The sequence below is a fragment of the Vibrio sp. 10N genome (genome assembly GCF_036245475.1).
Taxonomy (GTDB): Bacteria; Pseudomonadota; Gammaproteobacteria; order Enterobacterales; family Vibrionaceae; genus Vibrio.
The window spans coordinates 2186536-2244206 of the sequence record NZ_BTPM01000001.1 but is presented as its reverse complement, the minus strand read 5'-3'; the positions used below and the strand labels follow the sequence as shown (position 1 = coordinate 2244206).

Genomic DNA, 57671 nt, shown 5'->3' with positions numbered 1-57671 from the left:
AGCCAAGATCGTGACAGTGGTCGTCGCGATTGTCGCGCTGATCATTGTTGCTAAGTCGGTCGGCGGCCGTTCAAGTGCAGCAAAAGGCGAGTTGGAGATCACCAACTTAACCGAGCAGCGTAAGCAGACGGTTGAACATTTGGAACATCACCTTCACGATGATGCGTTTCTTAAAGCGCGCAATAAAGCGGAAAAGAAAGCGCAAAAAGAGAAAGACAAACAGCGTGAAAAAGAGGTGAAGAAGGCCGCTAAAGAGGGTGAGCTAGAAAGCCAGCGTGAACCACATCTGTTTGTTTTAGACTTTGTTGGTAGCATCGATGCCAAAGAGGTTGCATCGCTACGTGAAGAAGTGAGTGCAATATTGGCCGTTGCCAAAGAAGGTGACGAAGTATTGGTACGCCTTGAGTCAGGCGGCGGCATGGTTCATGCCTATGGTTTGGCATCTTCTCAGCTTGATCGCATCAAAGCAGCGAATCTGCCACTGACCATTGCGGTAGATAAAGTTGCTGCCAGTGGCGGTTATATGATGGCCTGTATCGCCGATAAGATTGTTTCAGCACCGTTTGCGGTTGTTGGCTCTATCGGTGTGATTGCACAACTTCCTAACTTTAATAAGCTTCTGAAAAAGAATGACATTGAGTTTGAACAACTCACTGCGGGTGAATACAAGCGCACGTTGACCATGTTTGGTGAAAACACCGATAAAGCGCGAGATAAATTCAAGCAAGAGCTAGAAGAGACCCACGGCCTGTTTAAAGACTTTATTCGCCAGCACAGACCTGAACTGGAACTAGAAAAAGTGGCCACAGGTGAACACTGGTTTGGTACTCAAGCCAAAGAATTGGGCTTGGTCGATGAAATTAAAGCGTCGGACGATATTGTTATTGAAGCCTGTAAAGACAAAACGGTACTGGCTATTTCTTATGTACAAAAGAAAAAGCTTACCGACAAGTTGTCTGGTGTCGCAGGTGAGGCAGCCGACAATGTGCTGATGAAGCTTATCAATCGTGGCCAACGTCCGATCGTGTAGTGGATTGTTAACGCGCGATAGAGCTGCAGCTAAATTAAAAAAGCGACCTAAAAGGTCGCTTTTTTTGTGTTTGATACTGATGACTGGCTTCGAGTCCAACCAAGCTCAGTGATTAACGTGTGTACTTAGATTCTAAGCTGATAAACCAACGGGCAAGCTGACCATTGCCTTTGTCGACCCACACATCGTTGTGAAACTGATGAACGCGCCCACGTAGGGAGATGTGTAGGGTTTGATCACCCGTTGTCGAGACTTTCGCGAATTGATCTGAAGTGACTAAGAACGGCGCATTTTCATCGGCGGGGTAATCTCCAGCAACGATAAAGTAGGCGAATTTGCTGTTAGCATCAGGATCAGTGGATAGCACACGATAGGCCTGAACCGTAAACTCATCATTCAGTGTGACAATATTGGTTTGAGGACCAAGACGCTCATGGTTGGGAATGAATACCCAGGCGAGTAGGGCAATAACAGCAGCGAGTAGCGCTGTCACAGATAAAAATATTTTCTTCATACGAATCGTAAATGAGTGAACCTTGTTGTTACCTTCGCCTTTATATCACGTATACTAAAGTTCAGGCCGAAAAAATTAAGCGGATTACTGCAAAGCAGTAATCCGCTTAGGCTCAGGTCACGTCCTAAGGGGAATAAGGGGTTACCTGATTCGTTAAATACTGGCGTTATACGGCTCCCGTTTTGGGCATGTCCCCAGTATTTCTCGTCGGCCTGAATCTTTCACTTCTTCCAAAATCACATCAAAGCCCCACAAACGGTATAAATGTTTCAACACCTCTTCGTGCCCCTTGTCGAGAGGTATGCGGTTGTGTGGAACGTGTTGTAAAGTGAGAGAACGGTCGCCTCGAACATCAACATTGTAAACTTGGATGTTCGGCTCTAAGTTGCTTAAGTTATACTGCGCAGCGAGTTTTTCTCGAATTTGTCGATAGCCCATTTCATCATGAATCGCAGACACTTCAACGAAGTTTTTACGATCATCATCGAGTATCGAGAAGAACTTAAACTCACGCATTAAACGAGGTGACAGGTACTGACTAATAAAGCTCTCGTCTTTGAAGTTGTGCATGGCAAAATGCACCGCTTCTAACCAGTCGCTACCCGCAAGCTCTGGGAACCACTCCTTATCTTCGTCTGTAGGATCTTCACAAATACGCTTAATGTCTTGGAACATGGCAAAGCCAAGCGCATAAGGGTTAATACCGCTAAAGTACGGACTATTGTAGGCGGGTTGAGCCACCACACTGGTGTGACTGTGCAGGAACTCAAGGATAAATTTATCCGACACCAGACCTTCATCGTAAAGATGATTCAAGATGGTATAGTGCCAAAACGTGGCCCAGCCTTCGTTCATGACTTGGGTCTGTTTCTGAGGATAGAAGTATTGGCTTATCTTACGCACAATGCGTACGATTTCTCGTTGCCAAGGCTCCAATAGCGGCGCGTTTTTCTCAATGAAATAAAGAATATTCTCCTGAGGTTCGGTCGGGAAGCGTACTTTTTGCTGCTCTTCTTTAGCTCGGTTTTTTGGTACTGTTTTCCAAAGTTCATTGACCTGTGATTGTAAGTAGGACTCGCGCTCTTCTTGGCGTGCTTTCTCTTCGGCGATCGAGATCTTCTCCGGTCGCTTATAACGATCAACGCCATAGTTCATTAGAGCGTGGCAGGAGTCGAGGATTTGCTCGACCTCTTCCACACCGTATTTTTGTTCACAGTCAGCAATGTATTTCTTAGCGAACAACAGGTAGTCAATGATAGAGCTGGCATCAGTCCAGGTTTGGAACAGGTAATTACCTTTAAAGAATGAGTTGTGGCCATAGCAAGCATGCGCCATTACCAGTGCTTGCATCGTGACCGAGTTCTCTTCCATTAGATAGGCAATACAAGGATCTGAGTTAATCACTATCTCGTACGCCAGACCCATCTGGCCGTGTTTATAGCCTTGTTCGGTTTGAATAAACTTCTTACCAAACGACCAATGGTTGTAGTTAATAGGCATGCCTATACTCGAATAGGCATCCATCATCTGTTCTGAGGTGATGACCTCGATTTGGTTTGGATAGGTGTCCAAACGGTAATGCTTAGCCACGCGTTTTATCTCAACGTGGTAGCGCTCGAGCATATCAAAGGTCCAATCTGGGCCGTCAGGCAACACCTTAGATTTTGTCTTAGTCTCTGTGGTCATAGCACGTCTCCCTATGCTGTCTCTTTATGAAACAACTCCCTAAACACAGGGAATATGTCATCAACCGAACGGATATTCTTCATCGCGAAGTTGTCAAAATCATTCTCGAGTTTCTCGTACTCATGCCATAACGTCTGGTGAGTTCGACGAGTGATCTCGATGTATGAATAGTACTGACAAGCTGGCAGCAGCTTGTTGACCAATAGGTCACGACAGCGCGGTGAATCGTCGGCCCAGTTATCGCCATCAGAAGCTTGCGCGGCATAAATGTTCCATTCTCCCGTTGGGTAGCGGTCTTCCACGATTTCCTTCATTAGCTTTAATGCACTGGAAACTATGGTGCCACCGGTTTCTTGAGAATAGAAAAACTCATGCTCGTCCACCTCTTTAGCTTGAGTGTGGTGGCGAATAAACACCACTTCGACGTTTTCATAGGTTCGTGTTAGGAACAAGTACAGCAAGACATAAAACCGTTTGGCGATGTCTTTTGTGGCTTGATCCATAGAGCCAGATACATCCATTAGGCAGAACATCACCGCTTGGCTGGATGGGACTGGACGTTTTTCGTAGTTTTTAAATCGCAAGTCGAAGGTGTCGATAAACGGCACACTGTCGATTTTCTTGCGCAGCTCGGCAATCTCCTGTTTGAGACGATTTTCTTCCATAGGTTGAGCGGGTTCACTAATTTGGATCTCATCGAGCTGCTTGGTGAGCTCGTCAAGCATCCTACGCTTACCTGCCGTCATTGCCGTTCGGCGTGCCAGTGATTGTTGCAGTGAACGCACAATAGCAATGTTAGAGGGCATGCCCGCGGTTTGATAACCGGCGCGATGGGTTTTCCACTCTTTGATTTTGTTGATTTGGTTTTTCTTTAGATTAGGCAGAGCGAGATCTTCGAACAAGATGTCGAGATACTCGTCCTTCGAGATTTGAAATACAAAATCGTCCTCGCCCTCTCCGTCGGGGCTGGCTTCACCTTGACCAGCACCGCCACCTTGTCCGCCTTTTGGTGGACGTTCAATCTTGTCACCAGTGATGAACTGGTCGTTACCAGGGTGGACGCGCTCTTTTACGCCTCCTTGACCCTGGTGAAAGATAGGCTCGTTGAGGTCTTTGCTTGGAATAGAAACGTCTTCACCGGTTTCGGTATTCGTGATCGAGCGGCGGTTGACGGCATCGGTCACCGATTCTTTGATTTTCTGCTTATGTCTGCGCAGAAAACGCTGTCGGTTAACGGCACTTTTGTTCTTGCCGTTTAAGCGTCTATCAATAAATTGTGCCATGAGTAACTCCCTGTCTTCCCCTCACCATACAGCACCCGAGCGAACGCTCGGGGCTGCAACTAATCAGTCAGGTGGGTCTATGAGGATTTACGAACTCTCAAGTACCACTCAGACAGCAATCTGACTTGCTTCTCGGTGTAGCCTTTTTCCATCATGCGATTGACGAAATCATCGTGCTTGCGCTGGTCTTCAGAAGACGTCTTCGCGTTAAACGAAATAACAGGAAGCAATTCTTCGGTATTCGAGAACATTTTCTTCTCGATAACGGTGCGAAGCTTCTCGTAACTGGTCCAAACTGGGTTTGAGCCGTTGTTATTCGCACGTGCACGAAGCACGAAGTTGACGATCTCATTACGGAAATCTTTCGGGTTGCTGATGCCCGCTGTTTTTTCGATTTTCTCAAGCTCTTCGTTAAGTGAAGCGCGGTCGAACAACTGGCCGGTTTCTGGATCGCGATATTCTTGATCCTGAATCCAGAAGTCAGCATAGGTGACATAGCGGTCAAAGATATTTTGGCCGTACTCAGAGTATGACTCTAGATATGCGGTCTGAATCTCTTTGCCAATGAACTCAACGTAGCGAGGGACTAGGTAGCCTTTCAAGAACTCAAGGTATTTTTCACCCACTTCTTGTGGGAACTGCTCACGCTCGATTTGCTGTTCAATGACGTAGAACAGATGAACCGGGTTTGCAGCAACTTCGGTTTGGTCAAAGTTGAATACGCGAGACAAGATCTTAAATGCGAAACGGGTAGAAAGACCGGACATACCTTCATCAACACCGGCATAGTCGCGGTATTCTTGGTAGCTCTTCGCTTTCGGGTCGGTATCTTTGAGTGTTTCACCGTCATAGACGCGCATTTTCGAGAACAGTGAGGAGTTTTCTGGCTCTTTCAAGCGAGAAAGGACACTGAACTGACCAAGCAGCTCAAGGGTACTTGGTGAGCATGGCGCTTTAGAGAGCTCACTGTTTTCAAGCAGTTTCTGATAGATCTTAACTTCTTCAGACACGCGTAGACAGTAAGGTACTTTTACGATGTAGACACGGTCTAAGAATGCCTCATTGTTTTTGTTGTTACGGAACGTCTGCCACTCAGATTCGTTCGAGTGAGCGAGGATCATGCCGTCAAACGGTAGGGCGGACAGACCTTCAGTACCGTTGTAGTTCCCTTCCTGAGTTGCAGTTAGGAGCGGGTGAAGCACTTTAATAGGTGCTTTGAACATCTCCACGAATTCCATCAAGCCTTGGTTAGCACGGCAAAGTGCACCCGAATAGCTGTAGGCGTCTGGATCGTCTTGAGAGTAATGCTCTAATTGGCGAATATCGACTTTACCTACCAATGCTGAGATATCTTGGTTGTTCTCATCACCAGGCTCGGTTTTAGCGATAGCTACTTGGTCTAGAATAGATGGACGCACCTTCACGACTTTGAATTTAGTGATGTCACCGCCGAATTCATGCAGACGTTTTGCTGCCCATGGCGACATGATGGAGCGCAAGTAGCGCTTCTCAATGCCATATTCACTTTTCAGTAGATCACCGTCTTCATTGACATCGAATAGACAGAATGGATGGTCACTGACCGGGCTACGTTCGCCGTTTGCAGAAAGCACATAGATTGGCATTTTCTGCATTAGGGCTTTGAGTTTCTCGGCAAGAGATGATTTACCACCACCTACAGGACCGAGTAAATAAAGAATTTGTTTGCGTTCTTCGAGACCTTGAGCGGCGTGTTTTAGGTACGACACAATTTGCTCGATGGCGTCTTCCATGCCATAGAAGTCTTCAAAGGTTTTGTAACGAGAGATAATACGATTTGAGAAGATACGACTTAAGCGTGGATCTTGCGCCGTGTCGATGACTTCAGGCTCGCCGATAGCGAGTAGAAGACGTTCGGCAGCGTTGGCGTAAGCACTTTTGTCGTCTTTACATAGAGCTAAGAATTCCTGAATTGATAACTCTTCATCTTTTGCGGCTTCATAACGCGTTTGATAATGATCGAAAATACTCATAGCTGATTCCCCTTAACCTGCAAAGCTGACTGTCAACACATATACAATGCGACTCCATGTCAATTTAAAGACTAGTAGGGTTTTCGGATTTATGCTTAACAATTATGCATTTATTTACAAAGTCCCTCTGCGATTGCAGGATTAATCGCGCCTAATAGTACGTACGTCCCAACTATGGGAGATGACCGTGTAATGAGAAAAAAACGCACAAAAAAATGCCCGCTAAAAACAGCGGGCATTGATTTGAAAATCGAGTTGAATGGAAGCGAGTTGCGCTTATGCGTTGAAAATCTGTCTGAATTCTGCGCTTGATAGATGGTATTGACGAGGGCAGTTTCTCCAAGTCACCAGCATGCGACGGTACTTTTCGAGCATAGGCACATGACTGTTGAAGTGGTGGTCGCCTTTTTCAAACTGTGGATACAGGCCTTCAGAGTCTACTAAGAAGCGTACATAGTTCACTAGTTGCGCTTCGGTCGCGATATCGAAGCCCAAGAACTGCAGACGGCGCTGATCGACATCTTTGCGCTCTTCATCAGAGAGCATTTTATTGGATTCCTGCATCGCATGATACATTTCCATAATGTCGATTACTTCACGACATTCGTCTTCCACTAAGCAGCCAAATTCTTTGTTCATTTCGCGCATTTGCAGTTCATAACCACGTTCAACGATGGTTTGTAGGCGCTTATACTTGGCGGCATTTTCTGGCGTGAGTTTCGCCATTAGGTAGTATTGATTCGATAGGATTAGACGTTGAGCATTTGTCATTTCCATGTTGAGAGCCTCACTAAATACTTTGTAATAAGTTTACTTATGAATAGGAACTAGCGACAGATTAACAGTATCAGTATGAGTTATAACATGATCTCAACACGTATTTATGACAAAAAACGCGCCTTCTAGCGCGTTTTTTTCGTGTCAAAGCCTTGCGGGAAAACGCGTGGCGCGTTTATGTCCAGATTAGTATTTGACGGTATCTGTGTACTGAAGCAGGATGCTTTGAATTTCATCCATCACTTCTTTCTTCGGTGGCTCGACACCTTCCAATGGGTAGTCAAAACCAAGCGCTTCCCACTTGTGTGCACCGAGTTTGTGGTATGGCAAAAGCTCCACTTTTTCGATGTTGTCCATGTCTTTGATGAACTCACCTAGCATGTGGGCCGCTTCAGGGTCGTCGGTGTAGCCAGGTACAACCACATAACGGATCCAAGTCTTTTGGCCAATCTTGTGAAGGTAGCGAGCAAAGTCCAATACACGGCGGTTTGATACGCCAATGAAATCTTGGTGAATTTCATCTTTCATATGTTTTAGATCAAGCATCACAAGGTCAGTGGCTTCGAGCACCTCGTCGACGACGTCGGTGTGTTTGCGGATATAACCGTTAGTATCAAGACAGGTATGAATACCTTCGGCTTGCGCGGCTTTAAAGAAGTCACGTACAAACTCAGGTTGAAGCATAGCTTCACCGCCAGAGCAGGTCACACCGCCGCCTGATGCATTCATAAAGTGGCGGTAAGATTTCGCCTCTGTAATTAGCTCATCGACAGTAATTTCTTTGCCGTCATGCGTATCCCAAGTATCACGGTTGTGGCAATACTGGCAGCGCATAAGACAGCCTTGCATAAAGACAATAAAACGAATTCCCGGTCCATCGACGGTACCGCAAGATTCGAATGAGTGAATGCGACCTGTTGTTGACATATGCTCTTCTCTACTAACTTATTTTTACCCGCTATTTTATTACAAAACCAAACCCTACGACAGGAAAAGTGGGCTCCTATTCATAGTCTGTATCGATCAATAAACGGCTTTTGTTGCTCATGGAACGACAATGTTATAGCGTTGTTAATTATATTATTAGTAAGTGGTACATGGATTGCTTGTTTGCTTAGTCTAGGCCAATGGTATTGGTTGTGGTTGTGGTTGTCGCTGTTTGTTTTGGTCGCACGACTAACACGCTTGTCGCTATAAGGGGTATACATGGAAGTTGCTTTATCACAAAAACAAAAAACCTTATTTTCGATGCTCACTCTGTGGTCAGGGTTCATCATTTTGGTGCTGTTTATCTTCAATTCACTCGCCAGCTTAAATGAAAAGTTTACCAGCAGCAGTGGCATGAATAGCGCGAGCGCTCACCTTGCCTCTACTCAAGTACTGTTAATGGATACGGTTAACCGCCGCACGACATTATCCGTTGAAGGAATGGACGCGTTTGAAAACAGTATGGATGAGCTAGAATCGAGTGCTGAGCAAGATTTAGCAGTCTTACAAAGCGCAGGTTTAATGGCCGAGAGTGATACGATTTCAAATTCGCTTGAGTCGTTTATCTTCAACCTAAGCCCCTGGTTAACCTTAAAGTCTGAGTTAGGTTTTTCGGTGAATGATGGCTTGTTGGAACAGCTTCAGCAAAACAATGCCAAAATCGATGCTGCCATCAAAGAGACAGGTATGGTGACATTGACATCGGACTTTCAGAAGGTCGTCACGAGTTTGCAAGAGTATTTAATCGATCCAAATGAGCAGAATGAGAAAGGTTTTAAACGCGCATTAGCAGGGTTTGTTAATGCTTCAAACACCTACGCCATGCTTGAGTTGTACGAGAAAGAAGTGAAAGCTTTAGAGCTTGGCTTTACTCGAGTTGTCGAACTCTCCGGCACATTAGTTGGTCTTGAGACTAAGCTCGATCAAGCGCAAGCTACAACGTTAGCGGCATTCGACAGTGCGGCATTAGCGCTCAATCAACAAGCACAAATGCTAAACCAAGAGGCAAACCAGGTTTCGAGCATGGCCCAGATTTCAGTGGGTATTGCCTGTGCGCTACTGGCGCTGTTTACCACTGCCATCTTTCTAACGTTGAATGTGTCTTTAGCTCGCTCTTTAAAGCAGACGTTGAATGCACTAAAGCAAGTGGAGAAAGGGGACCTATCGACGCGACTCCCAGTCAGCAGCAACAATCGTGATGAGTTTAATCAATTGAAGAAAGCGATTAACGTCAGCTGTGAAAATCTAGGTACCTTGGTTGATGGTGTTAAAGTCAACAGTCAGCAGTTGTCTAATAACTCGGGAGAGCTGGACACTGGCATTAATCAATTGCGTCAGCATCAGAGCCAGGTTATCGAGCAGACGCAGCTGCTTGCCTCAGCAACCGAAGAAGTGAGTGTGACGACACAAGAGATCTCAGGGTCTCTAGAGTACGTGGCAAGCATCAGTAAAACGTCGGCTGAATCGGCGCAGGCTGGTGGTGAGATTATCGTGGATACGATCGCCTCCTTTGAGCAAGTAGGCGCTATTCTCGAAGATGCAGCTACCCATATTGAGCAGCTAGAACAAGCGTCGCAAAAGATTGACTCCGTGATGGAAATCATCAACGGCATTGCAGAGCAAACCAACCTGTTGGCGTTGAATGCGGCGATAGAAGCAGCAAGAGCAGGGGAGCAAGGTCGTGGCTTTGCCGTTGTTGCCGATGAAGTGCGTAGTCTTGCCGTTAGAACGGTTCAAGCTGTGGAGGAGATATCTGGCACCATAGATACCATGAAGCAAGAGAGCACGCAGGTAATACAGTTTATTGCGCAATCCGATTCATCGATGCAATCCGGAAGAGAGCAGGGCAACCAGGCGAAAGCCGCGCTTGAAGAGATCATGAACAAAGCGCAGGAAGCGAGCTCACAGACGGAAGTGATTTTTGCCTCAGTGAAAGAATTAGCAACGACCTCGCAATCGATGGCAAGCAACATGGCACAAATCAATGAGTCTATGGGGGAGCTGGAGACAAGTAGCCAGAGCTTAAAACAAACCAGCGATGGTGTTGATAAACGATCAACTGAGCTTTATCAAGAATGTGAAAGGTTTAAAACTGCATAGGTTGTCTTATTAGATTTCGCAAGATAAACAAGCAGAATACAAAACAGGCACTTAAGAGTGCCTGTTTTGTATTTAAAAGAAGGCAAACAGTGAGATACCACCATTACCGTATATCGATTTCGATGCCTCTTTGTATTCTGCCGACTTCGTCCCGGCAAAGACGTTGACACCTACGTAGGTGTTGTACCATGTCGCACCTAAAACGGCTTCACCTTGAATCGGTTGTAGTGTTACATCATAAGCATCACTTGGCTCTGGTATTCCAGGGCGCTCGCCCTCGATGGTAATATCGTTAAATCGATAACGGGCTTTCACACCGAAATAGGTAAACCAGCCCTGATTTGACGCGCCAATCATACCGGCTTTAAATGGATTTTCAGTTCCGATGTTGGCCGCCCCGAAGTTGCCACCTAAGTCTGACCCAAATCGAAGCATCATCCCGGTTGAAACATCGCTTCTAAAATTGCCTAAGTTAGCTTCTGTGACATTAGAGATTTCCCAGCCGGTATTTCCGGACAAGGGCTCTCGCTTTAAGTTTAGGTGTGTTAGATAACCAACACTGCCAACGACTCTATCTTCAATTTGATACGCCCAACCTTTCGGCTCTTTCGAGCCAACAAGGGAGTGGACTAACTGTTGAGCTCTATCTGCAAATGAACCTTCGCCAGTACTGCCCAACGTTACGTTAAATCGCTGGGCCTGCTGCGGGTGCAAGCTAATGTAATTTAACTCACCATGAAAATAGCCCGCGTAAGGGCGGTCGCCCGCGATTGGGACATCGGCTTCAATATCGGAAGGTGTCCACATCTTGTGGCCAAGTTGGAACTCAACCTTATCAAGCGAAGACGCTCCCCAGTAGGAGAGACTCAATGGCCTAAAAATCGCCCAAGGCGTAATGGCACCGCTGGTGTACGAAAGGAAGATCCCGTTGGTGTAGTCCTCGTCGGTACCCCAAATTCCGTCGTTGTCGAGAGAAAAGGAAAGGGTAGAGCGCTCAGAAGCTAGCACACAGCTGCTGGCGAGAAGCATAGGCAAAGCGAGTAAGATTTTCATGATGTGTCGACTCTCTTCAAATACGGCTAGTAGAGATGTAGTTATGTAAAGTGAGTGTGACACGTTTGCAAATATGACGTCAGTGATCCGTGAGCCATAAAGGTTGAGCAAAATCGATTATTTGTAACTAATTCTTAGCAGGTGAGAACAGTTGTAAATGAGATATGGCAGGTATAAAAAAACCCCGCCGAAGCGAGGTTTTTATCTCAATCAGTATAATCGAAGATTATAGAGATTCAGTGAACGTACGTGCGATTACGTCCGCTTGTTGCTCTGCAGTTAGAGAGTTAAAGCGTACAGCGTAACCAGATACACGGATTGTTAGCTGAGGGTATTTCTCAGGGTGCTTAACTGCGTCTTCTAGAGTTTCGCGGTTAAGAACGTTCACGTTTAGGTGTTGACCACCTTCAACGCCAGTTTCGTGGTGGAAGTAACCATCCATTAGACCAGCAAGGTTAGAACGTTGTGACTCTTCTTCTTTACCTAGTGCGTTTGGAACGATAGAGAAGGTGTAAGAGATACCATCTTTAGCGTCAGCAAACGGTAGTTTACCTACAGAAGTAAGAGAAGCTACAGCACCTTTCTCATCGCGACCGTGCATTGGGTTTGCACCTGGAGCGAATGGAGCACCTGCTTTACGACCGTCTGGTGTAGTACCAGTCTTCTTACCGTATACCACGTTTGAAGTGATAGTCAGAATAGACTGTGTAGGTACTGCATCACGGTAAGTCTTAAGCTTACGGATCTTGTTCATGAAGATAGTAACAAGTTCACAAGCCATGTCATCTACACGAGCGTCGTTGTTACCAAATTTCGGGTAGTCGCCAGAGATGTCGAAGTCGATCGCGATGCCGTCTTCGTCACGGATTGGCTTAACTGTACCGTATTTGATTGCAGATAGAGAGTCAGCTGCAACAGATAGACCAGCGATACCACAAGCCATTGTACGACGTACGTCACGGTCATGTAGAGCCATAAGCGCTGCTTCGTAGCTGTACTTGTCGTGAGAGTAGTGGATTGCGTTTAGCGCAGTCACGTATTGCTTAGCTAGCCAATCCATGAAGTTGTCTAGACCAGCCCAAACTTTATCGAAGTCTAGAACTTCGTCAGTCATTGCTTCAGTTTTAGGACCAACTTGGATCTTAAGCTTCTCATCTACACCGCCGTTGATAACGTAAAGTAGAGTCTTAGCTAGGTTTGCACGAGCGCCGAAGAACTGCATGTGCTTACCGATAACCATTGGAGATACACAACAAGCGATAGCGTAGTCATCGTTGTTGAAATCTGGACGCATTAGGTCATCGTTCTCGTACTGGATAGAAGAAGTATCGATAGATACCTTCGCACAGAACTTCTTGAAGCCGTCAGGTAGCTGCTCAGACCAAAGTACAGTGATGTTTGGCTCTGGAGAAGGACCCATAGTGTATAGCGTGTTTAGGAAACGGAAGTTTGTACGCGTAACTAGCGTACGACCGTCAACACCCATACCACCCATAGATTCTGTTGCCCAGATTGGGTCGCCAGAGAATAGCTCATCGTACTCAGGAGTACGTAGGAAGCGAACCATACGTAGCTTCATTACGAAATGGTCGATCATTTCCTGAGCTTGTTCTTCAGTGATGATGCCAGCAGCGATATCACGCTCAACGTAAATGTCTAGGAAAGTCGAAGTACGACCTAGAGACATAGCCGCGCCGTTTTGAGATTTAACAGCAGCTAGGTAACCGAAGTAAGTCCACTGGATTGCTTCTTGTGCAGTAGTCGCAGGACCAGAAATGTCGAAGCCGTAAGAAGCGGCCATTTCTTTCATTTGACCTAGTGCGCGGTGTTGCTCTTGAAGCTCTTCACGCAGCTGCATAGTCATTTGTAGATCGTCGCCAGCTTCTAGTTTCTCTTGAGTAGAGTGGAACTGAGCAACTTTGTCCTTCATTAGGAAGTCAATACCGTAAAGTGCTACACGACGGTAGTCACCGATGATACGACCACGACCGTATGCATCTGGAAGACCAGTCAGAACACCAGACTTACGACATTTTAGGATATCTGGAGAGTAAACATCGAAAACACCTTGGTTGTGTGTTTTACGGTACTCTGAGTAGATTTTAGAAACTTGTGGGTCAAGCGTACGACCGTATGCTTTACAAGAACCTTCGATCATGCGCACGCCGCCGTTAGGCATGATTGCACGCTTAAGAGGTGCTTCAGTTTGTAGACCAACGATTGTTTCTAGGTCTTTGTTGATGTAGCCCGCATCATGAGAAGTGATGGTAGAGATAACAGAAGTATCGAAATCAACAGGAGCGTGAGTGCTGTTTTCCTGCTTGATACCTTCCATTACTTTAGCCCAAAGCGTGTTAGTCGCTTCAGTACCTTCAGAAACTAGGAAAGACTCGTCGCCTTCATAAGGAGTGTAGTTCTTCTGAATGAAGTCACGTACGTTTACTTCGTTTTGCCAGTCACCTGCAGCAAAACCTTCCCAAGCTTTAGCAAATTGCTCTGCCATGACATACCTACCTTTTTAGTAGAAAAAACACGTACTGTGCGATTTATACGCGTGCTCTTCAGAGGAAGAGCCAGTACCATTGAATAAAAATATCGTATAACCACTTATGGTTAATATGGTTATAGATATTGTCACTCTCACCGTCAAAATCAATAGTAAACTAAAAATAAATTGTAAAACTTAAACTAAATCAATAAATCTTAAAAATGTTTGATAAAAATTTGGGCAGTGAATGTCACTGCCCAAATAATCAACTAGATATTATAGGAAAGCTGGGATGCCGTACTGGCCTTCTAGCATACCTACAGCAAGCATTGCTACTAGACAGATTACGAATACACCGACTGGGATGACAATCTTATCTACAAAAGATAGACGAGAAGCACGCTCTTTGTCACCGATCAGACCATTATTATCTAGGAACATGGTCAGAGCCCATGCAAGTACTGGGTTTGCAACTACTGATGCAAAGATACAGATACCCGCGGCTTGCGAATCTTTAGTCTCTTTCACCATCTGCATGCCCGCTTCTAGTAGCGGAAGGAATACACCTACTAGTAGTGCAACACGCATCACTGGCGGCCATACCGCAACATCCATTGGGAAACCAAGGATTGCCACGATGATACATAGTGAACCAAGAAGGATTGCACCACCTGGAATTGGACGCTTAGCGATAGCCGCTGGGATCATGTACGTACCCCAAGAAGACGTGATGTTACCACCACCTACTGCCGTACCAACCATCTGACGTACAGAACACATAGTCATAGTGTCATCTACGTCCATAAGCACTTTTTCAGTCTTACGTGGGTAGTTTAGCTCTTGGAAGATACGGTGACCCAGGAAGTCAGGAGACCACATCGCTACAGCAAGAATCGCAAACGGTAGAGAGGCAATGAAGTGTTGTAGGTTAGGAAGACCTAGCATCCAACCTTCTTCTGTGCTGCCCCACCAGTAAACTGGGTTAAGGTTAGGTAGACCCATTTCTGTTTCGAACGTCAAGTCGAAGCCCGCACCTAAACCAAGCGCAAGAAGTAGACCCGTTACCGCACATACTGGGATGGCCAACCAACGCATGTTGATTTTTGCAAGGTATGCGTAAACAGCAATGTTGATGCCTAATACGATTAGACCAACGTAACCCATGCTACCTGCTTCAACGTCCGCAGACTGAAGACTTACCGCCCACTCTTGGATTGAACCGATTTGGCTCATCGTGCCGGTAAAGCCTAGGAAGATTAAGAGGCCACCTGCAGTACCTTGAGAGGTGAGGTTAACCAGCTTAGAACCACCTTTGAAGTAGCTAAGTAGTAGACCGAACACACCAAGAAGAATAGCAAGAGCAAGAGGGTGAGCACCGGCAAGCGCGATAGAACCGATAAGCGGGATCATCGGGCCGTGGTTACCAGCAAGGTTGGCACGTGGGTTAATGAAACCTGATGCGAGAATACAGAACAATAACGCTGGGATGAGCATTTCAACACGAGCAACCTCGATGGCAAACTCTTTACCAAGGTTAACGTGATCCCAAGCGGCGGTTAGACCGTCTGCCCATGACATCATTACCGCAGAGTACATTGCGATAATGCCGATAGTACCAGCAAGAGCAGGTACCAAATCTTCGAGTTCAAAGCGGAAGTCGCGGCCTGGTAGGTTAAGACCAAAGCGGCGCGGTTTCATGATTTGAAGTTCGTGGTCTAGGTATTCAGAGCGGCTGGCAAACTCAGATGCTGGACGGTGAAGCTCTTGATAGCTCTTAGTCTCGATATCCGAATCAGAATGCGCTTTGTTAACTGCGTCTGACATAGATTCCTCATTTATATATAAAGTTAGTCGTTTGGCTTGATATGCGAACTCAATTCACCGTTCGCCTCGGCTAGGAGGTGCACGTGGTTAACGTGCTAAGGATAGACAACATTCTAAAAGTCAGGTGAATAATTCGTGCTATATCAATGCTGCCGAGTCTAACAAGCAACAGTAACACCTTGATTGATCTTGATCACTTTAAGAAAAAATGTGAAAGAAAACTACAACAGTTGTTTGAAATGGCGCACTTTATTAACAATCTCCGTAACTGACTTTCAGTAACTTTCCCTACATTCCAATTACATTCATTGGATGAATTGTAGAATTCTTCGCCGCTCCTAAAACTTGGCACAGACTTTGCGACATTACCCGCATATGAGAGAGAGTGGCAACACTTTGCCGCCAGGATATGAATTAGGAATGTAACTATGAAAAAAGCAGTAATGTTGCCACTCGTCGCAGCGATTTCAGGCGCCATGGTTGGCTGTGGTGGCGGCGGCGGTGGTGGCGGGACTACAGCACCTTCACCAACTGTATATACGATTTCTTTCGTAAAGTTGGAACGAGATCTAGGTAAAAACATCCCTTCAAACTGTGCAATTTATGGTGAGTATCAGCAGCCAGAGATCGTCAGTAGCATGTTAAATGCGATGAACGCTACTGATGAAAAGACTTATGTCTATGGTGTGGTTGCAGACAGCAATTTCAACATCTTGATTCATGATGAAAATGGTAATGTAACAGACAAAACTAGCTACCGCCCGAACAGCAATGGTCAGATTAGCTTGAATATGTCTAGCGTACCTACTAATGGCTTTCTAACCGTTGAAGAAGAAAGCGGTACAACAGTCGAAGATCTATCTGTTCACTCACTTTCTATTCACCGCGATCTATTGCAAAACATGACTATAGCGGTCCGTAATAACCAGTCTGCTTCGAATCGTTGTGTAACGGCAAGTGGTGACGATTTATTCCGTTCCGCTGAACTCGATGAAACTGCGGCGACTAATGTTGTCGTTGTTGGAACCACACAAGGATATTTGGCAAATGGTTCACGTCTGGGTGAGATTGCGAGCCATACCAACTCTGCACGTGATATTCCGGTTGTGTCGAAGAACCCGAATGACCAGAAAGTTCTTTTAACGGCTTACGCGCAAAGCACTGAATCAAGCACAGATTCAGGTATGTCTTTAAGTTTGACGGGAATGAACGGATTTGCGTTTGTTGATTCCAAATCTATTTACTTTGATGGCAACTCCTCGAATGCAATTCCAGTAACTTTAGACGAGGTTGGTGCACCAAGCGTTAACTTTAATCATAGTGGCTTAAAGGCTTTTGATGGAGGACAGGTTGTCGTCCAAAATGATGGTGACCTTTATAAGTGGCAACCTATTTATGGTGACTCAACATCCTATGCATACGCTGACACCGCCCCAGTCCAGAAGTGGGCTTTGGATGTAGAAGGGACGACAACAAACGGCTGGAATTACAACGGCGTCTACACTCTAGATGGAACGGCTATCAATTTCAGTGCGCCAACACATGGCAGCAGCTCGTCGCTTACTGTTAGCACATGTGGGAACTCGGGTTTTGGTTATTGCTTCTCTCAAGCCAGCTTCGATACTTCATATAAGTTAGCTAGATATCAAGTAAGAACATATACTTCAACGTCGATCCCTAGACCTTTCTCGCAGACTATTTATTCTGTTGCAGGTACACAGCAGCCGATGATGAAGCCATCCAATAATAATGTGGACATTAACTTCACACCGGGCAGTGACATTGTTGAAGTCTCGATGCTAGCATCTGCATCAACCTCGAAAGATACTGGTCAATTCTTTATGACCAATCACTCCGACTACGCAAAAATGACTGAGTTGTACGATTTCCAGGCGGATGAGTTTGTTGATTACACTGGTATCGTTCCGCTGTTTACGCAGGCCGTGAAGTCATATTCAAATGTTATGAACAGTGATGTTAGCCAAGTGCAAGGCAGTACTCGTTAATTAACAGGTTCAGGTATAAAGCCCTCTCCACCGCGAGAGGGCTTTTTTGATCCAAATATCAAAACTATCAACTAGTCCATAATGTTGGCTAATGGGTCATTAGTAGATCTTATCCACTAAAAAGGCACTCAAAATCAGATTTAGATTCCAGATAACCCCTCTTTGGTGTAACAAAATCGCAATATAATGCACTTCAGTATAAAAAACAGCCACTGACTAAAAGTGCAGCATTTAGAAAAGAATATTCACAAAACGCAGTGGTAAACACTTTAATTTGCATATTCTGTCAGATACAATGCCTGCGTAGTCAAATATTACAGGTTAATAGTTTGTTGCAACCTTCGCTTTCTAGTGCTAGCTTGTATCGAACAAATAAAAGGTCGGAGTACCTTTGCCTATCAAATAGGCTTAGCAGTCAATAATATACAGGGAGCACAAGCGCATGAATGAAGTACCCGCGCTGGACATAAAAGAACTGCACAAGACCTTTGGTCAAAATGAAGTTTTAAAAGGGATTTCCCTTGCTGCACATAAAGGTGATGTCATCTCAATTATTGGCTCATCAGGCTCCGGGAAGAGCACCTTTCTACGTTGTATCAACCTACTGGAAACGCCAACAGAGGGTGAGATTTGGGTTAATGGTGAATTGATCCAAATGAAAAAGAACCGTCAGGGCGAGTCACTTCCTGCTAATGAAAAACAAGTTCAGCGAATCCGTTCTCGCTTGGCGATGGTTTTTCAGGGTTTCAATCTTTGGTCGCACATGACCGTTCTTGAGAACATCATCGAAGCGCCAATCCACGTTTTGGGTGTACCAAAAGCGCAAGCTATCGAAAACGCCGAACTGCTTCTTAAGAAAGTGGGTCTGTATGAGCGCCGTGATTACTATCCAGGGCACCTTTCAGGCGGTCAGCAGCAACGTGCAGCGATTGCACGTGCGTTGGCGGTAGAACCAGAAGTGATGTTGTTCGATGAGCCGACATCGGCGCTCGATCCTGAATTGGTCGGCGAAGTATTGGGTGTTATGCAAGATCTGGCTGAAGAAGGCAGAACCATGCTGGTGGTGACACACGAAATGGCGTTTGCTCGTGACGTATCTAACCACGTGATGTTCTTGCATCAAGGTCGAGTAGAAGAGCAGGGCGACCCAGCAAAACTGTTCACCAACCCAGAATCAGAACGTCTACAACAATTTATTTCATCTATCTACTAATATAGAAGATGGTCTTCTGGGCTAAGACCTAGAAAACTCGATAAAAACACAACACAAAAACAAAAATTTCAATCACAGGAGTATGGAAATGAAAAAGTGGTTAATGGTAGCAGCACTGGCTGCAACAGCTGCAACTGGAGTAGCACAAGCTAAGGAATGGAAAACTGTGCGCTTTGGTATCGAAGGTGCGTACCCTCCTTTTAGCTGGACTGAGGCTGATGGTTCTCTAAAAGGTTTTGACGTTGACATGGCTAACGCGCTTTGTGAAGAGCTAAAAGCTAAGTGTGTTATCGTTCCTCAAGATTGGGACGGCATTATTCCGTCTCTACTTGCTCGTAAATACGACGCAATTATCGCTGCGATGTCTATCACTGAAGAGCGTAAAAAGAAAATTGACTTCACTGGTAAATACGCTCAAATCCCGAACAAATTCATCGCTAAGAAAGGTGCGGGTCTAAACTTTGATAACCTTAGCGGCGCGAAAATTGGTGTACAGCGTGCAACAACGCACGACAAATACCTAACAGACAACTATGGCGATCAAGTAGAAATCGTACGTTACGGTTCATTTGATGAAGCTTACCTTGATCTAGCAAATGGTCGTATCGCTGCGGTACTTGGTGACGCATCTGCTCTAGAAGAAGGCGTGATTAACAAAGACGGCGGCGACGCTTATGAGTTCGTAGGTCCATCTCTAACTGACGCTAAGTGGTTCGGTGAAGGTATGGGTATTGCGGTACGTAAGCAAGACAAAGACCTAACGAAGAAACTAGACGCTGCAATCACTTCACTACGTGCAAGTGGCAAATACGACGAGATTGCGTCTAAATACTTCAACTACGACGTTTACGGTCAATAATCTGACTGCTGAACAAAAGACGAGGGCTTGAGCTAGTCTCAGGCCCTTTTTACTAAAGGGCGAGTCACAGGCCTTTTGGTAAGACTGACCAACAATTTTGCTGTGCTGTTGGAAGGAACTATGCTCGATTTACAAGGATATGAAGCCTCAATTTTAAAAGGGGCCGTACTCACCATAGAAGTGGCGATATTGTCACTGATCCTCGCTATGGTGCTGGGTATGTTAGGTGCACTTGCTAAGATGGCACCTTACAAATGGGCGCGTGCGATTGCGACCCTTTACACGACTATCATCCGAGGCATTCCAGACCTCGTATTAATGATGCTGATTTTCTTCGGCGGACAGATTCTTCTCAACAACAGTTTGTATGCGACAAACGAGTGGTTGAACGAGTGGTTTGCTTCTAGCGATCCTAACCATGAATGGACATCGTACCTTCCAGATTACATTGATGTATCGCCTTTTATTGCCGGTGTACTGACGATTGGCTTTATTTTCGGCGCTTACATGGCAGAAACCTTCCGTGGTGCGATCATGGCGGTAGACAAAGGTGAGATGGAAGCGGCAAAAGCGTATGGTATGAGTTCGACACTAGCCTTTAGACGTATTCTGTTGCCGCAGATGATACGTCACGCGTTACCGGGTTTTGGTAACAACTGGCTGGTACTACTTAAAACCACGGCACTGGTATCAATTATCGGTCTTGAAGACATGGTCCGTATGAGCTCGCTTGCAGCGGGTACCACTAAGATGCCGTTTACGTTCTACATGGCCGTTGCCATCATCTTCTTAATCTTCACAAGTATCTCTACCGGGTTCCTAAAACTGGTTGAGCGCAAATTCAGTATTCATGTGAGGTAGGCTATGGACTTTTCTCTGATTATCGACAGCTTGCCTATCTATTTTGATGGCCTTTGGACCACAGTTTGGTTGGTGCTATCAGCACTGATTATTGGCTTGTGTGTTGCCATTCCGCTCGCGGTTGCACGCAACAGCGATAACTATTTGCTGAGCTTGCCGTCATGGGGTTTTATCTATTTTTTCCGTGGCACGCCGCTGCTGGTTCAGCTTTACCTTATCTACTACGGTATGGATCAATTCTTCCCGGTGAAAGATACCCTTTGGGAACATGCTTGGTTCTGTGCGCTGGTGGCCTTTGTTCTTAATACCTCTGCTTATACTGCGGAAATCATCCGTGGTGCCATAAATGGCTTGCCACGTGGCGAAGTAGAAGCGGCAAAAGCATTTGGCATGAGCACTTGGAAAACATATCGCCGCATCATTTTGCCATCGGCATTGCGGCGTGCACTGCCTGCTTACAGTAACGAAGTGATCTTTATGCTTCACGGCTCTGCCGTTGCGGGTATCGTGACAATTATGGACCTGACCGGCGCAGCTCGCTTGGTAAACTCTCGCTACTACGCACCATTTGAGTCGTTCTTAGCGGCGGGTATGTTCTACATGGCACTGACGTTCATTATTCTTTGGTGCTTCAAAAAAGCCGAAAAACGTTTCTTGGCGTATTTGAGACCGCTTGGCTCTCAGTAAAGCTTAAGCCAGAAGAAATAGACGTTATACAAAAGAAGGGGGCGATATCATCAGATATCGCCCCCTTTATATTTGTCGCTATTCACGTTTAACGGCTAACTACGAAAAGGTAGACCAAATTGGCGCGTGGTCAGACGGCTTCTCAATGCCGCGTAGCTCGTAGTCGATGTCTGCTTCAACACATTTTGCCGCTAGACCTGGCGTTGCCAGTACCACGTCGATGCGCAGGCCGCGGTTGTCATCAAAGCCACGAGAGCGGTAATCGAACCACGAGAATTTGTCGTCCGCATCCGGATGAAGCTGACGGAAGGTGTCCACGAAGCCCCAATCAAGTAGCGTTTTTAGCCATTCACGCTCTTCAGGTTGGAATGAACACTTACCCGTTTTTAGCCAGCGCTTACGGTTAGGCTCACCGATACCAATATCAAGGTCGATTGGGCTGATGTTAATGTCACCCATCACGATGACTTGCTCATCGTTATTGTGGTACTCGTTCAAGTACTTCATAAGATCTTGATAGAACTCGCGCTTGTAAGGGTATTTAGTCTCATGAGCGATGTTGTCACCTTGCGGGAAGTAACCATTAAGTACGGTGACTTTTTCGCCGTTGTCATCTTCAAACGTCGCCATGATCATGCGTTTCTGATGGTCTTCATTATCGGTTGGGAAACCTTTTTGAACCGAGATAGGCTCTTTTTTGCAAAGCATCGCAACACCGTAGTGCGCTTTTTGACCATGGAAGTAAACTTTGTAGCCCATTTCTTCAACGGCTTCGACCGGGAAGGCTTCATCGTGCACTTTGATTTCCTGCAAGCCGATGACATCCGGCTGATGCTTGTCGATGAGCGCTTGCAATTGATGGAGTCTTGCACGTAGACCATTGATATTAAAGCTGATGACTTTCATTTCTCACTAATCCTGTGATTTTTAAAATCGAAAGCAAAATACTAGCATTCTGGCTCAAACACATCCATCGATAGTGTTGAGGTAAAGATGTAAAAATGCTGTAATAAAACACTCAACAAATAAGACCTTTGGTCGATATAAAAACAATACACGCTCCCCGTTTGCAAAAAGGATGTACTATGCGAACTCTCTCCGTGCAGTGGAAAATCACGGTATTGGCAGGCTTGTGCTTGCTGTTCACCTCTATCGCCTTAATCGGCTTTTCACTTTATAACGCCGTCAATAGCCAGCAGTCGATTCAAGCAATGAGTTCGAAATCGGTGTCCGAGAAATCTCAGGCACTTCTGGAAGCTCAAGCTGAGATCAATGCTCGTGAGGTGAAAGCCTACTTTGATGAAGCGGTCTACCGAGCTGAGATGCTGATTGCTAATGCGAAGTTTCAAAAGTACAACGCAGAAGAGAACTTCCTCCCGAGTGAAGATCTGAGGGTGGCGTTGGACGAAATGATGCGTCAAGCGGTTATCCAATTTCCGTCGATACAAGGGGCGTACCTTGTTTTCAAACCTGATCAGCTTGACGGTGAAGACAGCAACTACCAGGGAGCGGACTACGTAGGTTCAAACGAAATTGGTCAGTTTGCGACGTATTGGCAAGTTGCTGCCAGCGGTGAAAACGCGGTTCGTACCGTATTAACCAAAAGCATTCAAAACTCGATGGAAAATGCTGAGCGCTTCTATTGCCCAATGGCAAGTGAGTCTGCGTGTGTGAGCACACCAAGATTGACGCAAGTGGGGGATAGCCAGCATCTCACCTCATCGCTGTCACTGCCCATCGAAGTAGATAGCCAAGTCATTGGATTTTTAGGTATTGATCTGCAATTAACTCAACTTGCTAAGACGGTACTTGATTCCGATGCCAGCCTATTTGGTGGTAACGGTCACGTTAATATTATCAGCTTAGATGAGAGCGTGATTGCCAGTGATAATAGTGAAGTCGCGGTTGGCTCACGTTATCAGAGCCAGGTACTTTCCGCCGACCAAATTACCGACCTGATGTTTGGTGAAGAAGCCGCAACACTGTGGAGCACTGACAATCAGTGGTTAACGGTGTTCAGTCCAGTCACTATTGCCAACCAAACTTGGGGCGTTTTCTTTGATATGCCTCGTGATAGCGTACTTCAAGATGCGATTACCCTAGACACGATCATTTCACAGCAATTAAGTGACGGCATTGTATTCGAAACCTTGGTCGGTGCGGGTTTTGTACTCGTTGGCCTGATCATTATCAGCGTTATGGCGTCACGTTTAGTGAAACCCATTCGTGAAGTGGTGACTCGTTTAGAGGACATTGCTAGCGGTGAAGGGGATCTGACTCAGCGTTTGGATGTGAAATCTCAAGATGAAATCGGACAGCTGGCGAAACAGTTCAACGCGTTTCTCGCTAAGCTGCAGACGACGATTCAGCAAGTAGCCGTTTCTACCGAGAAAATCAGCGGCACTGCAGAATCCGCCAATCAAACTGCTATCGCAACCCGAGAAAGCAGTGAGGCACAGTTCCGTGAAGTCGATCTAGTAGCCACTGCTTCAGAAGAGATGACACAAACGGCTGCGCTAGTCGTACAAAATGCCGAAGTGGCGGTAGAGGCAGCTTCCAGCGCTAATGAGTCGGCAAGTCATGGTCAGGAAGTGGCAGAGCTGTCGGCAAGCGAAATGGTGCGTTTAGTGGAGCAGATGAAAGTAACGGTGCCAGTAGTGGAAGAGCTTGCGAAAAACAACGCCAACATTACTGAGATATTGGCCGTGATTGAGGGTATTTCTGAACAAACTAACCTGTTGGCACTGAATGCAGCGATTGAAGCGGCTCGCGCCGGAGAGCAGGGCAGAGGGTTCGCGGTGGTTGCCGATGAAGTCCGCAGCCTAGCGAGTCGTACGCAAGATTCGGTTGGCGAAATCCAGCAAGTGATTGAGCGAGTACAGAAAGGCACGGCAGATGTGGTGGCTGCGATGCAAGAGAGCTCCAACCTCGCTGACTCAACATCGAATCATGTTCAGCAAGCGGTATCAGCACTTAGCCGTATTTTCGAATCGATTTCAGCCATCAACGACATGAATTCGCAAATCGTCCGTGCCGCTGAAGAGCAGCAATCGGTATCGAGTGAGGTGAATCAGAATGTGAGTAATATTCGTGATCTGAGCGCGAAGATCCTTGAAAATGCCGGTGAGTCAGAAAAAGTGGGACAAGAGATCAATGCACTGTCTGATACGCAGCAATCACTGATGAATCAATTTAAAGTCTAGTATCTTTCCAAGACACAAAAGGCGCTCTCCTTAAAGGAGAGCGCCTTTTTTATGACATTACGGAAGGTTATCCGTTACGCCGTTTGCTTAGTGTCGACTTTCGCTTTGCCAAATCGCTCACGCATACGCTGTAGCATGACCCACACAACAGGCACAACCAAGCAGCCCAGTATAGTTGCAGCCAGCATGCCGCCAAAAGTACTGTATCCCACCGCACGACGCGCACCGTCACCGGCACCGGTTGCAATCACCAAAGGTACGACACCTAAAATGAATGAGAAAGCCGTCATCAATACCGCACGAAAACGCAGTTTAGTCGCCGAGACGGCAGCATCGACAATCGATAGTCCCTGAGCTTCACGCAGTTCTTTAGCAAATTCGACGATCAATATCGCGTTTCGACTTGCCATGCCCACCATAAGCACCAAGCCCACTTGAGTGTAGATATTGATATCACCACCCATAATCCAAGTGTGGAATAAGGCGCCAAAAACGGCGGTCGGCACACAAAGAATAATCGCTAGAGGCGTCACCCATGACTCATACTGTGCGACCAAAAACAGGAAGGTAAACAGCATGGCCATACCAAACATGATTGGCGCAGCGTTGCCCGCTTTTTGTTCTTGATAGGTCAAGCCAGACCAATCGTATTTATAACCGCTTGGTAGTGAGCTATCGGCGATGCTTGCCATTGCAGCGACGGCTTCACCGGAGCTATAACCCGGCGCAGCCACACCATTAATCATCAGTGAACTGTACAGATTAAAGCGTTCGACGGCTTCTGCTCCAAGCACATTCTTTATCTCAATAAGCGAGTTTAATGGCACCATTTTTCCATCGTTCGAGCGCACATAGTAGCTAGCGATATCACTGCTGTCAGAGCGGCTTTGCGCTTCAGATTGCAAAAATACTTTGTAGTTACGGCCAAACTCAGTGAAATCGTTGACATACAAACCACCTAGGTAGGTTTGCAGTGTCATGTAGACCGATTGCAAATCCACATTGGTTGACTTGATTTTGTCACGCTTGAGTTTGACTTCGACCTGTGGCGTATTGGCGCGGAACATGGTGTAGGTAAAATCAATCGCAGGGTGCGCCATCGCTTTCGCCATCAGTTCATCGCCGACTGCGGCAAGTTCGGCAGGAGAACGGCCTAAGGTGTCTTCCAAGCGCATTTCAAAGCCAGAGTTCATACCGAGGGCAGGAATGGGGGGCGCAAAAAAGCTAATGATGTCGGCATTCCTGATGCGATTGAGTTTATCTTGAACGCGTCCCATGATGGCTTTCATGTGCAAATTGGCATCAGTACGCTCAGACCAATGATCGAGGTTTACGATCATCATTGCAGAGTTAGACGCTGCCGCGTTGCCGAGCAGGCTAAAACCCGGTGCAGAAACGACGCTTGATACGCCTTGCTCTTCAAGAACCATATCAATCGCATCACGGGTGATTTGCTCAGTACGCGCCAGTGATGCAGCTTGCGGCAGTTCAATATTCACAAAGAAGTTACCAGAGTCCTCATCAGGCAAGAAGCCACTTGGCATCTTATAACCCATGAGCACGATGGCAATGATCATCACGCCAAAACCCATCAAGCTAAGAGTAAGGCGCTTAATCATCAGCGTGACGCTATTCCCAAGGCCTGCGGTTGCTTTATCTAAGTAAACGTTGAATGCTCGCAACCATTTGCCCGGTTTCGGACCTCCTGGACGCATTAAGATGGCTGCAAGTGCTGGCGTTAATGTCAGCGCGTTCACAGTTGAAATCGCAATCGAAACTGAAAGCGTAATACCAAACTGTTGATAAAGCTGGCCAGTGAGTCCTGGCATCATAGTAACAGGACCAAACACCGCGAACAGTACGAGTGCAGAAGCCAGGATTGGACCGGTAACTTCTTGCATCGCTTTAATGGTGGCATCCATGGCCGAGAGATCCTCTTCCGCCATCAAGCGTTCCACGTTTTCAACAACGATGATTGCCGCATCCACTACAGCACCAATGGACAGAACCAGACCTAGCAGCGTTAACATGTTCATCGACATGCCCATTGCTTGCATAACTGCAAACGTCGCGATCACGGAGACCGGGATGGCAATCACCGGGATGATGGTTGTGCGCCAGTCTTGAAGGAAAATATAGGTCACAGCGGTTACCAAGATGATGGCAATCACTAAGGTTTCCATTACTTCGGCAATCGAGACTTTAACAAACTCGGTTTGGTTATATGGGATCTGATAATCGATACCTTGCGGAAAGCGCGCTTTTAGCTCTTCCATCTTGGCGTAAATGCCTTCGGAGATCTCCAGTGCGTTGGCGCCCGGTGCTTGATAAATAGCGAGCAAGGCGGCATCTGATTGATCATACATTGCCTTCACAATGTATTGCTGTGAGCCTAGCTCAACACGACCAAGATCGGAGATACGAACCAGTTTACCTGCAGTGTCAGCTTTGACGACGATATCTTCGAACTGCTCTTTATGACGCAGGCGACCTTCGGTACGGACGACCATTTGGAAAGGCGATGTTTGTGTGGCATAAGGCGCTGCACCGACACTACCTGCAGGGCGAATCACGTTTTGCTCACCAATCGCGCTTGCGACATCTTCCGGAACGATCCCAAGGCTGGCCATTTTCATTGGATCGAGCCAAATACGCATCGCGTATTCCATGTCACCAATGTTGCGAACTTTTGAGACGCCATTGACACGTGCCAACTCATCTTTGATGTTCATGTTGGCGTAGTTGTTGAGGAACAGGCCATCTTTGGATTGATCTGGTGAGTGCACCATGACTGCCATCATGATATTCGACGCAGTTTTTTCGACTTTCACACCAGAGCGTTTCACTTCTTCTGGAAGTTTGGCCATGGCGCGGTTTACGCGGTTCTGTACCAGAATTTGCGCTTTGTCGGCGTCAAAGCCTACTTCAAACGCCACAGTCAGAATGTAGTTACCATCACTGGCAGATTTAGAGCGCATGTAAATCATACCCTCGACGCCATTCACCTCTTTTTCAATCTCTGTGGCGACCGTATCGCGCAGAACTTCCGCGTTGGCACCAGTAAATTCAGTAGACACCTCAATCTCCGGAGGCGCGACATTTGGGTATTGCTCAACAGGGGCTTTGAGTAGGGCAATCAGACCGATGATGGTCATGATGATACTCAATACGATGGCAAACTTAGGACGACGAATGAAATACTCAACCATGTGTTAACCCTCAGCCGCCGAACTTGTCTCTGGAGAGTGAGCAGATACAGATGACCCTGGTTTTACTTTTTGCAAACCTTCAGTGACAACTTGCTCACCAGACTCAACACCGGATTCAACGAGGAATACATTTTCAAGCTGCTGGTACCACTGGATGTAGCGTTTCTCGATCAGACTTTCGTTAGTAACCACATAAACAAAGTGACCGCCTTGGTCGAACTGTACCGATTCACTAGGCACCGACAGCGGCGATAGGGAGTCGTCCACCACTTCTACCGTGACATATTGACCGGGCAATAACAGTAAGTCTGGATTCGGGAAGTTGAGACGAACGGTAATAGTGCCTGTTTCGACATCAACTCGGTTGTCGACAAAGCCCACTTGGCCAGCGTATGGATATGTCGCGCCGTTAGACAGTTTGAGGTGTACCTCAAACTCACTGGCATGCTTTTCATCAAGCAGCATAGCTTCTTGGAATTCGGCCAGTCCAGAAGTCTCATTTACGGAAATATTCACCCAAGTGGTGTCGAGTTTAACCACCGTTGTTAATGGCTGGCCTTCTGGCGTCACAATGTCACCGATACTGTAGCTAGAGTTACTGACGCGGCCGTCGATAGGGCTATAGATTTTAGTCCAATCGAGCTCGAGCTGAGCTTTGTCGAATTCAGATTTAGCGATTTCATAAGCGGCAATTGACGTGGTCTCTTCCAACTCCACTTCTTCAAACTCTAGGGGAGAGAGGGAGCCTTCGTTATGAAGTTTCACTGCGCGATTTAAGGTACGCTGAACCTGAAGCATCTTAGCTTTTGCTTTTGCAAGCTCAGCCTTGGCCGCGTTGAGGCGGACTTGAAACGGCTGCGGGTCTAGCTCATACAAAAGTTCGCCTTTTTTCACATCTGCACCTTCAGCCACCGCTTTGGTGATCAATCGTCCAGAAACCAGTGGGCGAATTTGTACGTCTTCAGGGGCACGAGTTCGACCGACATATTCAGTCGTTGGGAAGACCTCGCTGTGGGTTATCGCCACAGTGCTCACTTCAACAGAAGAAGAAAGTGATTCGGAATTTTGTTCAGCACCACATCCAGAAAGAAAAAGAAGTGAAAGCGAGAGGGCAGTGCTTATTGCGGTTTTGGTCATAAAGATCTCCGATGTGCAAACTCATCAGCGGTCAAACAAGAGGCGATGGTCGTTTCTCGTTTTTTGCTTTGGCGCTAGAGGTTTGCGAAACAGTGATGGTTTTATTGCATCATTTAGGCGCGTGCATCCTAGACGCAAAGACCTAAACCGCGGAGTGAAATGATACAAATATCAATTTATGTAGAAACAACGTGACAAGGAGTATGTTAAGGAGATAAAGCGTAATGCAACAATGTGAACGATAGCTAACTATCTGAATTGTGGAGGCTATATCGTAAAGGAATACGCTCCTACGAAAGGTGGAATTTACTTGGTGAATGTGAGTGGGTTTGGTATTTTTGAGTTTTCCCTTGTAACGTATTGATTTTATTGCTTAATGTTGAATTTTGAAGTGTTTGGCTTTGTTTTGAGTGTGCAGATGGAAACTGTGAACTTGATCGGTGGGGATTGAGAATTGGCGTATGTTTTTGATAGCGCTTGATATGGAAAAAATAAAAGCGCCCTTGATAAAGAGCGCTTTGTTCTGATTAGTGTCCTTTAAGCGTCTTCGCCATGACCAAACATTTTTGCAGCGTACTCGACGCGCTCTTCTGGGCTCGGATACTCGAATGGGTTTGGTGTACCCAAAGATTCGATGTGCTGCAGTCTTGGCAAAATGCCACAGCCGTTAGCAATCTGAATCGCGAGTCCCGGACGTGCGTTAAGCTCGAGGACCATAGGGCCTTCTTCTTTGTCGAGAACCATGTCGGTACCCATGTAACCAAGCCCGGTCATTTCATACGCGCTAGAAGCCAGAGTTAACAGTCGCTTCCAATGCGGTACAGCGAGCGTTGCAAGCTCTTTACCCGTATCTGGGTGATGGGTCACAGGGCGGTCAAACTGTACTGCACGTACTGCTTTACCAGTGGCAATGTCGATACCAACACCTACGGCACCTTGGTGCAGGTTTGCTTTGCCGTCAGAAGCTGACGTAGACAAACGCATCATCGCCATCACAGGGTAGCCTTGGAATACGATAATACGTACATCTGGCACACCTTCGTAACTAAAGCCATCGAAGCAGTCGTCAAACTTAATCAAGTTTTCAACCACCGCTACGTCGTTCTTACCACCAAGTGAGAACAGACCTGCAAGGGTGTTACTGATATGACGTTCAACATCTTCTTTGTTGATCGTGGCGCCAGATGGCTTAGTGTAAACACCATCCTTGTGGCTCACTATCACCAAAATGCCCTTACCACCACTGCCTTGCGCAGGTTTAATTACAAAGCCAGGCCAATCTTTAACCATAGTATGGATGCGTTTTGCTTCCGCCTGGTTATTGACGACGCCAATGAGGGCTGGCGTGGTCGCGCCAGCTTTTTCAGCAATGATTTTGGTTTTTAGCTTGTCATCCACAAGTGGATACTTCGAGCGGTCATTGTATTTACCGATGTAACCATGGTTACGCTGGTTCATACCCATGATACCGCGATCACGAAGCTTAAAAGGACTGGTTAGCTTTCCAAGCATAGATTAGTCCTCCGTCAGTGGTTTAAAGCGACGCAGTTCAGTGAGTCGGTAACCTGTGTAAGTACCTAGTAGCAAGATACCACCAAGGATAACCAGCTGCAGACCGATAAAGTTAAACGTTAGGTGCTGAATATATGGGTTGGTCATCGCAAGGTATACCAGTACTGCTGTCAGTAGTGAGCCACCGCCTTGCAGCACCACTTCTTTGGCACCTTCTTCTTCCCAAAGGATAGACATACGTTCGATTGTCCAAGATAGGATAATCATAGGGAAGAAGGTAATAGATAGACCTTCTGTCAAACCAATCTTAAACGCTACTACGGTGAAGATAGAGATTATCAAGATTACCGTGATGATGACCGCGGATATACGAGCGACTAACAGCAAGTTGAGTTTTGATAAATAGCTACGGATCACCAGACCGGTACCGACAATCAATAGGAAACCGACAATACCCGTCACAAGCTGAGTTTGTACGAATGCGACGGCAATCAGTACAGGCATGAAGGTACCAGAAGTTTTAAGACCGATTAGGATACGCAAGAACACCACAATCAGCGCGCCGATAGGGATCAGCATAATGGTCTTAAACATGGCTTGCTCTTCGAGCGGTAGGCTATGAATTGAGAAGTTCAATAGACCGTCGGCATCCACTTTGCTGTTGGTTGCTTCTTGAGGAGAGACCTCTTGCGCAATCATGGTGAAATGCACTTTACTGTCTTTACCACCGACAACATCAAGCAGTGATACGTTGGACTCGTCCCACACTAGAAGGTTGGCTTGTTTCTTACCTTCTGTCGATTCTGGTGAGAAGATCTGCCATTTGACTCCGTCCCAGACACTCAGCATTTGTTGTATGGACTGACGACGGCGACCATCTTCCAGTTCAATAACGCCGACGACTTTGCTTGGAACTTCAGCAAACGCGAGCAGTTTTGCTGCCGCTTGCAGTTTAGTCATGTTATTAAGAATGAGAGCTGAGTTTTGGCTGTCGTTGTCGTTCAGCGCTTTGATAAGCTCACGAGTGAAAGTGACATTGTCCGATGAACGAGATTGAGCGCGGTCTAAAATGGCAACTGCAGCGGCTTCTTCTGGACCATCAAAGGTAGGTTTAATGACATCTTCTGTTGGCGGAGTTGAGTTTGCCAACGCTTGGTCGTCCACAAGGAATTGAGTCTTGTAATAGATGGTTTGTGGACCTTGTGCTTCGCGAATCGACCATTCAGCGCGGCGACCCGCATCAGAGTCAACATAAGACACACCATAGCCAGGTGAGGAAGCGGACTCACCAATTAATGTGAAACCTTCTTGAGTGTATGGTGCCGCTAACGAAACCTTCGCTGGTTTGCCAATGGCGTTAAACTCGACACGGGCTTCGATGTCCCATACTTGGCGTGTTTCGCCAGGAGTCCATGGTACGCCATAGGTATCGTGCCTAATAACACTGAGCGCAATACCCGCTACAATGAGTAATCCTACAGATAGGAAAAATGGAATACGTGAAGTCATAAACAACCTTATTATTGTAATTGCTTCCCTGAAGGAGGTGTTATTTTAAAGAAAACTACTTGTTAGATGAAAGTATATATTGCTGACTTACATCAACTAAAGCAATATCTTTAATAAATTCTCGTCCTAGTAATATAGGGTGGGTCATTTGTGAGCGATCTGCCAGTGTAAATTGTGCTTTTTCATGGATTTTTCCAACACGGATCCAAAGTTCAACTACGGCTCTGCGCTCCATTTTTTCACTGGTTGATTGACGAATCTTCACATATCGAATTACCGGTGCTTCTATCCAGCGATCGTTTCCTTTGCGAGACTTTTCTTCAAGAAGTTTAAATTTCACCCATTGTTTGCCATCTCTTTCGAATGCTTGAATATCTGATGCGCTGAGTGAAGAGGTCACAGCGCCGGTATCCACACGCGCATCAAAACTGCGGTCGAGGATATCAAGATGGACTTGTTCAACGGAGCCTAAAACAACAGGAGCAGAAGAGGACGCTTTAGGTGCGATAATTGGTAGTGGCTTGCTTTGCTTTTCATCTAGGTCTTCGCCAAGTTGTGCTTGCTTTAAAGCTTCGACTTCTTTGGTGAGGGCGATGACTTCGGTTTCTAAGCTATCAATGTAGTCTGCGTTATTGCTCAACTGAAGCGTGAGGTTAGTCAGTTTGTTGTCGAGGCGAGCTTCAGATTCTTGAATTGCACTGATGGTGTTTTGATGAAGTTCTTGGTGATTGATTGTAGAACAACCTGAAAGTAGGCCGATGGCGACAAGAGGTGCCAAGCGTTTATACATCTTAAACCCTAAAAAACAATAAAATGGAACTGGAATTGTAGGGATTTTATCGTAACCAATAGGGAGTGCGATACTCCCTATTGTCAGAGCTACGTCAGACTTATAAAAGCGCGGTTAAAGTTGTCGTATTTGGCAACGATTTCTCATCAAATGAGATTATTTGCTCGGATTTTCAGCAACTAACACGGCACGTCGTGGTGCAGGGTAACCTTCTACGGTTTTGCTTGGGTCGTTAGGATCCAAATACTCCGGCAGTGAATTGTGAGTCATCCAGCCTGTCGTGCGTTGCTCATCCGTCGTTGTCACGTTTTCATCAACGATGCGTACGTTGACAAACCCAACCTTTTCTAACCATACCTTAAGTGCGCGTGCCGATGGGAAAAAGTACACATTACGCATTTGGGCGTAACGATCGACAGGCACGAGTACCGCATTTTCGTCGCCTTCAATCACCAAGGTTTCAAGCACCAATTCACCGCCAGCAACCAGTTGGTTCTTCAATTGGATCAGGTGATCGAGTGGTGAGCGGCGATGGTACAGAACGCCCATACTGAATACAGTATCGAACGCTTGCAGTTCCGGTAGCTGCTCAATGCCCAGAGGCAATAGATGTGCACGTTGGTCACCGCCCATAAGCTTACGGATGGCTTCGAACTGCACTAGGAAGAGATGTGAAGGGTCAATACCGACACATAAGCGCGCGCCTTCACCTAGCATGCGCCACATGTGATAGCCATTACCGCAACCTACGTCCAGAACAGAGCGGTTCTTCAGCGGTGAAATGTGTGGAAGTACGCGGTCCCATTTCCAGTCAGAGCGCCATTCTGTGTCGATATGAATGTCATGAACACGGTATGGGCCTTTGCGCCATGGGTGGAAGGTGCGCAGCAGGTTTTCCAGCTTTTTCATTTCACCCATCGCCAGAGGGTCATTGTTTGCCAATGACACTTCCGATTTCAGTTCAACGTTATCAGGCTGGCCAGTCGGGATTTTCGCCAGGGCGCGTAACCAACGGTCAAAGTCACCATGCTCGGCATTCTGCCAGTCGGTAAGTTGCTGAGGCAGGATGTTGAGCCAAGGCTGAAGCTTAGTGTCTTGAGCGATGAGCTGATAAAAATTAGCAAAGTTAAACATGAAACTCTCTACGGATAATGGGTGACAATAGCTAGGGTACAAACAGTGTGCAGGTTATTTATAGCTTGCAGACTACTTTATGGCGAACATCGAGCCGAAGTTAAAGCATTGGAACCAGACTTCGTAGCTGGTAAAGCCAATCTGTTTAAATCGCTCTTTATGAACCGAGATGGAGTCTGGACGCATCACATTTTCAATCGCGCTGCGCTTTTGGCTGATTTCCAGCTCGCTGTAGCCATTCGCACGCTTGAAATCGTGGTGCAAATCGATAAGCAATTCATTGGAGTTCTCGTCTTCGAACACATACTTCTCTGACAAGATCAAAATACCACCAGGGCGCAGGCCTGCGTATATCTTTTCGAGTAACGCTTGGCGATCGTCAGGCGATAAGAACTGTAGGGTGAAGTTAAGCACCACAACCGAGGCATCTTTAATTTCGATATGACGAATGTCGGCTTCCACAACCTTTACCGGTGTGTCTGAGCGATATGCATTAACGTGCAGTTTACAGCGTTCAACCATCGCAGATGAGTTATCCACGGCAATGATTTGGCAGCCTTCTTGGCTGATATTGCGGCGCATCGATAAGGTGGCAGCACCCAACGAACAACCTAAGTCGTAAATGGTAGAGTGCGGTTTGGCAAAGCGCTCAGCAAGCATACCAATAGCAGAAATTATATTGCTGTAGCCAGGTACACTACGCTGGATCATATCCGGGAAGACTTCCGCTACTCGCTCATCAAAGGTGAAATCACCAATCTTGTCGATAGGAGCAGAGAAAATGGTGTCTTGATTCTGCATATTAAGGTTCCCCCATTGCCGATTCTGACGGTCGCAATAAAAAAGGCGCGCATTTTACGTCATTTAACGCGAAATGTCATTATTGCTTTCAATAGCAAGCCTACTGAGCTCATCCGCAGCTAAAACATAGAGATTTGATGGTCATCTCGAAGACAAGGAAATGTCGGCCTATCAACTAAAGTAATGTCGCCAGCTAACGATGTTTTCAGTTGGTCATACAGCTTTATTGCGAGTTCCGGCGCTTCTATATTATCGGGGGTGTGGATCATTAAATAGGGTTGCTTACCTTGTTTGAGCCACTGTGCCAACTTCTTCTCCCATGGTTTAAAAAACTCTTTATTGGCCTCCATCTCAGGGTGGCCAATAAAGCGGATCATTGGATGATCCGCGGTGGCAATGGCGTGCACAGGCACTTTAGGTTTTTTCTCGTGAGCATCAATGACGGCTGCTGTTGTGGGAGCTGCGGAAAAAACGGGGCGAGAATCCATGATAATGCGGTCGATGTGATGCTCCATCAGCCATTGATTAAACACTCGCTCTTCATCGGATTTATTGAAAAAGCCCAAATGCCTCACTTCAACGCCAAGTTTCATTTCAGATGGAAACTTAGCACAGAACGCTTGTAAGGCACGGAGGTCAGCGGGTGAAAACTTGCTCGGCAACTGAATCGTCCACATGCCGACTTTGTGGTGCAAAGGTGCCATCACCTGTAAGAAAGCCGTGAGCTCGTCTTGGCATTGGTTAAGCATTCGCTCATGGGTAATCGCCTTAGGGAGTTTAAAGGTGAAACGAAAATCATCGGAGGTGGCATCATTCCAACTAGCGACGGTCTTTGCGCTTGGCGTAGCGTAAAACGTTGTGTTGCCTTCTACTGTATCAAACACAGACGCATAGCGTGCTAAGCGCTCCCCAGGTTTGGTGCCTTTGCCATAGAAGGAGTGCTGCCACTCATTGTGAGACCACATGGTTAGCCCAAGTCGCAAATTCGCTTCACTCATTTTAGTCCCTTAAAGCCGATAAACAGAAGTCAGTAAATAATAGGATTTGTTGATATTTTGTCCGTTTCAGGTGTTCTCGCGTAGCAACAGGCAATTAAACACAACAATTCTGTCAAATTAGGTCGATTTTAGACGATTTTCCGAGTATAAATGAACCTTTGATTTTGTGGGTGGATTTAGTATTGGCGACTTTTCATGCCATCACCCACAATATAGATTTCATATAAACAATCGGAAATTGGGAAATTCATTATGCGTAGCCATTACTGTGGTCACCTGAACAAGTCCCTTGCAGGACAAACTGTAGAACTGTGCGGCTGGGTAAACCGTCGTCGTGATTTAGGCGGTCTTATCTTTATTGATATGCGAGATCGTGAAGGTATCGTTCAGGTTGTTGTTGATCCAGATATGGCTGATGCGTATGAAGTAGCGAACCAACTTCGTAACGAATTCTGCATCAAGCTAACTGGTGAAGTTCGTGTACGTCCAGAGAGCCAAGTAAACAAAGACATGGCAACAGGTGAAGTAGAGATCCTTGCAAAAGGTCTTGAGATCATCAACCGTAGCGACGTGCTACCTCTAGACTTCAACCAAACGAACACTGAAGAGCAACGTCTGAAGTACCGTTACATCGACCTACGTCGTCCAGAGATGAGCGATCGTATTAAACTTCGTGCAAAAGCATCTAGCTTTGTTCGTCGTTTCCTAGATGACAACGGCTTTCTAGACATCGAAACGCCAGTACTGACTAAAGCAACGCCAGAAGGTGCTCGTGACTACCTAGTACCAAGCCGCGTTCACAAAGGTTCGTTCTACGCACTTCCTCAGTCTCCACAGCTATTCAAACAGCTACTGATGATGTCTGGTTTTGACCGTTACTACCAAATCGTTAAGTGTTTCCGTGATGAAGACTTGCGTGCTGACCGTCAACCAGAATTCACTCAGATCGATATCGAAACGTCATTCATGTCGGCTGACCAAGTACGTGAAGTGACTGAAAAAATGGTTCGCGACATGTGGCAAGAGCTACTGAACGTAGACCTAGGTCAGTTCCCAGTAATGCCATTCTCTGAAGCGATTCGTCGTTTCGGTAGCGACAAGCCAGATCTACGTAACCCACTAGAGCTAGTGGACGTTGCTGATCTAGTGAAAGACGTAGAGTTCAAAGTGTTCTCTGGTCCAGCAAACGACGAGAAAGGTCGCGTAGCGGTTATCCGTGTACCAGGCGGCGCTAAACTGACTCGTAAGCAAATCGACAGCTATGCTGAGTACGTAGGTATCTACGGCGCGAAAGGTCTAGCATGGATGAAGGTTAACGACCGTGCTGCTGGCATGGAAGGTATCCAATCTCCAGTAGCTAAGTTCCTGAACGAAGAAGTGATCAACGGCATTCTTGAGCGCACTGAAGCTGAGTCTGGCGACATCATCCTATTTGGTGCCGACAAAGCAAACACAGTGGCTGAAGCAATGGGCGCGCTACGTCTTAAGATTGGTAAAGATCTTGAGCTTACAGACGAGTCTAAGTGGGCACCACTATGGGTTGTTGACTTCCCAATGTTTGAAGAAGATGACGAGGGTAACCTGCACGCAATGCACCACCCATTCACGTCTCCTCTTGGCATGACAGCGGAAGAGCTAAAAGCGAACCCAGCGGCAGCAAACTCTAACGCATACGACATGGTTCTAAACGGCTATGAAGTCGGCGGTGGCTCTGTTCGTATTCACAACGCAGAAATGCAAGCAGCGGTATTCGAGATCCTAGGTATCGATGCAGAAGAGCAACGTGAGAAGTTCGGCTTCCTACTAGACGCACTGAAGTTCGGTACACCACCACACGCAGGTCTAGCATTCGGTCTTGACCGTCTAGTGATGCTTCTATGTGGTACAGAGAACATCCGTGACGTTATCGCATTCCCGAAAACAACCGCAGCAGCGTGTCTACTAACAGACGCACCAAGCGCAGCAAACCCAGCTGCACTTGAAGAGCTAGCGATTGCAGTAACGGCAGCGAAAGAGAAGAAAGACGCTTAATCTTTCTCGTGTGTTACGGCGGTACGCAGCGAGCGTTTCAACTCCCCCTTACAAAGGGGGGGGAACAACAGGATCGTTACTATGTAGCATCGCAACACACAACAAAAACTCCCGCATTTGCGGGAGTTTTTGTTTCTAAATTCGGTATAGTTAATACCACTATACAAGAAACAATGTCACAAAACCCACAGGACTCACCATGGCAGGTAACTCTAAACGGACGCATACATGTCAATTATTTTAGGAATCGACCCTGGCTCACGGATCACAGGCTACGGCGTTATTCGTCAGCAAGGTCGACACTTACAGTATCTGGGGAGCGGGTGTATCCGTACCTCAGAGAAAGAACTACCCGGTCGATTAAAACAAATCTATGCCGGTGTTAGCGAAATCATAACTCAGTTCCAACCGGACGTGTTTGCCATCGAGCAGGTCTTTATGGCAAAAAATGCCGACTCTGCTCTCAAGCTAGGTCAAGCGAGGGGCAGTGCCATTGTAGCTGCGGTGAATCACGACCTTCCTGTCTATGAGTATGCGGCAAGGCTCATCAAGCAAGCCGTTGTGGGGACTGGTGGTGCAGACAAAGCTCAGGTTCAGCACATGGTTATGGCGATGCTGAAATTGCCTTCAAAACCGCAAGCCGATGCTGCCGATGCATTAGGTGTGGCGATTTGTCATGCCAATACTAACAAAACGTTAGTGGCACTGGCGGGTAAAGCGACAGGGGCCAGAAAAGGTCGCTATCGCTAACAATTTAAACATCCGGTTCAAACGTTTATAGCAGTGGATACCGATAGTTTTAACGATAACTAGTCCACAGTTTTAGAGTCTTTTCCCTATCTCACCTTGTTAATCATTTGTTAACTTTCTAATATTGGTCCGATGAGTGCGTCAAAGGACCAATAATAAGGAAAACAAAGGCATGTGGCATAATTTAATTAATAACGCTCAAAGTCTCTCCCGCAACACACTTCGTAAGGCCGAAATCACCGCAGTGTTTACTGTCATCGCGTTAATTGTCGGTCTATACAGTGCTGTAAAATGGCAATCTAACGGCCATGCATTGCTGTTTGTGACGTCTGTATTGCTCATCGTGCTAGAAATAGTAGGTCTAGCGGTGCTGCGCTTTACTAAGCAAATCACTCTTGCACTCAACATAGGCTTTTTGGGTATGGTGTTACACGCAGTGAACATCATTTATCAAAGCGGCGGAATTGTGGACTCGACCCAATCATTTTGGGCGCCACTGTTGATCGTCGCGTTTTATCTGTCGGCCTCGAGAGCAATGGCTCTGACATGGAGCTTAGGGATCTTGGTCGTAGCGGCATGGATGACCTACCAACATACCAGCGGATTTTCTTTCCCTACTATTTCACTCTCAGAGTCAAAACAGAATGTAGAGATATGGTCTGGGATGCTGTTGCCCCTTTGTGTGATTTGCTTTGCGCAGAGCTTTACCGCAAAACAAAAAGAGCATGCTATTCAACGGGCAGAAAAGGCGATGAAAGAGAGTGCCCTTCAAGCTGAAAAAGCGTCACAAGGTGAAAAACGAATGGATGGCATGCTGGTGGCGGTCAACGAAAGTGTGCAGGAACTGGATGGCGTGATACACCAAGTAAACACTCAGTCGTCGCAGCTCAACGCCAACGTCCACTCTTTGGGGATCAATAGCGCTTCCCAGGCCAGCGCTGCGGAAGAAATGAGCCAGCAGCTTGAGCAGCTCTCTTCCTTTACTCAAGAGTCGGTCAATTTCATGGAGCAGGTGATTGGGCAAACGGACGCCATTAAGCAGCAAGCGGAAAGCAGTTCAGAAATGCTCAACGCGTCGACAGAAGCGATAGCTAATATTGATAACAGTAACCAGAAAGTGGTCTCAGTGATCGAGCTGATAACCTCAGTGGCTGAACAAACCAATTTACTTGCACTGAATGCGGCAATTGAAGCGGCGCGAGCCGGGGATCATGGTCGAGGTTTTGCTGTGGTAGCTGAACAGGTGAGGGAGCTGTCGTCGAAAACCAGTAACTCGGTAGAAGAGATCCGCACTTTGATCAGCAATAGCCAGCAAGAGATCGACTCAGGCCAGCAGACCATTCAAACCACGGTGAAAGAGCTCAGTCAAATGATCGAGCAAGTGCAAGTTATCTCAACTGAAATCACCGATCTTAGCCATTTAGTCACGCAGCAAAACCAAGCCATTGGTGAGTTGGACCAAGCGAGTAGCGATGTAGCGCGCTCTGTGACCGGCAGTAAAGCGATAGCGGAAGACATTCAAACCATCAGCGATCAGCTCAATCAACAGATCGCCGAAGGCACGGAACTGTCGGAGCGGCTACGTGCGGCCATGAGCTAAAATTTGATGAGAATAACTGGATACCCATCCAGTTATTCTATATCCTAAGCCCTATTGCAACGAACATGAGATATAGACTGTGATAGGACGACTGCGTGGCACGCTAATCGAAAAGCAACCCCCTGAACTACTGATTGAAGTGGGTGGCGTCGGGTACGAAGTGCAAATGCCGATGAGCTGCTTTTACGAGCTGCCAGAAATTGGTCAAGAAGCCATTATCTACACCCACTTTGTCGTCCGTGAAGACGCGCAACTGCTTTACGGATTCAATACCGTTCGTGAACGTGCACTGTTCCGTGAAGTGATAAAAGCTAACGGTGTCGGTCCTAAACTAGGTCTGGGTATCCTATCTGGCATGTCCGCCAGCCAATTTGTCGCATGCGTTGAGCGTGAAGACATTTCTACTTTAGTCAAACTGCCAGGCGTTGGTAAGAAAACGGCTGAGCGTCTTGTGGTTGAAATGAAAGATCGCCTGAAAGGGTGGGGTGCTGGTGATCTGTTCACGCCTGCGACCGATGCTGCACCAATGGATAGCGTTGGTGCGATGTCTAGCGAGAGTGCTGAAGAAGAAGCGGTGAGCGCACTTCTGGCGTTGGGTTATAAACCAACACAAGCATCCAAAGTGGTTTCCCAAGTGGCGAAGCCTGATATGACCAGCGAAGCGCTGATCCGTGAAGCGCTGCGTGCTATGGTTTAATAACGTACTTTTGGTTTCATAACCATGCGATCCATCTAGAGAGACATCACCCATGATTGAAGCTGATCGCTTAATCGCACCAGAAAATCCGGTTTTTCGTGATGAAGACGTCATCGATAGAGCCATTCGTCCTAAGAAGCTGGCTGACTATGAAGGTCAGGAGCACGTTAGTGACCAGATGGAAATTTTCATCAAAGCTGCCCAGCTACGTAACGAAGCGCTCGATCACCTGTTGATATTCGGACCTCCAGGTCTGGGTAAAACCACGCTGGCGAATATCGTAGCTAATGAAATGGACGTCAACATCCGTACCACTTCTGGCCCAGTGTTAGAAAAAGCGGGCGACCTTGCGGCGCTATTGACCAACCTCGAAGAAAACGATGTGTTGTTTATCGATGAGATCCACCGCTTAAGCCCGATGGTTGAAGAGGTACTGTATCCGGCGATGGAAGATTACCAGTTAGATATCATGATTGGTGAAGGACCTGCGGCGCGTTCTATTAAAATCGATTTGCCGCCGTTTACGCTGATTGGTGCAACGACGCGGGCAGGATCATTGACATCACCGCTTCGTGACCGATTTGGTATTGTTCAGCGTCTTGAATACTACAAGATTGCTGACCTACAAAATATCGTGCAGCGCAGTGCTCGATGCTTGGGACTGTCGATGGACCCAGAAGGGGCGCTAGAAATTGCTCGACGTGCTCGTGGTACACCACGTATTGCCAACCGTCTACTGCGTCGCGTCCGCGATTACGCAGAAGTCAAAGGTGATGGCCATATCTGTGCTGAGATTGCCGATAAAGCGCTCAACATGCTAGATGTCGATAACCAAGGCTTCGATTACATGGATAGAAAGTTGCTGCTTGCGATTATGGAGAAGTTTTCTGGTGGTCCTGTCGGTCTCGATAACCTTGCTGCGGCGATCGGCGAAGAGAAAGACACCATCGAAGATGTGATTGAGCCTTACCTTATTCAGCAAGGCTACCTGCAACGAACTCCCCGAGGGCGTATCGCCTCAGACAGAGCCTATCTGCATTTTGGGATTGATAAAGCTTAAGGCGGTCACTGTACCGCCTTCTTTTCTCACTCTGCATTCCCAATTTTCCCCCATTCTCTTGCAAAACTGCGCCCATATCGTGAAGACTCATAGATCTCGTCATTCCCTTGCAAAAGGGAATCTCATGCAGCGAGTGATTCATTAACGGTAGGGCACAGAGAGTAGAATGACTAAGTGAGTTAGTCTTGCGCTATGGGAGATCCTCATTGTCATCAGGATGACGAGCCTACATTGGTATTAACAATGTAGAGTTGTGATATGCAATTCAAGTATTATTCCGAGCAAATGAAATTAGTTAGACCAATTTATGAGCTGCATATTTGTAAAGTAATATTTCATATGTGCGACTTTATTTTGGCATTTGTTTTATTGCTGCTTTTAATTTAGTCATCGATTGATTTTCCTTTCAATCACGAAAAACGCTATAATCCATTGCCCCTAAAGGGGTATTGCCCTCCCATAGCCGAATTTATCACTCCCCAAATTGGTTACGAAAAACACACAAACTTGACCTGCATCAATGTGACCAAAGATCGTACAATCGTCGTTCAGTGTTTATTGACGTAAATCAAAGCAATCCCTGCAAATAAACCTTTTGAAAATGAATTAATTTAACAGTAATATTAGCGCCAGCTATATTAGCGCAAGCTTAACAATTAACTAACCATTGAGGTACATTTTTGCAACAAGGATGCTGGTTTGCTCAACAAGTTTAATTTCACTTAAACAAGTATCCTCGGCGCATAATGTAGAAAGTGTCGTTCAGCCGACACAAAAGGAGTTACCATGATAGACGTTGTTGATCTGTCGAGATTGCAATTTGCAATTACGGCAATGTATCACTTCTTGTTCGTTCCATTGACTCTCGGTATGGCATTCTTACTTGCCATCATGGAGTCCCTCTACGTAATGACCAACAAGCAAATCTACAAGGACATGACCAAGTTCTGGGGTAAGCTATTTGGTATTAACTTCGCACTAGGTGTGGCTACTGGCCTAACCATGGAATTCCAGTTTGGTACGAACTGGTCCTACTATTCCCATTACGTGGGTGATATTTTCGGTGCGCCGCTGGCGATCGAAGCCCTCGTTGCCTTCTTCCTCGAATCCACCTTTGTCGGACTCTTCTTCTTCGGATGGGATAGGCTTTCAAAACGTCAACACTTAGCGGTTACCTGGTTGGTTGCGCTTGGTTCTAACTTCTCAGCACTTTGGATCCTTGTGGCGAACGGTTGGATGCAGCACCCAGTGGGCGCAGAGTTCAACTTCGAAACCATGCGTATGGAAATGGTTAGCTTCGCAGAAGTGGTACTCAACCCAGTTGCTCAAGTTAAGTTTGTACACACAGTAGCATCAGGCTATACCACAGGTGCGATGTTCGTACTGGGTATCAGTGCTTACTACCTACTGAAAGGCCGTGATGTGGCGTTTGCGCGTCGTTCATTCGCGATTGCAGCGTCATTCGGTATGGCTTCTATCCTTTCTGTTATCGTTCTTGGTGACGAATCTGGTTACGAGCTTGGTGATGTACAGAAAGTGAAGCTAGCAGCAATCGAAGCAGAGTGGCACACAGAGCCGGCTCCAGCAGCGTTTACTGTGTTTGGTCTTCCAAACCAAGACAAGATGGAAACCGACTTCGCGCTTAAGATCCCATACGTAATGGGTATCATCGCAACACGTTCTATCGACACACCAGTTCAAGGTCTTCGTGACCTACGTGAAGAGCACGTGGATCGTATCCGTAACGGTATGTACGCGTACGAACTCCTAGAAAAACTGCGTGCAGGCGAGCGTACAGACGCAAACCTAGAAGCGTTTGACGACGTGAAGCAAGACCTTGGTTACGGTCTACTGCTTAAGCGTTACACCGACAAGGTGGTTGATGCGACAGAAGATCAAATCCAAGCAGCAGCGGATGATTCTATCCCAACAGTTTGGCCACTATTCTGGTCGTTCCGTATCATGGTTGCGTGTGGCTTCATCATGCTATTCGTATTTGGTGCGGCGTTCATTCAGACATGTCGTCAGAAAATTGAACAGAAAAAATGGATCCTTAAAGCGGCACTATTCAGCATTCCACTACCATGGATTGCCGTAGAAGCCGGCTGGTTTGTTGCTGAATTTGGTCGTCAGCCATGGGCCGTAGGTGAAATCCTGCCTGTACACGTGGCAGCATCAGCCCTGACAGCGAGTCAGATCTGGACATCCCTATTCGCAATCATCGCTCTATACACGGTGTTCCTAATTGCCGAAGTTTACCTAATGGTGAAATTTGCACGCAAAGGCCCAAGTAGCTTGAAGACAGGTCGCTACCACTTCGAACAAAACGTCGAAACGGTAGAGAACAAAGTTAGTCGTCAAGTAGAAGCGTAAGCAAGGAGAAAAAGAATGTTTGATTACGAAGTCTTACGATTCATCTGGTGGGTACTGATCGGCGTACTGTTCGCTGGTTTCGCTATCACCGATGGTTTTGATATGGGGGTAGGTGCACTCGTGCCTATCCTAGGTAAAACGGACACACAGCGCCGTGTAATGATTAACTCTATCGCCCCACACTGGGACGGTAACCAGGTTTGGCTAATCACCGCTGGTGGTGCGCTATTCGCTGCTTGGCCGCTAGTGTACGCAACGTCGTTCTCTGGTTTTTACCTAGCGATGATCCTAACTCTAGCAGCACTTTGGCTACGTCCAATCGGTCTAGACTACCGCTCTAAGCTAGAAGACAAACAATGGCGTAACGCTTGGGATATCGGTATCTCAATCAGTGGTTTCGTACCACCACTTATCTTCGGTGTGGCGTTTGGTAACCTGCTACAAGGCGTACCATTCCAGCTAAGCGACTTCATGATGCCGACTTACCACGGCTCATTCTTCGGCCTGCTTAACCCATTCGCACTACTGTGTGGTCTGGTAAGCCTGTTTATGATCTTGCTTCAAGGCTCTACTTGGCTACAAATGAAGACGACAGGTGACATCCATACTCGCGCTCGCAACACAGCGCAAATTATGGGTCTACTTACAGTAGTGGCATTTGTTGGTGCAGGTTTCTGGATCCAAGGCATTGATGGTTACCTAGTAGTAAGCAGCATCGACGGCAACGCCGCTTCAAACCCACTGGTTAAAGAAGTGGTTCGCGAAGCAGGTGCTTGGATGACAAACTTTGAGAAGTACCCACTACTATGGATTGCTCCAGCACTTGGCGTGGTTATGCCTCTGCTAGCGGTTCTAGCGTCGCGTCTTGAGAAGTGTGCGGTATCGTTCATTGCGTCTTCTCTAGCGAACGGTGGCATCATCTTCACTGCTGGCTTTGCAATGTTCCCATTCGTAATGCCTAGCAGCATGAATCCAAACCACAGCTTGACCATGTGGGATGCGACGTCAAGTGAGCTGACTCTGAACCTGATGACAGCGGTAGCGTTTGTTATGGTTCCAGTCATTCTTTGCTACACAGCTTGGACTTACTACAAAATGTTTGGTCGTCTTGATGACAAGTTCATCGAAGAAAACAAGAATTCACTTTACTAAGGAGCATTTAACATGTGGTATTTCGCTTGGATTTTAGGTGTTCTTTTGGCTTGTGCGTTCGGTATCATCAATGCACTGTGGCTTGAACACAGTGAGATGATGGACGAAGACAGTGAGTAAGCTTAACCAACAGTTAGAGCAGCTCCACAAACCAATGGATAAGGTGCTACTGCGCGCCTTATCCCTGGTGCTTGGTTTTGCTAACGCAGGCCTATTTATGTGGAGTCCAGAGGACTACGATGCAGCGATTGGTGGCTTTGCCCCATGGTTAGGACTGGCGTTCGTACTGTCTCTCTGTTCGAGTATGGTCTATGGCATCGGCTTCAAACCAAGGTTTTGGCTATGGCAACTGGTGTTTAGTCCCTACTTGTCACTAACTGTGCTGAGTTACTTAACGTTAATGTACGTTTTCTGATAACAAACCCGAGCCATTGCTCGGGTTTTTTACTTTTTGAAACAATGAAAAGCGAGTAATCGCTAATATCTTCATCAATTAAGTGTAAATTTTGGCACTTTAATCAAAAATTCTTGTCAGCACTTATAACAATCACAATGAGTTGCGTTATATTAATGCGTAGTTTTATTTAGGAAGTGATCAGTTTGTCTCAGTTATCATCGTATTTCGAATTTCCTGTGACCGTCTATTACGAGGACACGGACGCGGGAGGTGTCGTTTACCACTCGAACTACCTCAATTTTTTTGAACGTGCCCGCACCGAGCTACTCAGGAGTAAAGGTGTTAATCAGCGTGTGTTGCTAGAAGAGCACACCGGCTTTGTGGTTCGTCATATGGATATCGACTTTATCCGTGGTGCGCGCTTGGATGACCAGCTCACCGTAAAAACCTATATTGAAGAATTTAAAAAAGCGTCGCTGACTTTTGCTCAAGAAATTGTCGACCAACAAGGTGTGACAATAGCGAAAGCACTGGTTAAAGTGGCGTGTATAGATAATGTTAAAATGAAGCCGAAGGCCATTCCTTCGTCTATCTTAGTGGAGTTAAAACACAGTGACGGCTGATATTTCATTTGTAGACCTCATACTCGAGGCAAGTCTACTCGTTCAATTGGTAATGCTGATTTTGATGGGCATGTCAGTCGTATCTTGGGCGATGATCATCAAGCGCAGTAAAGTGCTAAAAGAGGCCACCAAAGAGTCTGAGACGTTTGAAGACCGTTTTTGGTCAGGCGCCGATCTTTCTCATATCTACCAAGATGTGAAAAAGCGTAAAGATGAGCTCTCTGGTACAGAAGAAATTTTTTACTCTGGTTTTACCGAGTTTTTGCGCCTTCGTAAATCGAACGCCGACTCGCCAGCTTTCATCATGGAAGGCACGGGTCGTTCAATGCGCGTTGCTGTTTCCCGTGAAGTGGAAGATCTAGAGACCAATTTGCCATTCTTAGCGACCGTGGGTTCTATCAGTCCTTACATTGGGCTGTTTGGTACCGTTTGGGGCATCATGCATGCGTTTATCGCGCTGGGTGAAGTAAAACAAGCCACGCTTGCCATGGTAGCGCCAGGTATCGCAGAAGCGTTGATTGCAACAGCGATGGGTCTATTTGCGGCTATTCCAGCAGTTATGGCGTTTAACCGTCTTAGCAACAAAGTGAGCAAGCTAGAGCACAACTACGCCACTTTCTCTGAAGAGTTCCACAGCATTTTGCACCGTCAAGCGATGGCCGCTAGGGAGCAATAATGGCTGGCTACCAACCGAAAAAACGCAAGCTAACCTGTGAAATTAACGTCGTACCTTATATCGACGTTATGCTTGTGTTGCTTATTATTTTCATGGTGACGTCGCCTTTTGTTACACAGGGTGTGGACGTAGAACTGCCAAAAACATCCACAGCCAAACCTGCTTCTGAGTTAGCAGGGGATAACAGTGCCAGCTTCATTATTGTCGAAGTGGACCGTGACGGAAACTTAGGGCTAAGCGTAAACAACGAAGACGTAAAGCGTGGTTTGAGCCTGCAAGATATCATCGTACGTGTCAAAGCTGAACTGTCTATTAACCCTAACTCACCGGTTGCAGTAGGGGGCGATGCCTCCACGCCATACGCAGAAGTCGTGTTACTGTTAGATGAATTGAGCCAAGCTGGAATTCCAAAAGTTGGCCTACTCACGGACTTAAGGGAATAGTTGTCGCAGCCGTATGAAAAGCAATAAGCACAATAAAAACAGCTACGGAAAGCCAATAGCGATCTCTTTGTTTGCTCATGCATTGCTTGTCGCCGCATTACTGTGGGGCACCGACTTTAATATGGATAAAGCGGAGCCAACTGGAATGGTGCAAGCGGTGGTGATTGATCCAGCACGCGTTCGCCAGCAAGCGGCAGAAATCCGCAAGCAGCGTGAAACCGCGGCTAAAAAAGAGCAAGACCGTCTCGATAAATTGCGTCGTGAAAGTGAACAGCTCGAGCGTAATCGCAAAGCCGAGGAAGAGCGAATTCGCAAGCTGAAAGAGCAGCAAGCGAAAGACGCTCAAGCCGCTCGCGAAGCAGAAAAGCGTCGCAAGGTCGAAAAAGAGCGCGCTGAAAAAGCCGAGGCTGAGCGTAAAGCGAAAGAAGAAGCGATTCGCATCGCAGAGAAAAAACGCATTGCTGAAGAGGCAGCGATTGCCAAAGCAGAGCAGGAACGTTTAGAAAAAGAACGTGCTGTGAAAGAAGCACAAGAAAAAGCGAAACGTGAACGCGAGGCCGCAGAGCGTGCTGAGCAAGAACGTATCGCGAAAGAGAAAGCCGCGGCGGAAGCCGCCGAAAAGGCGCGTATCGAAAAAGAGCGTCTTGAGCAATTAGAGCGTGAGCGCAAAGAGCAAGAGGCCGCGCTGAACGATATTTTTTCAGGACTAGAAAGTGAAGCCGCGAGTAACTCCGCGGCTCGTTCCAGTCAGGTCGATATCGAGCTCGCGAAAATGGGTGAGATCTACAAGCAGCTGATTCAGCAGCACATTCTTACCGATTCCAGTTTTCGCGGAAAAGAGTGTCGTGTAAACCTGCAACTTATTCCAGCAGGCAGCGGTGCGATTGCCGGGGCAGTAAAAGTATTAGAGGGCGATGCTCGCTTGTGTAATGCCACCAAGAGTGCCATTTCACAGGTTCGTTCATTTCCCCTTTCAGAATTTCCTGAAGTTAATGCTCAGTTAAAGAACATTAATTTGACGTATAAGCCACAGTTATAAGGAAAAACCTGTGATTAAGCGAATATTACTAGGAATGGCGATGGTCATGAGTTTTGCTACTCAAACTGCCAACGCCGCATTAGAACTTGTTATCACCGATGGTATCGACTCAGCAAGACCGATCGCCATCGTGCCTTTCAAATGGGAAGGCGAGGGCAAATTGCCGCATGACGTGTCGGCAGTGATTGCCTCTGACTTGCAGCGCAGTGGTAAATTTAGCCCGGTTGCGACCAGCAAAATGCCGCAAACGCCTTATGATGCATCGGCAATTAATTTTGAAGCGTGGACTGGCCTTGGCGTTGATTCGCTGTTAACTGGTACTATCGTTAAAAATGCCGAAGGCAATTACGAAGTGAGCTATCAGCTCGTTGACGTGGTTCGTGGCCAGCTCACCGGTGGTCAGTCGAAAGCATTGAGCGATGATGGTCAGTTGGTATTGTCTAACGACCATATTCTGTTTAAGAAGAAAGCGACGGTGCCTGGCCAACGTCTTCGTGAATATGCCCACCGCATTTCTGATCTTGTCTACGAAGAGCTAACGAGCGAGCGCGGCGCGTTCCTAACTCGTATCGCTTACGTGGTCGTTAACGACAAAGACGCGTACCCATACCAAATGCGTATTGCTGATTACGACGGTTACAATGAAAAACTGGTTCTGCGCTCTAAACAGCCATTGATGTCGCCAGCTTGGTCGCCAGACGGTAAGCAGCTAGCGTACGTTAGTTTCCAAAATGGCCAAGCAGAAATCTTCATCATGAATATCTACACAGGTAAACGTGAGAAGGTAACGTCATTCCCTCGTCACAATGGTGCGCCAAGATTCTCTCCGGATGGGAAGTCTCTCGCAATCACCTTGTCGAAGACTGGGCAACTGCATGTATATACGCTAAATCTGGAAACCAGAAAATTGCGTCAAATTACCCGTGGCCGATCAAATAATACAGAACCGTTCTGGAAACCGGACGGTAATTCACTTATTTTTACCTCGGATAGGGGTGGTAACCCTCAGATTTATGAAGTAAATTTGTCTGATGGCAAAACCAAACGTATCACGTGGCAGGGTAGCCAAAACCTCGGCGGGCAGATCACCCCTGATGGTCGTTACCTCGTGATGGTGAATCGCTCCAATTCTGGATTCAACCTTGCGAAGCAAGATCTTGAAACCGGTTCGGTGCAGATCCTCACCAAAACACTGCTCGATGAATCACCAAGCATCGCACCAAATGGTGGCATGGTGATATACAGTTCCATCTATAACAAAGCTAACGTCCTTTCTATGGTTTCCATCGATGGACGATTTAAGGCTAGATTACCGGCAACAAACGGGCGTGTTAGAGCGCCTGCATGGTCACCGTTTTTATAGCAATTAAATTTTTTAGGTTAAGGAAATAACAATGCAATTAAACAAAGTTTTTAAGGGGTTGCTAATCGCACTGCCAGTTCTTGCAATGACGGCGTGTAGCTCAAGCGACGACGCTGCGTCATCAACAGGTGCAGAGACGAACAACCAAACGCAACAAGAAACAACAACTGTTGCTACACCAATTGATGAGAATGCACAGCTAACTGAGCAAGAGCTAAAAGAAAAAGCACTTCGTGAAAACCAAACGATTTACTTTGCATTCGACAACTCTACTATCGCTGGTGATTACGAAGATATGCTTGCAGCACACGCAGCATACCTAAGCAAAGACGCATCACTAAAAGTGACTATCGAAGGTCACGCTGATGAGCGCGGTACACCTGAGTACAACATCGCACTAGGCGAGCGTCGTGCACAAGCGGTTGCTAAGTACATCCAAGCTCTTGGTGTACAAGCAGACCAAATCTCTATCGTTAGCTACGGTGAAGAGAAACCACTAGTACTAGGTCAATCTGAAGACGTGTACGCGAAAAACCGTCGCGCAGTACTAGTTTACTAATCCAATCTGCCCAAGATTGAACATGTTGCAGCGTTCGCGCTGCAACATTGTCGTTTTAGGGCTCGGCAGTTAAGGATCCTACCTTTATGAAAAGTAACACTAAGCGCGTTGTTACGCTTACGTTACTAGCCGGAATGGCAAGCTCAGCGCTTGCTGCGAAAGCACCGGTTACCGACTTGAGCGCAACATCTTCTTCGGCAACCGCTGCCAGTATTACGGCGGCATCTGCTGCTAACGAAACCGACGTTCAGCGCCTAGAGCGCCTATTGCAAAACCGCAACCGAGTACAACTGCAAATGCAGCAGCAGCTCGATGAAATGACGCAAGAAATTGCCACTCTTCGCGGTCAGCTAGAACGCAATACTTATGACATGGAGCAAATGCTTCAGCGTCAACGCGAACTGTTTATTGAGATCGACAAGCTTCGCTCTCAAACCAATGCTGCGGCAGTCGCAGTGCCGGTTGCCGCCGATAAGGCGAAACCAGAAGGCAAGTTCACGACCAATGTTGATGAGCAAACTGCCTATCAAAATGCCGTCGACCTGATTTTGAAAAAACGCGACTACACAGGCGCGATTGAAGCCTTCAAACAGTTCCAGACTGATTTCCCAGAATCGACCTTCATGCCAAACAGCCATTACTGGTTGGGACAGCTTTATTTTGCTAAGCGCCAAGACGCAGAAGCAGAGAAAAGCTTTAAGGCAGTGCTTGGTTTTGCAAAATCCAACAAACGAGCGGACGCTTTAGTGAAGTTGGGGGACATTGCCAAACGCGGCAACAAAGCGGATGAAGCGAAGAAATACTACGAGCAAGTGATCAGCGAATACCCTGGTAGTTCTTCTGCTAAGGTAGCCAAATCAAACTTGAAGTAAATGGATTTTGTGGGGCTAGGCGATATTGCTTAGCCTCCAATACGCTTTAATTAGACGCGAGTCTGCGCAGGGGCGACGCCCTAAAACCCCAAACTATCTCCTCCACAGCCTGTTCAGGCCACTTTCTATTCAACTTTGGTCGATTCCTACCCCACTGCCTTTGTTCTATCAATAATATCCGTGTACAATGCTCGGACTATTTGGAAGTAGCATAGAGCAACCGCTATGAGCCACATCTTAGACTCAATTGATACGGTATATCCGTTTCCCCCTAAGCCTGTTCCGTTATCTGATGACGAGAAGCAGCAATACATCGCAAGCATCAAATCGCTATTAAAACAAAAAGACGCGGTTCTGATTGCGCACTATTACACCGATCCAGAGATCCAAGCTCTTGCAGAAGAGACCGGTGGATTTGTGGGTGACTCGCTAGAAATGGCGAAATTTGGTAACCGTCACGACGCATCAACGCTGATCATTGCTGGTGTTCGCTTTATGGGCGAATCCGCGAAGATCCTAACGCCAGAAAAGCGCATCCTAATGCCAACACTGGAAGCAGAGTGCTCGCTTGACCTTGGCTGTCCGGCCGACAAGTTCTCAGAATTCTGTGACGCGCACCCAGACCACACTGTCGTGGTTTATGCCAACACATCAGCTGCGGTTAAAGCACGTGCTGATTGGGTTGTCACCTCTAGTATCGCGCTAGAAATCGTTGAGCATCTCGATGCGGACGATAAGCCAATTATCTGGGGCCCAGACCGCCACCTAGGTTCGTACATCGCGAACCAAACCGGTGCCGACATGCTACTGTGGCAAGGTGAGTGTATCGTTCACGACGAGTTCTCATCAAAAGCTCTGAAAGACATGAAGTCAGTTTACCCAGATGCGGCGATTTTGGTGCACCCAGAATCACCAGCAAGCGTTGTCGATCTCGCTGACGCCGTAGGCTCAACCAGCCAACTTATCAAAGCAGCGAAAGAGCTACCAAATAAGCAGCTAATCGTGGCCACTGACAAAGGCATCTTCTTTAAGATGCAACAGCTAGTGCCGGAGAAAGAGCTCATCGAAGCACCAACCGCAGGTAACGGTGCGACATGTCGCAGCTGTGCACACTGTCCTTGGATGGCGATGAACGGCCTGAAAGCGATTGAGAAAGCGCTAAGCGACGGCGGTGAAGAGCACGAAATCTTCGTTGATGAAGCACTTCGCGTGAAATCACTGATCCCGCTAAACCGCATGCTTGATTTTGCTGAGCAGCTACAAATTAAAGTGAAAGGTAACGCGTAACTCGCTGATTCATTCACATTAATAACTAAAAACCAGTCTTCGGACTGGTTTTTTCGTATATGCTTATTACAAAAAGCTCACAAGGAATCACGTGGTTATTTGGATCCAGCTTCGCAAGTGGTTACACAGCCATTTGTTTGAACTCAAATTTCGAACTTTGATGACAGCGCTGCTCATTTACGTTGTCGCCTCTTGGGGACTATTGTCGCTCAGTGGTGAGACAGAGCTAACAACGCCAATCTCTCAGTTCATTTACTTTATCGTCGTGACCGCATCGACGGTAGGCTATGGTGATCTCTCTCCAAGCACAGAAGCTGGACGCTGGGTTGCCATTTTGTTTGTGATCCCTGGTGGATTAATGTTGTTTGCCGCCTTGCTTGGCAGAATGGCGGCGTTAGGTTTGGAATCGTGGCGTGCAGGTCAGTTAGGAAAAAGGAAGGTAAGAGTGGATAACCATATTTTGATGTTAGGCTGGAATGGACAACGAACGATTCACTTGATTCGCATGCTACAACACGAAGAAACCGGACGCAGGCCGATTGTCTTGTGCAGCCGTTCCGACATTGAAAACCCACTGCCGGGAGAAATCTCCTTCGTTAAGGTCAACAGTTACACAGACGGCCGTGAGATGGAAAAGACCAACATCGAATCAGCCAGCTGCATTCTTATTGATAACCCAGAAGACGATATTACCCTCTCTGCAGCGTTATATTGCGCTAACCGCAACCCAGACGCGCATCTGCTGGTTTATTTTAAAGACGAAGCACTCAGCGATTTGCTTCACCAGCACTGCCCAAATTCTGAGTGTATTCCTGCTGTGGGCGCTGAAATGCTGGCTAAGGCCGCTGTGGATCCGGGCTCAAGTGCTTTGCATCAGGAACTGCTAAGTTCCACACGAGGCATGACCCAGTACTCCGTGACGTACCCATCTTCCGCCAAACCGACACAGGTGAATACGCTGTTCCAATGGATGAAGGCAGACTATCAGGCCACGTTGATCGCGGTCGATGATGGGTCTGGCATCGTGTTAAATCCTGAGTTGGAACTTGAGCTGAAACCTGGCGCGAAATTGTTTTACATTGCCGATGAACGTATTGATACGTTTCGCTGGGAAGAGTCATAAAGCACCGCCAGAGCCCTTTGTGTAAGTAAAGTATTCCTACCATCGATGTTAATTGTCGTTAGGTTCATAAATATTTATTGATACAGTTGTCTGTTCTGTATATTATGCGCGCGTTTTATAATAATTGTGAATGAACGTTCATTCATTTTTTAAGGTAACCCTGCTATGCGCGTTAGTCTGCTGTCGTTTTATCTTGTCGCTGCGGTTTTCTCCAGCACTCCGGTGCTTGCATCCACTACGTCTGTATCCAGTCCACACACAACGCTTCCTGTAAAGAAAGAAGCGATGCAATACGAACCCGATCTAGACCAAGCCAATGCTCGCGTTAAAGAGTATGAAAACGCCATAGATTCGCTGAAAGAGCAACCAACCCGAGATAAAAAAGCAATCGACGATCTTAAGTACGCCAAGAAGTACTATCAAGAAGCCAATGGCCTGCCAATGTTCAGCTTTTTAGGCGGCCCTGCTTATACGCCAGAGCAGGGCTTACTGGTTGCGGTTGGCGGGTTGTATTCATTCAAGACAGATCGCTCTCAAGACGCATTGCAGCGCTCGAGCGTGTCTGCGTTTGTCATCGGTAACTACGTCGATTCGGAGATTGGCTATGGTGTCCGCGCTAACCATGACCTGTATTGGAACAACAACGATATTCAGTTTAAAGGCAATTGGAATGCAGGGACTCAGGGAAAGCACTACTGGGGGATCGGTTACGATGCGGCTCAGGACTTCGAGTTTGGTGAGGTAACGCAATACAAAGCGACGGTAAACAACTACAAAGGCAATTTGATTTTCCGAATGTCAGGCAACTGGTTTGTGGGCCCTGCACTAAAGATCAACTATTTCAGCCCAACGAGTGAGCCCGCGGCAGCATTATTGGATGACAACTTTAATACCTTTAAAGACAAGCCATTTACTTGGGGCTTAGGCGGCAGTGTCCAGTACGATAGCCGTGATGTGGCCGTCAACCCTTGGCATGGCTCCCTATTTCGTACCGAGATTTTGATGTTCAGCGAAGCTCTGGGTAGCCAGGCGGAGTATCAAAAGCTTGATATGGAGTATCGAACATTCCACAGCTTTGTTGAAGGACGCGTATTGGCCGTGCTCGCACGCTATCAACAATCCTTCGGTGACACGCCTTATTACGATATGCCAGAAATTGGCGGTGCAAATTCGATGCGTGGTTATTACCAAGGGCAGTACCGAGACAAAGTCACCGCCGAAGTCACCACAGAATATCGTCACACCTTTCGTCGCAGCTCCGGCGTGTTGTCAAACCATGGCATGACGGCTTGGGCGGGTGTAGGGTCGGTGGGGGACTCGGTTGACGATCTCTCCGGTCATGCGATTTTGTCATACGGTGTGGGTTATCGCTACGAACTGCAGCCAAGAATGAACATTCGCCTCGACCTTGGTATGGGCAGACACGGCGCAGCATTTTATTTCAACTTTACCGAAGCGTTTTAACTCTCCTTATACGCTTTATTACTCTGAGTGGTCGGTGACTTCGGTCACTCAAAAGCACTTACATTAGATAGCAAATAAATAGGTAACGAGGTTTGAGAACAGTTATTAGCCTTGGGGCGGTGTTACTACTACAAATGGTGTGTAGTCCGGTATATTCAGCAGAATACGGCACGGACAGTGAGTTAATTCAGCAAGTTGAGCGTGAGAAGAATCAAGCACATTGGAGCGGGTTGCCTATTTGGGGCGAACAAGTTCGAGAGTTAGGCTATGAGTTGCCCATTCCGGTTGGTTTTGGCATTTATATGAACACTCAGGATGTCGAGTATGTGGCTACGGATGATTTTCACGTTAACGCAGTGGGTGGCATCTTGGGTGGTCTTGGACACGGACCTCTAAGTGAATGCAAGCGTTCGCCTGGAATGGAGTGCAGCCAGCAGTACAGCATTCCAGCAGAAGATGTTCGCATTACAGGGCAGGACAAGAGTATTCAGTTACGCCTAGACGCATGGGTCTTCCCATTTTTAAATGTCTATGGCTTAGCAGGGTATACAAAGGGTACCAAAGAGATTTTGGCGGATCTTTCAAATGCACAGATGGGCGATACTGCATTTCCTATTCCGGCTACGTTGCCACTCAACCTTGAGTACGAAGCCTACAATTTAGGTCTAGGCTCTGTGCTAGCCACACAGTTTGATGTCGCAAAAGGCATTAATCCAATCATCGTAACGGTTGCAGGGGCAGTGACTAACTCTTGGACCACTACGACAGACAGCACCATCTTAACCAAGATTGCTGCAGTTCGTGTGGGTCAACGTTATGACGTGCCTTATGGCAAGCTTGCACTGTTGGTGGGTTATCAGTATCAAAGTATCGAACAGAATATTACCGGTAGTTTGTCTGATCTTGGGGTGTTGGCGAATGAGTTACAGTTTGATGTTGATTTAAAAAGTAAACACACATCCAACCTGTCTCTTGCCGCGGTATATGACTTCGGCTACCAGAAAGAGTGGAACCTGATGGCGGAGTACAGTTTCTTAAACTGGAACCAGTTGATAGTGTCTATGGGCTATCGATTTTAGACCATTTCGATGGTAAACAAATAATAACAACGTCGGCGAAAAAGGGCTGCTACCAATCTTGGTAGCAGCCCTAATGATAAAGATCTGCGAATGCAAAATAAGGGTGAAAGCGCGCTTACAGCTGCTCGGCCAATACCGCGCCTTTTTGAGTAATGCCGCAAAGCATCACAGGCATCGCTGCAAAGATCTCATTGAACTGTTCAAGACCTTCAATACCTTGTGCTTGCAGTGTCGCTATAGAAGTTTCTGGATCATAAAGCATGCTCAGAGAAAGCAATACACCACCAAGCAGGGCATTGTCTTCGCTTTGCTCAGGCATTAACGTTTCCCAATCGTCACGGGCTAGCTGCCAGCCTTGCAACACGCCTTCACAGAAATCCTTCGTTTCTTGAGTGACGATCTCTTCTTCATCCAGACCACAGCCTTCAGGCCACTGCCATTCGCCATCCAAAAGGGCAGGACGGTATTGATTCCAAAGTGTGATGACTGCTTGTGCATAGCTTTCTAGCTGCTCGCCAGAAGTAAACGGCGCGACTTCTTCACCGCCCCACAAAAACGGTAGCCATTCTTCTGGTGGCAAGGTGTGTGGAGCCGATGCCATAGAAGTCACAAAGCCTTGTGTTTGCGCGTTATTGAGTAGTTTTCCTTCTAGCTCAGGAAGGGAAAGTATGTCTTTTAGTTCCAAAATGCTTTACCGTTAGGGCTGAATTAAGAATATCTTGAGTATAGTAACAAGCTAGGCAGCAATTACCTATAGCTAAGTCACCGAGCCTATACTTAACAAACGAGCCAATCCGGCTACTTGGCTCAGAGACAGTTCATATAACACGAAGAAAGGATGTCTTCTCCCGCTATGGCTTTGCAAAAATCGGTTATCAAAGAGTCGCTGAAAAAAAAGAGCATCATTGCCCTTGCGGTTTACTTGGCACTGTTTATCGCCATTTTTGGTAGCATCACCTATTGGGTGGTGGAATCGCCAGTTCGTGCCAAGCTTGAACAGAACCTTGATATTCGAAGTGAGTTCCTCGCCGCTGAGATCTCAGCGCCGCTACTTAACTCCCTAGGCGTGTTAAAAAGTATCGCCGCAATGGGGGAGACCATTGACGACCGCGAATCTCTGGATAGAGCACTATGCCAAGTCTTTAAGCTGAATGATGGGATTGCCGTTAGTGGCGGCATCTGGCCCGAGCCGTATTCGATTGACCCGAATGAAAAGCTCTCCAGTCTGTTCTATAACCGCACCAGCAGCGGTGAAGTCGACAAGATTGACCTCTGGAATAACCCTCAAACTGCCGGTTATCACATCGAGCCGTGGTATACCTCGGTAAAAGATACCCCTAGCAACACCATTAGCTGGTCAGAAGTCTATGTTGACCCTTATACCCACGTACAGATGATCACTGCATCAAC

At 46.8% G+C, this 57671-nt stretch carries 48 protein-coding genes (2 of these 48 only partly in view); 29 read left to right on the top strand and 19 right to left on the bottom strand.

What is annotated here, in order from left to right; all coding sequences use genetic code 11:
- Window positions 1-1030, top strand: partial view of a protease SohB gene (sohB, locus tag AAA946_RS10400; protein ID WP_338164804.1) — the 3' portion only. The gene continues 32 nt to the left of window position 1, outside the view; 1030 of the gene's 1062 nt are visible here — the last part of the coding sequence; the start codon falls outside the window, past its left edge; the stop codon is at window positions 1028-1030.
- Between the two features lie 112 nt (window positions 1031-1142).
- On the opposite strand, the gene AAA946_RS10395 is transcribed toward sohB, so the two are convergent.
- From AAA946_RS10395 to pflA, 6 genes are all read right to left on the bottom strand, one after another.
- Window positions 1143-1544 (bottom strand): hypothetical protein, encoded by a 402-nt coding sequence (locus AAA946_RS10395; RefSeq protein ID WP_338164803.1) that lies wholly within the window; start codon window positions 1542-1544, stop codon window positions 1143-1145.
- 153 nt (window positions 1545-1697) lie between these two features.
- Window positions 1698-3230 (bottom strand): SpoVR family protein, encoded by a 1533-nt coding sequence (locus tag AAA946_RS10390; RefSeq protein WP_338164802.1) that lies wholly within the window; start codon window positions 3228-3230, stop codon window positions 1698-1700.
- Window positions 3231-3241: 11 nt separating this feature from the next.
- Window positions 3242-4513, bottom strand: a complete 1272-nt coding sequence (locus AAA946_RS10385) for a YeaH/YhbH family protein (RefSeq protein WP_338164801.1) — start codon at window positions 4511-4513, stop codon at window positions 3242-3244.
- 77 nt (window positions 4514-4590) lie between these two features.
- Window positions 4591-6525: a PrkA family serine protein kinase gene (locus tag AAA946_RS10380; RefSeq protein WP_042501888.1), complete on the bottom strand. Its 1935-nt coding sequence runs from the start codon at window positions 6523-6525 to the stop codon at window positions 4591-4593.
- Window positions 6526-6801: 276 nt separating this feature from the next.
- The gene (locus tag AAA946_RS10375; protein WP_338164800.1) at window positions 6802-7302 is read right to left on the bottom strand and encodes a YfbU family protein; all 501 of its coding nucleotides are present in this window, start codon (window positions 7300-7302) and stop codon (window positions 6802-6804) included.
- A gap of 186 nt (window positions 7303-7488) precedes the next feature.
- Window positions 7489-8229 (bottom strand): pyruvate formate lyase 1-activating protein, encoded by a 741-nt coding sequence (pflA, locus tag AAA946_RS10370; RefSeq protein ID WP_338164799.1) that lies wholly within the window; start codon window positions 8227-8229, stop codon window positions 7489-7491.
- Window positions 8230-8508: 279 nt separating this feature from the next.
- On the opposite strand from pflA, the gene AAA946_RS10365 reads away from it, so the two are divergent.
- The gene (locus tag AAA946_RS10365) at window positions 8509-10389 is read left to right on the top strand and encodes a methyl-accepting chemotaxis protein (RefSeq protein WP_338164798.1); all 1881 of its coding nucleotides are present in this window, start codon (window positions 8509-8511) and stop codon (window positions 10387-10389) included.
- Between the two features lie 72 nt (window positions 10390-10461).
- On the opposite strand, the gene AAA946_RS10360 is transcribed toward AAA946_RS10365, so the two are convergent.
- From AAA946_RS10360 to AAA946_RS10350, 3 genes are all read right to left on the bottom strand, one after another.
- Window positions 10462-11442 (bottom strand): lipid A deacylase LpxR family protein, encoded by a 981-nt coding sequence (locus AAA946_RS10360; protein WP_338164797.1) that lies wholly within the window; start codon window positions 11440-11442, stop codon window positions 10462-10464.
- Between the two features lie 226 nt (window positions 11443-11668).
- The gene (gene pflB / locus AAA946_RS10355; RefSeq protein ID WP_338164796.1) at window positions 11669-13945 is read right to left on the bottom strand and encodes a formate C-acetyltransferase; all 2277 of its coding nucleotides are present in this window, start codon (window positions 13943-13945) and stop codon (window positions 11669-11671) included.
- Window positions 13946-14206: 261 nt separating this feature from the next.
- Window positions 14207-15754 (bottom strand): DUF3360 family protein, encoded by a 1548-nt coding sequence (locus AAA946_RS10350; protein WP_338164795.1) that lies wholly within the window; start codon window positions 15752-15754, stop codon window positions 14207-14209.
- A gap of 428 nt (window positions 15755-16182) precedes the next feature.
- Here AAA946_RS10350 and AAA946_RS10345 point away from each other — a divergent pair, with 428 nt between their 5' ends.
- The 5 genes from AAA946_RS10345 (at window position 16183) to AAA946_RS10325 (ending at window position 21380) form a co-directional block, all read left to right on the top strand.
- The gene (locus tag AAA946_RS10345) at window positions 16183-17760 is read left to right on the top strand and encodes a hypothetical protein (protein WP_338164794.1); all 1578 of its coding nucleotides are present in this window, start codon (window positions 16183-16185) and stop codon (window positions 17758-17760) included.
- A 442-nt stretch (window positions 17761-18202) separates the two neighbouring features.
- Window positions 18203-18973, top strand: coding sequence for an ABC transporter ATP-binding protein (locus AAA946_RS10340; protein ID WP_042501899.1), 771 nt, complete (start codon window positions 18203-18205; stop codon window positions 18971-18973).
- Window positions 18974-19061: 88 nt separating this feature from the next.
- Window positions 19062-19832 carry an ABC transporter substrate-binding protein gene (locus AAA946_RS10335; RefSeq protein ID WP_338164793.1) on the top strand — a complete coding sequence of 257 codons (771 nt, stop codon included), beginning with the start codon at window positions 19062-19064 and terminating at the stop codon, window positions 19830-19832.
- Window positions 19833-19952: 120 nt separating this feature from the next.
- Complete coding sequence (locus AAA946_RS10330) at window positions 19953-20693, top strand: ABC transporter permease (RefSeq protein WP_338164792.1); 741 nt, start codon at window positions 19953-19955, stop codon at window positions 20691-20693.
- A 3-nt stretch (window positions 20694-20696) separates the two neighbouring features.
- Window positions 20697-21380: an ABC transporter permease gene (locus tag AAA946_RS10325; protein ID WP_338164791.1), complete on the top strand. Its 684-nt coding sequence runs from the start codon at window positions 20697-20699 to the stop codon at window positions 21378-21380.
- Between the two features lie 99 nt (window positions 21381-21479).
- Here AAA946_RS10325 and xthA read toward each other — a convergent pair whose 3' ends face one another.
- Window positions 21480-22286 carry an exodeoxyribonuclease III gene (gene xthA / locus AAA946_RS10320; protein WP_338164790.1) on the bottom strand — a complete coding sequence of 269 codons (807 nt, stop codon included), beginning with the start codon at window positions 22284-22286 and terminating at the stop codon, window positions 21480-21482.
- A 179-nt stretch (window positions 22287-22465) separates the two neighbouring features.
- Between xthA and AAA946_RS10315 the strand changes: the two genes are divergently transcribed.
- Window positions 22466-24583: a methyl-accepting chemotaxis protein gene (locus tag AAA946_RS10315; protein ID WP_338164789.1), complete on the top strand. Its 2118-nt coding sequence runs from the start codon at window positions 22466-22468 to the stop codon at window positions 24581-24583.
- Between the two features lie 74 nt (window positions 24584-24657).
- Here the strand turns inward: AAA946_RS10315 and AAA946_RS10310 are convergent, their stop codons facing one another.
- The 8 genes from AAA946_RS10310 to AAA946_RS10275 all read right to left on the bottom strand — a co-directional run bounded on the left by AAA946_RS10310 (window position 24658) and on the right by AAA946_RS10275 (window position 35673).
- Window positions 24658-27792 carry an efflux RND transporter permease subunit gene (locus AAA946_RS10310; RefSeq protein WP_338164788.1) on the bottom strand — a complete coding sequence of 1045 codons (3135 nt, stop codon included), beginning with the start codon at window positions 27790-27792 and terminating at the stop codon, window positions 24658-24660.
- Window positions 27793-27795: 3 nt separating this feature from the next.
- On the bottom strand, window positions 27796-28929 hold the full coding sequence (locus tag AAA946_RS10305; protein WP_338164787.1) for an efflux RND transporter periplasmic adaptor subunit: 1134 nt from the start codon (window positions 28927-28929) through the stop codon (window positions 27796-27798).
- A gap of 537 nt (window positions 28930-29466) precedes the next feature.
- The gene (locus tag AAA946_RS10300) at window positions 29467-30441 is read right to left on the bottom strand and encodes an alpha-L-glutamate ligase-like protein (RefSeq protein WP_338164786.1); all 975 of its coding nucleotides are present in this window, start codon (window positions 30439-30441) and stop codon (window positions 29467-29469) included.
- A gap of 3 nt (window positions 30442-30444) precedes the next feature.
- Entirely contained in the window at window positions 30445-31950 is a 1506-nt protein-coding gene (locus tag AAA946_RS10295; protein WP_338164785.1) for an inactive transglutaminase family protein, read from the bottom strand.
- A 55-nt stretch (window positions 31951-32005) separates the two neighbouring features.
- A complete protein-coding gene (locus AAA946_RS10290; protein WP_338164784.1) occupies window positions 32006-32740 on the bottom strand; it encodes an ATP-dependent zinc protease family protein in 735 nt (244 codons plus the stop codon).
- A 156-nt stretch (window positions 32741-32896) separates the two neighbouring features.
- Window positions 32897-33874 (bottom strand): tRNA 5-methoxyuridine(34)/uridine 5-oxyacetic acid(34) synthase CmoB, encoded by a 978-nt coding sequence (cmoB, locus tag AAA946_RS10285; RefSeq protein ID WP_338164783.1) that lies wholly within the window; start codon window positions 33872-33874, stop codon window positions 32897-32899.
- 72 nt (window positions 33875-33946) lie between these two features.
- A complete protein-coding gene (gene cmoA, locus AAA946_RS10280) occupies window positions 33947-34675 on the bottom strand; it encodes a carboxy-S-adenosyl-L-methionine synthase CmoA (protein ID WP_338164782.1) in 729 nt (242 codons plus the stop codon).
- A 119-nt stretch (window positions 34676-34794) separates the two neighbouring features.
- The gene (locus AAA946_RS10275) at window positions 34795-35673 is read right to left on the bottom strand and encodes a DUF72 domain-containing protein (RefSeq protein ID WP_338164781.1); all 879 of its coding nucleotides are present in this window, start codon (window positions 35671-35673) and stop codon (window positions 34795-34797) included.
- Between the two features lie 252 nt (window positions 35674-35925).
- Here AAA946_RS10275 and aspS point away from each other — a divergent pair, with 252 nt between their 5' ends.
- The 20 genes from aspS to AAA946_RS10175 all read left to right on the top strand — a co-directional run bounded on the left by aspS (window position 35926) and on the right by AAA946_RS10175 (window position 56261).
- Window positions 35926-37704: an aspartate--tRNA ligase gene (gene aspS, locus AAA946_RS10270; RefSeq protein ID WP_338164780.1), complete on the top strand. Its 1779-nt coding sequence runs from the start codon at window positions 35926-35928 to the stop codon at window positions 37702-37704.
- A gap of 228 nt (window positions 37705-37932) precedes the next feature.
- Window positions 37933-38454 (top strand): crossover junction endodeoxyribonuclease RuvC, encoded by a 522-nt coding sequence (gene ruvC / locus AAA946_RS10265; protein WP_338164779.1) that lies wholly within the window; start codon window positions 37933-37935, stop codon window positions 38452-38454.
- 172 nt (window positions 38455-38626) lie between these two features.
- Window positions 38627-40054, top strand: coding sequence for a methyl-accepting chemotaxis protein (locus AAA946_RS10260; protein ID WP_338164778.1), 1428 nt, complete (start codon window positions 38627-38629; stop codon window positions 40052-40054).
- Window positions 40055-40133: 79 nt separating this feature from the next.
- A complete protein-coding gene (gene ruvA, locus AAA946_RS10255; RefSeq protein ID WP_338164777.1) occupies window positions 40134-40751 on the top strand; it encodes a Holliday junction branch migration protein RuvA in 618 nt (205 codons plus the stop codon).
- Window positions 40752-40803: 52 nt separating this feature from the next.
- Window positions 40804-41811: a Holliday junction branch migration DNA helicase RuvB gene (gene ruvB, locus AAA946_RS10250; RefSeq protein WP_338164776.1), complete on the top strand. Its 1008-nt coding sequence runs from the start codon at window positions 40804-40806 to the stop codon at window positions 41809-41811.
- A gap of 786 nt (window positions 41812-42597) precedes the next feature.
- Window positions 42598-44184 carry a cytochrome ubiquinol oxidase subunit I gene (gene cydA / locus AAA946_RS10245; protein ID WP_338164775.1) on the top strand — a complete coding sequence of 529 codons (1587 nt, stop codon included), beginning with the start codon at window positions 42598-42600 and terminating at the stop codon, window positions 44182-44184.
- A gap of 15 nt (window positions 44185-44199) precedes the next feature.
- Window positions 44200-45336, top strand: a complete 1137-nt coding sequence (gene cydB, locus AAA946_RS10240; protein ID WP_338164774.1) for a cytochrome d ubiquinol oxidase subunit II — start codon at window positions 44200-44202, stop codon at window positions 45334-45336.
- Between the two features lie 12 nt (window positions 45337-45348).
- Complete coding sequence (gene cydX, locus AAA946_RS10235; RefSeq protein WP_006075291.1) at window positions 45349-45456, top strand: cytochrome bd-I oxidase subunit CydX; 108 nt, start codon at window positions 45349-45351, stop codon at window positions 45454-45456.
- Entirely contained in the window at window positions 45449-45751 is a 303-nt protein-coding gene (ybgE, locus tag AAA946_RS10230) for a cyd operon protein YbgE (RefSeq protein ID WP_338164773.1), read from the top strand. The genes cydX and ybgE overlap by 8 nt, the downstream gene beginning before the upstream one ends.
- A 185-nt stretch (window positions 45752-45936) precedes the next feature.
- The gene (gene ybgC / locus AAA946_RS10225) at window positions 45937-46356 is read left to right on the top strand and encodes a tol-pal system-associated acyl-CoA thioesterase (RefSeq protein WP_042501935.1); all 420 of its coding nucleotides are present in this window, start codon (window positions 45937-45939) and stop codon (window positions 46354-46356) included.
- Window positions 46346-47032, top strand: a complete 687-nt coding sequence (gene tolQ, locus AAA946_RS10220; RefSeq protein ID WP_338164772.1) for a protein TolQ — start codon at window positions 46346-46348, stop codon at window positions 47030-47032. Before ybgC ends, tolQ begins: the two co-directional genes overlap by 11 nt.
- Window positions 47032-47475, top strand: coding sequence for a protein TolR (tolR, locus tag AAA946_RS10215; RefSeq protein ID WP_338164771.1), 444 nt, complete (start codon window positions 47032-47034; stop codon window positions 47473-47475). The genes tolQ and tolR overlap by 1 nt, the downstream gene beginning before the upstream one ends.
- A 13-nt stretch (window positions 47476-47488) precedes the next feature.
- On the top strand, window positions 47489-48514 hold the full coding sequence (tolA, locus tag AAA946_RS10210; RefSeq protein WP_338164770.1) for a cell envelope integrity protein TolA: 1026 nt from the start codon (window positions 47489-47491) through the stop codon (window positions 48512-48514).
- A gap of 34 nt (window positions 48515-48548) precedes the next feature.
- Window positions 48549-49877, top strand: a complete 1329-nt coding sequence (gene tolB, locus AAA946_RS10205; protein WP_445206103.1) for a Tol-Pal system beta propeller repeat protein TolB — start codon at window positions 48549-48551, stop codon at window positions 49875-49877.
- Window positions 49878-49908: 31 nt separating this feature from the next.
- Window positions 49909-50436 (top strand): peptidoglycan-associated lipoprotein Pal, encoded by a 528-nt coding sequence (gene pal / locus AAA946_RS10200; protein ID WP_338164768.1) that lies wholly within the window; start codon window positions 49909-49911, stop codon window positions 50434-50436.
- Between the two features lie 86 nt (window positions 50437-50522).
- Window positions 50523-51308, top strand: a complete 786-nt coding sequence (ybgF, locus tag AAA946_RS10195; protein ID WP_338164767.1) for a tol-pal system protein YbgF — start codon at window positions 50523-50525, stop codon at window positions 51306-51308.
- A gap of 225 nt (window positions 51309-51533) precedes the next feature.
- Entirely contained in the window at window positions 51534-52595 is a 1062-nt protein-coding gene (gene nadA / locus AAA946_RS10190; RefSeq protein WP_338164766.1) for a quinolinate synthase NadA, read from the top strand.
- A gap of 133 nt (window positions 52596-52728) precedes the next feature.
- On the top strand, window positions 52729-53718 hold the full coding sequence (locus AAA946_RS10185; RefSeq protein ID WP_445206102.1) for a potassium channel family protein: 990 nt from the start codon (window positions 52729-52731) through the stop codon (window positions 53716-53718).
- A gap of 165 nt (window positions 53719-53883) precedes the next feature.
- Window positions 53884-55182: a BamA/TamA family outer membrane protein gene (locus AAA946_RS10180; RefSeq protein WP_338164764.1), complete on the top strand. Its 1299-nt coding sequence runs from the start codon at window positions 53884-53886 to the stop codon at window positions 55180-55182.
- 92 nt (window positions 55183-55274) lie between these two features.
- Window positions 55275-56261: a hypothetical protein gene (locus tag AAA946_RS10175; RefSeq protein ID WP_338164763.1), complete on the top strand. Its 987-nt coding sequence runs from the start codon at window positions 55275-55277 to the stop codon at window positions 56259-56261.
- Between the two features lie 115 nt (window positions 56262-56376).
- Here AAA946_RS10175 and AAA946_RS10170 read toward each other — a convergent pair whose 3' ends face one another.
- Window positions 56377-56946 (bottom strand): UPF0149 family protein, encoded by a 570-nt coding sequence (locus AAA946_RS10170; protein WP_338164762.1) that lies wholly within the window; start codon window positions 56944-56946, stop codon window positions 56377-56379.
- A 153-nt stretch (window positions 56947-57099) separates the two neighbouring features.
- Here AAA946_RS10170 and AAA946_RS10165 point away from each other — a divergent pair, with 153 nt between their 5' ends.
- Window positions 57100-57671, top strand: partial view of an ATP-binding protein gene (locus AAA946_RS10165; RefSeq protein WP_445206074.1) — the 5' end (the start) only. 1672 nt of this gene lie beyond the right edge of the window; only the first 572 of its 2244 coding nucleotides appear in the window; it begins with the start codon at window positions 57100-57102; its stop codon lies off the right edge, out of view.

Bases quoted from the DNA above. Each gene is read 5' to 3' on its own strand.
- cmoB (WP_338164783.1), bottom strand. From the start codon at position 33,874: ATGTTTAACTTTGCTAATTTTTATCAGCTCATCGCTCAAGACACTAAG.
- ruvB (WP_338164776.1), top strand. From the start codon at position 40,804: ATGATTGAAGCTGATCGCTTAATCGCACCAGAAAATCCGGTTTTTCGT.
- AAA946_RS10350 (WP_338164795.1), bottom strand. From the start codon at position 15,754: ATGTCAGACGCAGTTAACAAAGCGCATTCTGATTCGGATATCGAGACT.
- AAA946_RS10395 (WP_338164803.1), bottom strand. From the start codon at position 1,544: ATGAAGAAAATATTTTTATCTGTGACAGCGCTACTCGCTGCTGTTATT.
- AAA946_RS10385 (WP_338164801.1), bottom strand. From the start codon at position 4,513: ATGGCACAATTTATTGATAGACGCTTAAACGGCAAGAACAAAAGTGCC.
- AAA946_RS10335 (WP_338164793.1), top strand. From the start codon at position 19,062: ATGAAAAAGTGGTTAATGGTAGCAGCACTGGCTGCAACAGCTGCAACT.
- AAA946_RS10275 (WP_338164781.1), bottom strand. From the start codon at position 35,673: ATGAGTGAAGCGAATTTGCGACTTGGGCTAACCATGTGGTCTCACAAT.
- AAA946_RS10290 (WP_338164784.1), bottom strand. From the start codon at position 32,740: ATGTATAAACGCTTGGCACCTCTTGTCGCCATCGGCCTACTTTCAGGT.
- AAA946_RS10390 (WP_338164802.1), bottom strand. From the start codon at position 3,230: ATGACCACAGAGACTAAGACAAAATCTAAGGTGTTGCCTGACGGCCCA.
- AAA946_RS10305 (WP_338164787.1), bottom strand. From the start codon at position 28,929: ATGACCAAAACCGCAATAAGCACTGCCCTCTCGCTTTCACTTCTTTTT.
- tolR (WP_338164771.1), top strand. From the start codon at position 47,032: ATGGCTGGCTACCAACCGAAAAAACGCAAGCTAACCTGTGAAATTAAC.
- AAA946_RS10345 (WP_338164794.1), top strand. From the start codon at position 16,183: ATGAAAAAAGCAGTAATGTTGCCACTCGTCGCAGCGATTTCAGGCGCC.
- pflB (WP_338164796.1), bottom strand. From the start codon at position 13,945: ATGGCAGAGCAATTTGCTAAAGCTTGGGAAGGTTTTGCTGCAGGTGAC.
- AAA946_RS10180 (WP_338164764.1), top strand. From the start codon at position 53,884: ATGCGCGTTAGTCTGCTGTCGTTTTATCTTGTCGCTGCGGTTTTCTCC.
- tolB (WP_445206103.1), top strand. From the start codon at position 48,549: ATGGCGATGGTCATGAGTTTTGCTACTCAAACTGCCAACGCCGCATTA.
- ruvC (WP_338164779.1), top strand. From the start codon at position 37,933: ATGTCAATTATTTTAGGAATCGACCCTGGCTCACGGATCACAGGCTAC.
- cydX (WP_006075291.1), top strand. From the start codon at position 45,349: ATGTGGTATTTCGCTTGGATTTTAGGTGTTCTTTTGGCTTGTGCGTTC.
- nadA (WP_338164766.1), top strand. From the start codon at position 51,534: ATGAGCCACATCTTAGACTCAATTGATACGGTATATCCGTTTCCCCCT.
- AAA946_RS10375 (WP_338164800.1), bottom strand. From the start codon at position 7,302: ATGGAAATGACAAATGCTCAACGTCTAATCCTATCGAATCAATACTAC.
- AAA946_RS10360 (WP_338164797.1), bottom strand. From the start codon at position 11,442: ATGAAAATCTTACTCGCTTTGCCTATGCTTCTCGCCAGCAGCTGTGTG.
- cmoA (WP_338164782.1), bottom strand. From the start codon at position 34,675: ATGCAGAATCAAGACACCATTTTCTCTGCTCCTATCGACAAGATTGGT.
- AAA946_RS10330 (WP_338164792.1), top strand. From the start codon at position 19,953: ATGCTCGATTTACAAGGATATGAAGCCTCAATTTTAAAAGGGGCCGTA.
- AAA946_RS10310 (WP_338164788.1), bottom strand. From the start codon at position 27,792: ATGGTTGAGTATTTCATTCGTCGTCCTAAGTTTGCCATCGTATTGAGT.
- cydB (WP_338164774.1), top strand. From the start codon at position 44,200: ATGTTTGATTACGAAGTCTTACGATTCATCTGGTGGGTACTGATCGGC.
- pal (WP_338164768.1), top strand. From the start codon at position 49,909: ATGCAATTAAACAAAGTTTTTAAGGGGTTGCTAATCGCACTGCCAGTT.
- cydA (WP_338164775.1), top strand. From the start codon at position 42,598: ATGATAGACGTTGTTGATCTGTCGAGATTGCAATTTGCAATTACGGCA.
- ybgF (WP_338164767.1), top strand. From the start codon at position 50,523: ATGAAAAGTAACACTAAGCGCGTTGTTACGCTTACGTTACTAGCCGGA.
- aspS (WP_338164780.1), top strand. From the start codon at position 35,926: ATGCGTAGCCATTACTGTGGTCACCTGAACAAGTCCCTTGCAGGACAA.
- AAA946_RS10315 (WP_338164789.1), top strand. From the start codon at position 22,466: ATGCGAACTCTCTCCGTGCAGTGGAAAATCACGGTATTGGCAGGCTTG.
- AAA946_RS10325 (WP_338164791.1), top strand. From the start codon at position 20,697: ATGGACTTTTCTCTGATTATCGACAGCTTGCCTATCTATTTTGATGGC.
- AAA946_RS10340 (WP_042501899.1), top strand. From the start codon at position 18,203: ATGAATGAAGTACCCGCGCTGGACATAAAAGAACTGCACAAGACCTTT.
- AAA946_RS10380 (WP_042501888.1), bottom strand. From the start codon at position 6,525: ATGAGTATTTTCGATCATTATCAAACGCGTTATGAAGCCGCAAAAGAT.
- tolA (WP_338164770.1), top strand. From the start codon at position 47,489: ATGAAAAGCAATAAGCACAATAAAAACAGCTACGGAAAGCCAATAGCG.
- AAA946_RS10300 (WP_338164786.1), bottom strand. From the start codon at position 30,441: ATGCTTGGAAAGCTAACCAGTCCTTTTAAGCTTCGTGATCGCGGTATC.
- pflA (WP_338164799.1), bottom strand. From the start codon at position 8,229: ATGTCAACAACAGGTCGCATTCACTCATTCGAATCTTGCGGTACCGTC.
- AAA946_RS10295 (WP_338164785.1), bottom strand. From the start codon at position 31,950: ATGACTTCACGTATTCCATTTTTCCTATCTGTAGGATTACTCATTGTA.
- AAA946_RS10365 (WP_338164798.1), top strand. From the start codon at position 8,509: ATGGAAGTTGCTTTATCACAAAAACAAAAAACCTTATTTTCGATGCTC.
- xthA (WP_338164790.1), bottom strand. From the start codon at position 22,286: ATGAAAGTCATCAGCTTTAATATCAATGGTCTACGTGCAAGACTCCAT.
- AAA946_RS10260 (WP_338164778.1), top strand. From the start codon at position 38,627: ATGTGGCATAATTTAATTAATAACGCTCAAAGTCTCTCCCGCAACACA.